We start from the raw sequence: 57,671 nt of genomic DNA, 5'->3' as shown, positions 1-57,671 counted from the left end.
GCGCTCAAGCATTCGATCAGCGATCACGGCATGTGCAGCGCGGCCGAGATGGCGATGGTCGACCGGCTCGGCGGCATTCTGGGGCCGTGCAATCTCAAGCTCGGCCAGGTGATCGCGAGTTTCTCGCCGTTCGTGCTGTATGCGGCGGCGCGGCGTTACGGCATCGCCGGTTGGCTGGCGGCGACCGCGGCGGTCGGCATCGTGGTGGTGTTGGCCGGTTCGCGCGCTTCGTGGATCACCTTCGCCCTGGTGCTGTTGTTCTCGGGTTGGCGCTTGCTCGGGGTCAAACGGCTGCTGCTGTTGTTCGCCACCGGTCTGGTGGCGTTGATGGTGTTGAATCTGACCTCGACTCAGGTGCACGACCGTCTGGTCCGCACCGCCCAGTTCGTCAGCGCCGATCTGGCCGGCGTGGACACCGCCTTGTCGGGGCGCACCCGGATCTGGCGCGCGGCGATCTGCATGGTCGGCGAGCATCCGCTCAACGGCGTGGGCGCGCGCGGTTTCCGCGAGGCCTTTCCCGCCTGCGATCCGCAACCGGGCGTGACCACGTCCTGGGGCGAGGGGCCGGCCTTGCACGCGCATCAACTGCTGCTGGAAGTGCTCAGCGAAACCGGTGCGTTCGGCCTGCTGATGTGGCTGGCCGGCGCGGCCTTGGCCTGGCGCGCGTGGGTGTTCGCCGACGCCGTCGCGCGCGAGCGCGCGCGGCCGGCGATGTTGGCTTTGGTGGTGACGGTGTTTCCGTTCAACACCCACCTGGCCTTCTACTCGACCTTCTGGGGCGGGCTGACCTTGCTGCTGGCGGCGTTGTACGCGGGCAGTTTGCTGGCGCAGCCGCCGTCCGATAACGAAACTCGCAGTAGCTCCCTGTAGGAGCGGCGCGAGCCGCGACTGCGAAACTTCGCTTACGCCGCAAGCTTGAATTTGCGGCTTGGGATTCCGCCTGCGTCGTAGATGTTGTGTCGCGGTCGCGGCTCGCGCCGCTCCTACAGGGCGCGATTGCGGCTTTGGTGGCGTCAGGGCTGTTGCTTGTACGGCGACAGCAGGCCCGGCGGGCGGCGCTTGAAGCGGCGGTGGATCCACAGGTATTGGGTCGGCGCCTCGCGCACCATGTTCTCGATCTGCGCATTGACCCGGGCGCTGTCGGCGGTGGCGTCGTCGGACGGAAACTCGGCCAGCGGCGCGCCGATGCGCAGGATGTAGTCGGCGCCTTCGCGGCGATGGAAGAACGGCACCACCGCGCAGCCGCTGAGGCGGGCGAATTGGTGGGTCGCGGTGATCGTCGCCGCGGGCACGCCGAAGAACGGCGCGAACACCGTGTCCTTGCCGCGCATGTCCTGATCCGGCGCGTACCACAGGAACCCGCCCTGCTTGAGGTGGCGCATCGCCGGACGGATTTCCTCGTTGGTGAACATGGCGCGGGCGTAACGCATGCGGCCGTGTTTGACCGCCCACTCCATCACCGGATTGCGGTGCTTGCGGTACATGCCGGCCAGCGGCAGGTGATCGCACATCAGCCGGCCGCACATTTCCAGGGTCATGAAATGGCCGGAGATCATCAGCACACCGCGTCCGGCCGCGCGCACCTCATCGAGCAATTCCAGGCCTTCGATCCGCACCGTGCGCCGCATCGGCGTGACCTGGCCCCACCAGGCGCGGGCGAATTCGAAGAAGCCGATGCCCAGGTCGCGGAAGCTCTCGCGCAGCAGCGCTTCGCGTTCGGCCTCGCTCTTCTCGGGGAAGCACAGCTTCAGGTTGATCCGCGCCGCGCGCAGACGCTGGCTGGCCACGCGCATCGCGACCACGCCGATCCAGCCGCCGAGCAAGCGTTGCAGCCCCCAGGGCAGGCGCGCGCCGGCGCACATGCCGGCCAAGGCCAGCCACATCGGCCACAGGCGCGGCGACAGCAGGGAGGGACGCGGGGGCAGGGTGGGTTCGGCCATGGCGGTAGTTTATTCGCTGGGCGGGTGAATGCCCGTGGGGCGGCTGCGATACGTGGGCTGCGGGGCGGTTGACGTGGAGTGGCTGGCGCTTGCGGGAATGCTCTGCGCAGAGGGCGCGATGCCCCCCAACCCCGTCATTCCGGCGAAAGCCGGAATCCATTTTGCCGTTGCTGTTGCTGGTTCCTGTGGTTTTGGATGCGGAGCAAAAGCAAAATGGATTCCGGCTTTCGCCGGAATGACGGGCTGAAAGATCCGCCTGACTTCCGACTTTTCGTTCAGATGGCGGCGGCGGGCACGCGCCGAACCACGCATCGGCCCCCTCCTCGCGCCGTCTCCACCCCGAACCGGCGCCGCAGCCTTTATCCTTGGCGCCATGCGGAAGGATTTGATCGAGCGCTTGTTGCGCGGCCTGTATTCGGTCGCGCTGTATCTGTTGGCGCCGGTCACGGTGTATCACCTGATCTGGCGCGGCTTTCGCCAGCCGGCGTATTTCCAGCGCTGGCTGGAGCGCTATGCGATCTACCGCGGGCCGGCGCAGACCCGCACCTTGTGGCTGCACGCGGTTTCGGTCGGCGAGGTCAATGCCGCCATTCCGCTGGTGAACGCCTTGCGCCGCGGCCGTCCGGACCTGCGCCTGCTGGTGACCACGATCACCCCGACCGGCTCGGACCGCGCGCGCGCGGCCTGGGGCGATTCGGTCGAGCATGTGTACCTGCCCTACGACCTGCCCGGCGCGGTCGGCCGGTTTCTGCGCCATCACAAGCCGTGCGCGGCGTTGATCATGGAAACCGAGCTGTGGCCGAACCTGTTGTTCGGCTGCCGCGATCGCGGGATTCCCGCCTATATCCTCAATGCGCGGCTGTCGGAGCGTTCCTTGCGCGGTTACCGCGCGCTGGCGCCGCTGGTCAGCCGCGCGCTGCGCACGGTGCGCGCGGTCGCGGCGCAGTCGCGCGCCGACGGCGAGCGTTTCGTCCAGCTCGGCGCCAATCCGGGCCAGGTGATCCAGACCGGCAACCTGAAGTTCGACGTCAGCGTGCCCGATGCCCTGGAAGAGTTCGCGGCCGAATGCCATCGCCACACCGGCGAGCGTCCGGTGTGGATCGCCGCGAGCACCCACGAAGACGAAGAAGGCGCGACGGTGGCGATGCACCGGCGTCTGCGCGAACGTTTCCCCGGCCTGTTGCTGTTGTGGGCGCCGCGCCATCCCGAGCGTTTCCGGGTGGTCGCCGAAACCGCGCGCAGCGCCGGCTGGCAAGTGTCCACGCGTTCGCGCGCGCGCTGGCCGCAGCCGGGCGACGACGTGTTCGTGATCGACACGCTCGGCGAGTTGATGAGCTTCTACGCCTGCGCCGACGTGGCCTTCGTCGGCGGCAGCCTGCAGGCGATCGGCGGGCACAATCTGCTCGAACCGGCCGCCACCGGCACGCCGATCGTCACCGGCCCGCATCTGCACAACTTCGTCGAGATCGCGCAGCGGCTGGAAGACGCCGGCGCGCTGCGCATCGGCCAGGACGCCGACGCGGTGGAGGCGGCGGTCGAGCGCCTGTTGGCCGATCCGCTGGAGCGTGCGCAGATGATCGACGCCGGCCGCGCGCTGGTGGAGCTGGGCCGCGGCGCGTTGGCGCGGACCATGGCCTTGTTGCAGCCCTCCTTGCCACCGCGGGATTGATGGTGACCAGCCGCGTGGATCGGCCGCTCGGATGAGCGCGGCCGGTCCAGCCGCGGCGACGCGATTCGCATCGGTCTGCGCGTTCGGCAATCGCGTTCGCTGGCGCGCGGCCAGCGGCGAACGGCAGGCGCCGTCCGCCGCGCACAGGTCCCCCTGTTTCAGCGTGCGTACAAGCAATTCGCCTTGGTTCTGCCCTCGTATTGCTTGTACAACGCCGAATACGAAGCGGTCCATGTGCTGGCGCCGCGCCAGTACACAATGCCATTGAAATCCCTTTGGCACATGACCTTCATCGCATCGCGCGAAGCAGTCTGCGCGGCCGATTCGGTCGCGCCGTTGCCCAACACCGTGTAGGCCTCGCTCATCGACGCGCGCGGCGCGTCGCATACGCCTTTGACGGCGGCGCCGTAAACATCGAGTCCGCCCGGCATGCGTCCTAACAGTTCGACATACACTACCTGGACGCTGCTGGGGACCACCTGTCCCGAGATCTTCGCGCATTGCGCCTGCAACTTGTTGGTGGCGTCCAGGGCCGCGGCATTGCTCGAATAACCGGCGCCGGTGTCCTCCAACTCGTACTGCGTCGCCGCGTTTGCGGGCGCGATCGACAGACTCAGACTCAAAGCCGCGGCGGCGATAATGGAAAAACGTGAAGCGCGCATCGATGCACTCCTGTGGGTACAGCGGAATATTTCAACGGTCTGCTTGCGGCGTAAGCGCCGCAGGCATCGGCGAGGATGCTAGGCGTGCACTGCTCGGTCTCGCGGCGCAGTCGGCGCCGGTGAGCGCTCCGAATCGATCACTGGGTCAACAAATCGCGCTTTACGGACAAGTCTGAGCCATGCGGGCCGCGGCGCATCGGCGACCGCGCTGGCGGACATCGGTCTGGGCGCCGCGCGCGAAAAAAAACCGCCGGGCAAGCCGGCGGTTTTCGATGCGCATTGCCGATGTCGGCTAGCCGATCACTGCACCGAAGCCGGCGGCGGCGCCAGATTGGTGGCGGCGTCGGCGGTCAGCAGGCGGTTGATGTCCTGCACATCGGCGACGTCGAGCGAGCCGGCCGACTGCTCCAGCAGCAGACGGTTCTGCAGGAAGTTGTACTTGGACTGGGCGTAGGCCTGCTGCGCTTGCAGCAGGGTGCGCTGGTTGTTCAACACGTCCAGCACGGTGCGGGTGCCGACTTCCAGGCCGACCTGCGAGGCGTCGTACGCGGCCTGCGCCGAGACCACCGCCAGACGCCGCGCTTCGACTTCGCTGATGCCGGCGACCAGCACCTGATACGCGTTGCGGGTGTTGCGCACCAGCAGGCGCTTCTGACGCTCGAACTCGTCCTGCGCGGCATCGCGGCGGGCCAGCGCCTGACGCACGCCCGATTGCACCGCGCCGCCGGAGTACAGCGGCACCGACAAGGTCAGGCCGATGCTGGGGCCGCGGCTGCCGGAGCTGCGGGTGTCTTCCGACGGCAGGCTGCCCACGCGAGCATCGCCCCAGGACGCGGAGTCGCCGTAGCCGGCGCCGAGCGTCAGGGTCGGCCAGTGGCCGGCGCGCGCGGTTTCGATGCCGATTTCCGCGGCCCGCACCGTCAGTTCCTGTGCGCGCAACGAAGGATTGTTCTGGATCGCGTTGTTGACCCAGGTGTCCATGTTCTGCGCTTCCGGCAGCGCCGGCTTGAAATCCGCCGGCAGCGCCTTGAGCGTGCGCACCGGTTGCCCGGTGATTTCGCTCAGCGCCTGATACGAGTCTTCGACCTGATTGCGGGTGGTGATGGTGCGCGCGCGCGCGTCGTCGTACTGGGCGCGGGCTTCGTGCACGTCGGTGATCGGCGCCAGGCCGACTTCCAGACGCTTGGAGGCGTAGTCGAACTGCTTCTGCAGCGCGGTTTCGGCCGCTTCGGCCGCGGCCAGATTCTCCAACGCGACCAGCACCGCGAAATACGCCGACGAGGTGCGGGTGATCAACTGCTGACTGGCCGATTCCAGGGTGAAGTCGCTGGATTCGGTGAGCGCGCTCTGGCTTTCGAAGCCCTTGATGACCGCGCGGTTGTAGATCATCTGGGTGGCGTTGATCGAGTAGTTGCGCTGGGTGCTGTTGGTCTCGATGTTGGTGCCGAACGGCAAGCGCGCGGTCGGATCGTTCGGATCGCTGCCGACGTTGCCGCTGCTTTTGCTGAAGCTGCGGCTCCGGTTCAGCCGCGCTTCGCCGGTCAGCGACGGCAGCATGCGCGCGCGCGCCTGGACGCGGTCTTCCTGGCTCACCTGCCGGTTCGCTTGGGCCGCCGAGAGCTGAGGATCGCCCTGTCGGGCGGCTTCGTAGGTCTGCAACAGGTCTTCGGCCGAAGCGGCGGCCGGCAGCAGGGTTAGAGCCAGGGCAAGAACGAGCGGACGGCGGATCATGCGGCTTCCTTGGACTTGCTTGTTTTTGAGGGCTTGCTGTTTTTCTGCAGCCCGCATGCTGGCATGCGGGCTCTTACGGGGGACTGACGGGCAACTGACAGGACGGTCAGAACTCGAAGGCGGGCGCGGGTGCGGCGCCTTGGAGGTACGGCAAATCGGTTTCGAACAACGACTGGATGCGCGAAGCGTTGACTTCGTTGCGCTCGCCCGCGGTGACCCGCACGCCTTCCATCGCCGGCGAGCGGCCGCGGACCACGAACAGGCGGCCGCCGGGTTGCAGCCACTGCAGCCACTGCGGCGGAATCTGCGACACCGCGCCGGTCACGCAAATCGCGTTGAAGCGGCGGTCGGTGCTGTAGTTCAGCGCGTCGGCGTCGACTACCTGGGCGTTGAGGATGCCCTGGCCGGCCAGCCGTTCGCGCGCGGTCGCGGCGAGGTCGGGGTGGATTTCCAGGCTCACCACTTCGCGCGCCAGACGGCCCAGGCAGGCGGTCAGGTAACCGCTGCCGGTGCCGATTTCCAGCACGTCGTCGGTCGGATCCACGCCCAGCGACTGCAGGGTGCGGCCTTCCAGGACCGGCTTCATCATGAATTCGCCGTGCGCCAGCGGCAGGGCGAGGTCGGTGTAGGCCAGGTTGCGGTGCGCGTCGGCCACGAAGGCTTCGCGCGGCAGCTGGGCCAACACGTCGAGCACGCGCGGGTCGAGCACGTCCCAGGGCCGAACTTGTTGTTCGACCATCAGTTCGCGAGCCTTGGCGTAATCGATCGTAGTCATGGGGTTCTTCATCGTGCGCGGGGACCGCGAATTCTACCGGGACCGCGCGTCCCCGGCAGAAAAAGAATTAACCAGGCCACCGGCCCGGCTTAGTGCCGAAAGTCACCGGAACTCCTGGCACCGTGCGTACTTAGGCGATTGCCCGGCCGCCGCATGGGTGGCGCCAGACCCGGCACGATCAGTCCCCGCGCCGCGCATAGGCGCGCAGGAACATCGCCACCGAGGCCTCGATATGCGCCTTCAGCTCGGCCTTGCCGGTAAAGCCGCAGCCGAACATCAGCAAGGCGTGCGGCTCGCCCTTGACCAGGGCGAAGAACTGGGTGGCTGCGCGCGCCGTATCGGCGATCTCCAGCTCGCCGGACTCGACCCGACGGACCAGCAGCGACTCGAATTCGTCGTGCAGCCGTTGCGGACCGGCGTCCCAGAACATCTTCGACAGCGCCGACTCGGCCACCTGCGGCGAGCACAGCAGGCGGTGGATCTGGATCGCCTCGGGCGTGCTGATCATGTCGTAGAAGGCCACCGCGATCTCGATCAGGCGCGCGCGCAGCGGCGTCGCCGGCGCCGGTTCGAACAGCGGCGAGGGCAGGTGCTGCTCGCAGTAAGTCTTGACCGCGGCGCCGAACAGGGTCTCTTTGTCGCCGAAATGGCTGTAAACGGTGAGTTTGGAGACGCCGGCCTCGGTCGCGATCTGGTCCATGCTCACGCCGTCGAAGCCCTCGATCAGGAACAGTCGCTTGGCCGCTTCCAGGATCGCGGTGCGCTTGCTCAGGTCTTTCGGGCGGCCGGGACCGGCCGGCTTGGCCGGAGGCGCGGGAGGGGTGGGGCGGGGCGAGGACATGGGTGGGGGCTTGTGCGCGGCTGGGGCGTTGGGTGCGTGGGGGTGTGCAGACTAAGGGAATTGGGGGTGGTTGGTGGGTTTGCGAGTGGGGGATTGGGTTAGGTGAGGGGCGCGGCTTGGGTGGTGAGGGGGCGGGCTTTGTGTGCAGAGCGGACTAGTGGAGGGTGGCGCCGGGGTGTGGGGTTCTTCTGCGATGGACGTGGGGCGAGCGCTGGGGGATCTTTCAATACTGGACTGCGTGGTTCTATATTTATACAGTACCGCCAAGTACATTAATTCCCGATGAGGCCATCCGCAATGCGTAGCCGGATTTTTCCCGCTTCCCGACCGGTCCCGTCCGGCGCCGGGCGGCCCGTGGCCGTCGGCGTCCGCCGCGCGGCGACGGCGCTGCCGGTGCTGGCCTTGGCCTTGACCCTGGCGGCTTGCGGCAACGGCAAGCCGGCCGCCGAGGCCGCGCGGCCGGTGCTGGTGACCCAGCCCAGCGGCGCGATCAATGCCGTGTCGGCCTACGCCGGCGAAGTGCGCGCTCGCGAAGAGAGTCCGCTGTCGTTCCGGGTCGGCGGCAAGCTGATCGAACGCAAGGTCGATATCGGCGCGCATGTCGCCGCCGGCCAGGTGCTGGCGGTGCTGGATCCGGGCGATCTGGACGCGCAAAGCCGCGCCGCGCAAGCCCAGTTCGCCGCGGCCGAAGCCGAATACGCGCGCGCTCGCGCCGATCAGTTGCGCTTCGCTTCGCTGGGCAAGGACCAGTTGGTCAGCCGTTCGGCCATCGATGCGCAGGACGCCGCGGCCAAGGCCGCGCAGGGCCAGCTCAATTCGGCCCGCGCCAATCTCGACGTGGCGCGCAATCAATCGGCTTACACCCAGTTGCGCGCGCCGGCCGCCGGGGTGATCGCCACCCGCAGCGCCGAAGCCGGGCAAGTGGTCGCCGCGGGCCAGCAGGTGTTCGGGCTCGCCGCCGACGGCGCGCGCGAGGTCGCCTTCGCGGTGCCGGAAGGCGCGATCGCGACCTTCAAGCCGGGCCAGCAGGTGTTGGTGGAGCTGTGGTCGATTCCCGGCAAGCGCTGGCCCGGACGCGTGCGCGAGGTCTCGCCCGCGGCCGATCCGGCCTCGCGCACCTACGCCGCGCGGGTCGCGGTGGACGCGCCGGCGGGCACCTTGGAGCTGGGCCAGAGCGCGCGGATCTATCAGCCCGATCCGGTCGGATCGGGCCTGAGCGTGCCGTTGGCGGCGGTGCAGCGCAGCGGCCGCGGCACCGCGGTGTTCGTGGCCGATATCGCCAGCGGCACGGTCAAGCTCAAACCCATCGTGGTCGGGCCTTACGGCCCGGATCGGGTGCCGGTGACCTCGGGCCTGGGCGCGAACGACTGGGTCGTCGCCGCCGGCGGCCATCTGTTGCGCGACGGCCAGAAGGTGCTCGCGGTGGATCGCGAGAATCATCCGGTCGGGAAGTGATCGCGGTGGGCGCGGTGGCTGCGAACGCACTGCGCTTGTCGATCGATGGATTTCGCCGGCGCTTGCGCCCTTGTGCCTGCCTCTGCTGAGAGCGGCCCTCACCCCTGCCCTCTCCCGTAAACGGGAGAGGGGGACAATGAAGTGGGTTTATTTATGCGCTTCAACCTTTCCGAATGGGCCCTGCGCCACCGCAGCCTGATCGTCTACGCGATGCTGGTGCTCGCGTTGGCCGGCGCGATGTCGTACCTGCGCCTGGGCCGCAGCGAAGATCCGGCCTTTACCTTCAAAGTGATGGTGGTGCGCACGCTGTGGCCGGGCGCGACCGCCGAGGAAGTCTCGCGCCAGGTCACCGAGCGGATCGAGAAGAAGCTCATGGAGACCGGCGAGTACGAGTTCATCCGCTCGTACTCGCGCGCCGGCGAATCGCAGGTGATTTTCGCCGCGCGCGACTCGATGCACTCCGGCGACATCCAGCCGCTGTGGTATCAGGTGCGCAAGAAGATCGGCGACATCCGCCCGACCTTGCCCAGCGACGCCATCGGACCGTTCTTCAACGACGAATTCGGCGACACCTTCGGCAACATTTACGCGCTGACCGGCCCGGGTTTCGACTACGCCGTGCTCAAGGACTACGCCGAACGCGTCCAGCTCGCGCTGCAAGGGCAGCAGGACGTGGGCAAGATCGAACTGATCGGCGTGCAGGACGAAAAGATCTGGGTCGAGCTGTCGAACGTGAAGCTCTCCACCTTGGGGATTCCGGCCCAGGCGGTGCAGGACGCGTTGAATCAACAGAACGCGCTGGTCTCGGCCGGGTTCTTCGAGACGGCGTCGAGCCGGGTGCCGATCCGCGTTGGCGGGCAATTCACTTCGGTCGATCAGATCAAGCAATTCCCGATCCGGGTCGGCGACCGCACTTTCCGTTTGGGCGATGTGGCCGAAGTGCGGCGCGGCTTCTCCGATCCGCCGCAACCGCGCATGCGCTTCATGGGCGAGGACGCGATCGGCATCGGCGTGTCGATGAAGCAGGGCGGCGACATCCTCAAGCTCGGCAAGACCCTGGAAACCGAATTCTCCAACCTGCAGAAGACCCTGCCGGCGGGCATGCAACTGCGCAAGGTCGCCGATCAGCCGGCGGCGGTGGAAGAATCGGTCGGCGAGTTCGTGCGGGTGCTGGCCGAGGCGGTGGCGATCGTGCTGCTGGTGAGTTTCTTCTCGCTGGGCTTGCGCACCGGCCTGGTGGTGGCGCTGTCGATTCCGCTGGTGCTGGCGATGACCTTCGCGGTCATGGATTTCTTCGGCGTGGGCCTGCACAAGATTTCGCTGGGCGCGCTGGTGCTGGCGCTGGGTTTGCTGGTCGACGACGCGATCATCGCCGTTGAGATGATGGCGATCAAAATGGAGCAGGGCTTCGACCGCCTGCGCGCGGCCGCGTTCGCCTGGGACAGCACCGCGTTCCCGATGCTGACCGGCACCTTGATCACCGCGGCCGGCTTTCTGCCGATCGCGACCGCGGCGTCGAGCACCGGCGAATACACCCGCTCGTTGTTCCAGGTGGTGACCATCGCCTTGTGCGTGTCGTGGATCGCCGCGGTGGCGTTCATCCCGTTCCTGGGCGACAAGCTGCTGCCCGACCACGGCCACGCCGGCTTGCCCAAGCCCGGCTCGCTGGGCGCGCGCTGGCGCGACGCCCGCGCCGGTCTGGCCAAGCGCGTGCCGCTGTTGTCGAGCGTGATCGCGCCGAAGGAACCGGTGGACCATGCCCACGACCCTTACGAATCCAAGTTCTATGTGCGCTTCCGCGGCTGGGTGACCTGGTGCGTGCGCCGGCGCTGGCTGGTGATCGGCATCACCATCGCCGCGTTCGTCGGTTCGATCTTCCTGTTCCGCTTCGTGCCGCAGCAGTTCTTCCCCGACTCGGTGCGTCCGGAGCTGATGGTCGATATGGAACTGGCCGAAGGTTCGTCCCTGCGCCAGACCGCCGAGCAGGCCAAGCGGCTGGAAGCCTTGTTGAAGCAGCGCAAGGACTTGAACAACTACGTGGCCTACGTCGGCACCGGTTCACCGCGTTTCTATCTGCCGCTGGATCAACAACTGCCGGCGGCGAACTTCGCCCAGTTCGTGCTGATGCCCAAGACCTTGGCCGATCGCGAAGCGCTGCGCACCTGGATCATCCAGGACGTGGCCCCGCGCTTCCCCGAGCTGCAGTTGCGCGTGACCCGCCTGGAGAACGGCCCGCCGGTCGGCTATCCGGTGCAGTTCCGCGTCTCCGGCGAGCACATCGACGTGGTGCGCAAGTACGCCTACCAGGTGCGCGAGAAGATCCGCGCCAACCCGCACGTGGCCAACGTCAATCTGGATTGGGACGAGCCGAGCAAGGTGGTGCGCCTGCAGGTCGATCAAGAGCGCGCGCGCGCCTTGGGCATCACCTCGGCGCAGTTGTCGCAGTTCCTGTCCAGCTCGCTGTCGGGTTCGCACATCAGCACCTACCGCGAAAGCAATGAGCTGATCGAGATGCTGTTGCGCGGACCGGAGCAGGAGCGTTTGCAACTGGACATGCTCGGCAGCCTGATGGTCCCGACCAGCAGCGGCCGCAGCGTGCCGCTGACCCAGATCGCTACCCTGGAATACGGTTTCGAGGAAGGCATCATCTGGCACCGCGACCGCCTGCCGACCATGACCGTGCGCGCCGACATCTACGACGGCACCCAGCCGGCGTCGGTGATGGCGCAGATCTCGCCGACCCTGGACGGGCTGCGTTCGCAGCTGCCGTACGGTTATTCGATCGAGATCGGCGGCAGCGTCGAGGACTCCGCGCGCGGGCAGAAGTCGATCAACGCCGGCATGCCGCTGTTCCTGTTCGCGGTGTTCACGCTGCTGATGTTGCAGTTGCGCAGCTTCTCGCGCAGCTTCATGGTGCTGCTGACCGCGCCGCTGGGCTTGATCGGGGTGACCTTGTTCCTGCTGATCTTCCGGGTGCCGTTCGGGTTCGTGGCGATGCTGGGCACGATCGCGCTGGCGGGCATGATCATGCGCAACTCGGTAATTCTGGTCGATCAGATCGAGCAGGATCGCGGCGAAGGGCATGAGCCGTGGAAGGCGATCGTCGATGCGACGGTGCGGCGGTTCCGGCCGATCGTGTTGACCGCGCTGGCGGCGATCCTGGCGATGATTCCGTTGTCGCGCAGCGCGTTCTTCGGGCCGATGGCGGTGGCGATCATGGGCGGGTTGCTGGTGGCGACGGCGTTGACGTTGTTGTTCTTGCCGGCGTTGTATGCGGCTTGGTTTAAGGTCAAGGTGCCGGAAGAGGCCTGAGTAGGTCAGTTCCCTCTCCCGCTGGCGGGAGAGGGGCTAGAACGCGGCCATCTGACGATCATTTGTCGCCGAGCACCTTCTCGGCATCGACGATATCCACGCCCTGCATCTGCCCCAGCAGATCGTCGAACCACGGCTTGTGGGTGCGGCCGACGATCGACAGCACGCGCGCACCCGGCCGTTCGCGGAAGGTCGCCCGGATGTTGGCGACCATGCGCAGATTGCGGGTTTCCCAACCGGCGACGTACCACTGCGCAGGGCGATCGGGCGCGGTGTCGCGCATGCTGGCGCCGATATCGGCGTCGACGACCAAACGCAGGTTTTCGGCCCGATTCATCAGGCGGTACAGCGCCAGCATGTCGTTGGCCTTGGCCAGCGCGTTCTCGCGTTCGAACAACGGCGCCGTGCGCGCTTTCTGCGAATCCCACGCTTTCTGCAGCGCCGCGCCGAACGCGGCGTCGTCGGGGGCGGTGATGTTGTCGCCGGTGTGGTCGTCGATCGGATACAGCCTTTGCAGCCCCAGCCGCGCCGCCAGACGCGCGCCGATCTGATGGGATTCGCTGTTGAGTCCGCTGTATTTTTCCAATTGCGCGACCAACGCATCGTCCAGGCCTTCGCCGCTATGGCGTTCGCCGGCCGGCAACTGCAGCCACTGCACCAGCGCCGACTCGTCTTCGTTGGACGCCAGGAACAAGGCGGCCAGTCGACGCCGTTGCGCCGGCGTCGGCGCGGCCGGCCAATCGCGCAGGGTCTTGTGCACTTCGCCGATGGCGGCGGGTACGTCCAGGCCGGTGGCCTTGCGCGCGAGTTCGGTCGAAGCGCAAAAGCGATTGTCCTCGGGCTTGCCGTACACCACAGGATGGCGCGCCATCAGATCGCAGCTTTCGCCGGAAATGGACTCGACGGTGATGATCTGCGGCTTGAACGCGGCCAGGCGCTCGATCACCGGTTCCAGCGCTTCGGGCTTGAAGTCCTTGCCCAGACTGGACAGATGCATCGAACCCAGCACCAGCACCTGCGCGCGCGACCCGGCCATGCCGCGGTCGAGGTCGCTCAAGTCCACATGCGTTTGCGCCGCCGCAGCGCCGGCGCCGGCCCAGGCCGCCAACGTCAACGTCAACATCCATGCCGCCGATCGTTTCATGCTGCACCGCCGTCGGTGAGTGAGGCCCCACGATGGGGCGTCTGCCGACAGCATAGGACCGCCGTCCGATCTGCCGCCCATGACTTTTGTCAGGCCGGCGCGGCCTCGGCGATCAGTCGTGTTCGACCTGAAAGGCCAAGGTCGCTTCGACCGCCCGCTTCCAGCCGGCGTAGAGTTTCTCGCGCTGCGCTTGCAGCATCTGCGGTTCGAAACTGCGTTCGACCTGGCGTTGCCGCGCGATCTGCTCGCGGCTTTCCCAGAACCCGACCGCGAGCCCGGCCAGATACGCCGCGCCCAGGGCCGTGGTTTCGTTGACCTTGGGCCGGTTCACCGGCACGTTGAGGATGTCGGCCTGGAACTGGGCGGTGAAATCGTTGGCGATGGCGCCGCCGTCGGCGCGCAGCGCCTTGAGTTCGATGCCCGAGTCGGCCTGCATCGCGCTGAGCACGTCGCGGGTCTGGTAGGCCAGCGATTCCAGCACCGAGCGGATGAAATGCTCCTTGCTGGTGCCGCGGGTCAGGCCGAACATCGCGCCGCGCACGTCGCTGCGCCAGTATGGCGCGCCCAGGCCGACGAAGGCCGGTACGAAATACACGCCCTCGGTCGAACGCGCGCGTTCGGCATAGGCCTGCGAGTCGCCGGCCTTGCCGAGCATACGCAAGCCGTCGCGCAGCCACTGCACCGCCGAGCCGGCGACGAAGATGCTGCCTTCCAGCGCGTACTCGACCTTGCCGTCGACGCCCCAGGCGATGGTGGTGAGCAGGCCGTTGTCGGAACGCACCGCTTTCTCGCCGGTGTTCATCAGCAGGAAACAGCCGGTGCCGTAAGTGTTCTTGGCCATGCCGGCTTCGAAGCAGGCTTGGCCGAACAATGCGGCTTGTTGGTCGCCGGCGACGCCGCAGATCGGCACCGAATTGTTGAAGAAATGGCGCGCGCCGGTGTGGGCGTAGATTTCGCTGCTGGAGCGCACTTCCGGCAGCATCGAGGCCGGCACGTCGAGCATCTTCAAAAGCTCCGGACACCACTGGCGCTTGTGGATGTCGTACATCAGCGTGCGCGAGGCGTTGGAGTAGTCGGTGACGTGGGCCTTGTTCTCCGACAGGTTCCAGATCAGCCAGGTGTCGATGGTGCCGAACAGCAGGTCGCCGCGCTCGGCTTTCTCGCGCGCGCCTTCGACGTTGTCGAGAATCCACTTGACCTTGGTGCCGGAGAAATACGCGTCGATCAGCAGGCCGGTGCGCTCGCGCACCATGTCCTGGTAGCCTTCGGCCTTGAGCCGCTCGCAGATCTGCGCGGTCTGACGCGACTGCCACACGATCGCGTTGTGCACCGCCTGGCCGGTGTGGCGATCCCACACCACCGTGGTTTCGCGCTGGTTGGTGATGCCGATGCCGGCGATCTGCGAGGCGCTGATCTGGGCCTTGGTCATCACCTCGATGGCGGTGGTCTGCACGCTGGCGAGAATCTCGCGCGGATCGTGTTCGACCCAGCCCGGGCGCGGAAAGATCTGCTCGAATTCGCGCTGAGCCACCCCGACGATGCTGCCGTCGTGATCGAACAGCATGGCGCGCGAGCTGGTGGTGCCTTGGTCGATGGCGAGGATGTAGCGCTTGGTCATGGCGGCGGTGAGGGGCTTAGGAGTGAGTGGGGAGGAGTGAGGAGTGAGCGGGAGCCTTGGAGAGGCGCGGAGCGTGCCTTGACTCACTCCTCACTCCTCTGCGCTCACTTCTAGCCGTAAGCGGCTTGAAACGCGAACGCGCCCAACAACGCGCCGACGATCGGAGCGACCACCGGCACCCAAGCGTAACCCCAATCCGAGCCGCCCTTGCCGGCGATCGGCAGCAGCGCGTGGGCGATGCGCGGGCCGAGATCGCGGGCGGGATTGATCGCGTACCCGGTCGGGCCGCCCAGCGACATGCCGATCACCACCACCAACAGACCCACGCCGAGCGGGCCCATGCCCGGGGCGAGGGTGTTGGCGCCGATGGCGAGCGCGCCGAAGGTGAGGGCGAAGGTGCCGATGACTTCGGTGAGCACATTGGCCTTGGTGTCGCGGATCGCCGGCGAGGTGCAGAAGATCGCGCGCTTGAGTTCGGGATCGTCGCTGATCCGCCAGTGCGCCAGATAGGTCAGCCACACCAGGGTCGCGCCGAGGAACGCGCCGGCCACTTGCGCGGCCACGAAGCCGGGCACCACTGCCCAGGACAGCTTGCCGATCGAGGCCAGGGCGATGGTCAGCGCCGGGTTCATGATCGCGCCGCTGGTGGAGCCGGCGATGTAGATGCCGATCAACACCGCCAGGCCCCAGGCGGCGGTGATCACGCCCCAACCGGCGCCTTGCGCCTTGGATTTGTTGAGCAGCGCGCCGGCGACCACGCCGTTGCCGAGCAGGATCAGCATCGCGGTGGCGATGAACTCGCTGAGGTATTGGGTCATCGGTGTGGGCATTGCGATGGGACTCCCCGGGTGCGTGGTGGTTCTTATATGTTTTGTTTGTGGGTCTTTGTTCTTTGTGCTTCGTCTTTTTCTTTGGCTTTTGCGCTTGCCACCGAAAGCTCGACCGCTGCGTTCTTACCTATCGTCATTCGAAAGCTCGACAGCTGCGTTCTCACCTATCGTCATTCCCGCGAAGGCGGGAATCCAGCGACTTCAAACGTTCTCGCACGAAAGGCACTGGATGTTCGGCTCCGCCGAAGTAAAGCGGAGCCCGCCTTCGCGGGAATGACGGTAGGTGGGTGCGCTGTTGCCGGGGCAGTCGAGGCAGTCGAGACGGCCGAGACGATCGAGACGATCGAGACGATCGAGACGACCGAGCCCGAACTTGTGGAGCCGATGAAAGAAAACTCAAACGCCATCACTCGCCCTCCCCAACTTCCCCGCCACATACTCCTGCAACCTCCGCTGCCCCTGCGCATCGATCCGCAACCCCAACTTCGAACGCCGCCACAAAATGTCCTGCACCTCGCGCGCCCATTCGAAATCGATCAGGTAATCGACCTCGGCCGCATACAAATCCGAACCGAAGCACTCGCCCAGCTCTTCCAGATGCGAGCAGCTTTCGACGATCCGCAGCGCGCGGCTGCCGTAATTGCGGCACAGCCGGTAAGCCAAGGCATCGGGCAGCCACGGCCGGCGCAGGGTGAAATCCTCGTGGAAGGCTTCGAAATCCGCATTCGGCAGATCGCCGCCGGGCAGCGGCGCGCCACCCGTCCAGGCCGGACGCGGCGCGCCGAACAGCGGCGACAGCGTGTCGCAGGCCTCTTCGGCGAGTTTGCGCGAGGTGGTCAGCTTGCCGCCGAACACATTGAGCAAGGGCGCGCCGTCGCGATCGAGCGTCAACAGATAGTCGCGGGTGATTTCCGAGGCCTGGTCGCTGTCGTCGTCGAGCAAGGGGCGCACGCCGCTGTAGGTCCAGACCACGTCGTCGGGGCGGATCGCCTGCTTGAAATAGCGCGATGCGGCTTCGCACAGGTAGAGGATCTCGGCCTCATCGATGCGCGGCGCGGAAGGGTCGGCGCGGTAGTCGACATCGGTGGTGCCGATCAGGGTGTAGTCGTGTTCGTAGGGAATCGCGAACACGATCCGCCGGTCGGGCTGCTGGAAGATGTAAGCGTGGTCGTGATCGAACAGCTTGGGCACGACGATGTGGCTGCCCTTGATCAAACGCAAGTTGTGGCTGTGCTTGACCTGGGCGACGTCGTCCAGGAAACGTGCGGCCCAGGGGCCGGTTGCGTTGACCAGGGCGCGTGCGCGCACCGCGATCTGGGTGCCGTCGGCCTGACGCAACTGCGCCTGCCAATAGTCTTGGCCGCGCTCGGTCGAGACACAGGCGGTGCGGGTCAGCACGGTGGCGCCGCGTTCGGCGGCGTCCATGGCGTTGAGCACGCACAAGCGCGCGTCTTGCACCCAGGCGTCGGAATAGGCGAAGCCGCGGACGAAATCGTCCTGCAACGGCCGCCCGGCGATGTGCTTGCGCAGATTGACCGAGCGCGAACCCGGCAGGCCGCGTCCGCGCCGGCCGCCGAGGCGGTCGTACAGGAACAGGCCGATGCGGATCATCCAGGCCGGGCGCAGATGCGGCTGGTGCGGCAGCACGAAGCGCAGCGGCCAGATGATGTGCGGCGCCATCCGCAGCAGCCGCTTGCGTTCGGCCAGGGCCTTGCCGACCAGGGCGAACTCGAACTGCTCCAGATAGCGCAGCCCGCCGTGAATGAGTTTGGTGCTGGCGCTGGAGGTGTGCGAGGCGATGTCGTCGCGTTCGCACAACACCACCGACAGTCCGCGTCCGGCCGCGTCGCGCGCGATCGCCGCGCCGTTGATGCCGCCGCCTACGACCAGCAGGTCGGCCGTGAATACTTGCTCGGTCATGCGCTCCGCGTCTGGCTGCGGGCCGCGCGTCGCCGACCCAGGTTGCGTCAGGATGATGGCATAGCGTTACCAGTCGATTGTTGCCTGGGTTCACATCAATGGCGGGTGAGGGGGATGTGTCCGGGTCGGCAAAGCGCGGGCAAAAAAAATCCCGGCGCAGGGGCGTCGGGAAGGGGTACAGACTTACGGAGATCGTTACCGAACCCTTCTCCCGCTTGCGGGAGAAGGTGCCCGAAGGGCGGATGAGGGCGCGCGGGGTATCGGGGCCGGCGCGGGTGTTTGTGGGTCGCGTGCCCTCACCCCAACCCTCTCCCGCGAGCGGGGGCAAGAGCGCGGGAGTGTCTTAGTCGCGCAACTCCGCCACCTGACACGACAGCTCCAACCGCTTCAACACCGCCGCAGTCACCTCGGCTGTGGTCGCCGCCTGCCCGGCCGGGGCCAGATCCGCGGTCAGCACGCCCGCGTCGAGCACCGCCGACACCGCCTGTTCGACGCACTCGGCTTCCGCGTGCAAGCCCAGCGAATGCCGCAGCAACAGCGCCGCGCTGAGGATGGTGCCGCAGGGATTGGCGATGCCGCGGCCGGCGATGTCCGGCGCCGAGCCGTGGATCGGCTCGTACAGCCCGACCTTGCCTTCGCCCAACGACGCCGACGGCAGCAGGCCGAGCGAGCCGGCCAGCATCGAGGCTTCGTCGGTGAGGATGTCGCCGAACATGTTCTCGGTGACGATCACATCGAACGCGCGCGGCTTGGCGATCAAGTGCATGGCCATCGAATCGACCAGTTGATGCTCCAAGGTCACGTCGGGGAATTCCTCGCGCGCCACCCGGCCGGCCACTTCGCGCCACAGCCGCGAGGTCTCCAGCACATTGGCCTTGTCCACCGACACCACATGATTGCGTCGGCCGCGCGCCAGGCGGCAGGCGTGCCGGACCACGCGTTCGATCTCGGCCACGCTGTACTCGCACAAGTCGCTGGCCGCGTCGGCGCTGCGTTGTTTCTGGCCGAAATAGATGCCGCCGGTGAGTTCGCGCACCACGATCATGTCCACGCCGGCCAGCAGATGCGGCTTGATCGGCGAAGCGCCCAGGGTCGCGGCATGCGGCTGCACCGGGCGTAGATTGGCGTATAGGCCCAAGCCCTTGCGCAGCGCCAGCAGGCCTTGCTCCGGCCGGACCTTGGCCTTGGGATCGGACCACTTCGGCCCGCCGACCGCGCCCAGCAGCACCGCGTCGGCGCGCTGGCAGGCCTGCAACGTCGCCGCCGGCAGCGGCTCGCCGGTGGCGTCGATGGCGGCGCCGCCGATCAGATGATCGTGCAGCTCGAACTGGTGACCGTAGCGGCGTGCGACCGCGCGCAGCACTTCCACTGCGGCGTCGGTGACTTCCGGACCGATGCCGTCGCCTTTGAGCACGACGATGTCAGCGCGCATGAGGTTGCTCCTGTTGGGGGTTGAGCGCCGCGACGCGGCGTTGTTCGAACTGATGGATGGATTCGAGTTGGCGCAGCAGATAACCGAGTTGGTCCACGCCCTCGATCAGGCAGGTCTGGGCGAAGGCGTCGAGCGGGAATTGCACGGCGCGGCCATCGGGCAGATGCAGAGTGCGGGTGCGCACGTCCACCCGCAGCTCGATGCCCGGACGGTCGAGCAATTCGTCGAGCAATTCCTGTTCGACCACGATCGGCAACAAACCGTTCTTGAGCGAGTTGCTGCGGAAGATGTCGGCGATCTCGCTGCTGATCACCGCGCGCAGGCCCAGATCGGTCAGCGCCCACGGCGCGTGTTCGCGCGAGGAGCCGCAGCCGAAGTTGCGCCCGGCCACCAGGATCGCCGCGCCGGCGTTCTCGGGCTTGTTGAGTTCGAACGCCGGGTTGGGCGAGCCGTCGGCGAGGTAACGCCAGTCGTTGAAGGCGAAGCGGCCCAGACCCTTGCGCTCGGTGGTGGTGAGAAAACGCGCCGGGATGATCTGGTCGGTGTCGATGTTGCGTTCGCGCAGGACCGCGGTGCGCGAGATCAGTTCGACGAAGCCGCTGTCGTTGGACGCGGAGTGAGCGGACGCGGACATTACGCGACCTCCTTGACGGTGTTGAGGTAATCGCGCGGATCCACCACATGCCCTGCGACCGCGCAGGCGGCCGCGGTCAGCGGCGAGGCCAGCAGCGTGCGCGAGCCCTTGCCCTGGCGGCCTTCGAAATTGCGGTTGCTGGTGGACACGGCCAATTGGCCCGGGCCGACCAGATCGCCGTTCATGGCGATGCACATCGAGCAACCCGGTTCGCGCCATTCCGCGCCGGCCGCGCGCACCACCGCATCGATGCCCTCGGCCTCGGCGTCGCGCTTGACCTGCTCCGAGCCGGGCACCACCAGCATGCGCACGCGCGGATGCACGTGGCGGCCGCGCAGCACTTCGGCGGCCTGGCGCAGATCGGACAGACGCGAATTAGTGCAACTGCCGACGAACACCACATCGACCGGACGCCCGGCCATCGGCGCGCCGGCATCGAAGCCCATGTACGCCAGCGCTTTGGCCTGGTCGGCGTCGGAGGCCTGCGGCAGACGCGCGTCGACGGCCGCGACCTGGCCGGGATGGGTGCCCCAGGTCAGGGTCGGCTTGATCTTGCTCGCGTCGATACGCACTTGCCGGTCGAACACCGCGCCGTCGTCGCTCTTGAACTCGCTCCAGCGCGCGACCGCGCGATCCCAGTCGGCGCCGCGCGGTGCGCGCGGGGTCTTGGCCAGGTAGTCGAAGGTGATCTGGTCCGGCGCGATCAGGCCGGCGCGCGCGCCGGCTTCGATCGACATATTGCAGACGGTCATGCGTTCGTCCATCGACAGCGCGCGCACGGTCGAGCCGCGGTACTCGATGACGTGGCCGGTGCCGCCGTTGACGCCGATCTCGCCGATCACGTGCAGGATCAGATCCTTGGCGCCGACGCCGGGCGCGAGCTCGCCTTCGATGTCGATCGCCAGGGTCTTGGGCCGGCGCTGCAGCAGGCACTGGGTGGCCAACACGTGGCCGACTTCGCTGGTGCCGATGCCGAAAGCCAGCGCGCCGAAGGCGCCGTGGGTGGCGGTGTGGCTGTCGCCGCAGACGATGGTCTGGCCGGGTTGGGTCAGGCCGAGTTCCGGGCCGATCACGTGGACGATGCCGCGGTGGGCGCTGTCGAAATCGAACAGCTCGATGCCGTGGCGCTCGCAATTGCGGCGCAGCGTGGCGACCTGATTTTCGGCTTCGGCGGTGTAGTAGGGCAGACGGCCGTCGGCGTCGGCGGGCAGGGTCGGGGTGGAGTGATCGAGCGTCCCCTTGGTCAGATCCGGCCGGCGCGGCGACAGGCCGCGCGCTTCCAGCTCGGCGAAGGCTTGCGGGGTGGTGACTTCGTGGATCAGGTGCAGGTCGATGTAGAGCACCGCGGGCGCGGCGTCGCTTTCGGGCGATACCAGGTGCGCGTTCCAGAGTTTTTCGAACAGGGTGGTGGGTGTAGTCATGATTCGTATGAGTTCGCTTTGGCTTTTGGCTTGAGCTGCTGTTGTTTTGGCTTTAGCCCTTCTCCCGCTGGCGGGAGAAGGGTTGGGATGAGGGCGCTTTTGCTTTGTTGTTCACGGCGATCTCGCGCCCTCACCCCAACCCCTCTCCCGCAAGCGGGAGAGGGGCTTTGTCAGGCGGTGGCGCTGAGTTTCTGCGGCGTGTGCTGGGTGCGGTGCACGCGGTTCGCCACTTCCAACCACGCCAACGCACTGGCCTCGATGATGTCGGTGCTGGTGCCCGAGCCGGTCAGCTCGACGCCGCCGAAGCGCGCGGTGACGCTGGCCTGGCCCTGGGCGTCGTCGCCGGTGGTCACGCTGGAGACGTTGTAGCTGTCGATGCTCGGGGCCACGCCGGTCGCGCGCGCCAGCGCTTCGAACAAGGCGTGCACCGGGCCGTCGCCGACCGCGGCTTCGCTGACCGTGACGCCGTCCGGATCGACCAGTTGCACGCTCGCCGTCGGCATACTGCCGTCGGATACGCCTGTGCTGACGTGGGCGCGCACCAACCGATAGCCGCGCACCGCTTTAGCATCGGCGCCCAGCACCAGCGATTCCAGATCGGCGTCGAACACTTCGCGCTTCTTCTCGGCCAAGGCCTTGAAGCTGGCGAACACCGCGTTCAAACGCGCTTCGTCCAGGCTGAAACCCAGCGCCTGCAGGCGATCGTTCAAGGCCGCGCGGCCGCTGTGGCGGCCCATCACCATCTGCGATTGCGCCCAGCCCACGTCCTCGGGATTCATGATCTCGTAGGTGCCGCGGTGCTTGAGCATGCCGTGCTGGTGGATGCCGGACTCGTGCGCGAACGCGTTCTGACCGACGATGGCCTTGTTGCGCTGGACCACCATGCCGGTGATGCGCGAGAGCAGGCGCGAGGTCGGCACCAGCCGGCGGGTGTCGATGCGGGTGCTGGCGTTGTAATAGGCGTTGCGCACGCGCAGCGCCATCACCAGCTCTTCCAGCGCGCAGTTGCCGGCGCGCTCGCCGATGCCGTTGATGGTGCACTCGACCTGACGCGCGCCGCCTTCGATCGCGGCCAGGCTGTTGGCCACCGCCAGGCCCAGGTCGTTGTGGCAGTGGGCGCTGAAGATCGCCTTGTCGGCGCCCTTGACGTTGGCGCGCAGGTATTCGAACAGCGCGCGGATCTCGCTCGGGGTGGTGTAGCCGACGGTGTCGGGAATGTTCAGGGTGCGGGCGCCGGCGGCGACCGCGGCGCTGCAGATTTCGGCCAGGTAATCGTGCTCGGTGCGCAGCGCGTCTTCGCAGGAGAACTCGACGTCGTCGACGTAACGGCGCGCCTGTTCGACCGCGGCGACCGCGCGTTCCAGCACCTGCTGCTTGTCCAGATTGAGCTTGTGCTGGCGGTGCAACGGGCTGGTGGAAATGAACACGTGGATGCGCGGCTTGGCCGCGCCTTCCAGCGCGCGCGCGCAGGATTCGATGTCGCCGGGATGGCAGCGCGCCAGGGTCGCCAGGGTGGAGCCGCGCACTTCGCGCACGATCGCGCGGGTGCCTTCCAGGTCGGCTTCGGAACTGGCCGGGAATCCGGCTTCGATCACGTCCACGCCGAGCTCGGACAAGGCATGGGCGAAGCGCAGCTTCTGCGTCGCGGTCATGCTGCAGCCGGGCGATTGTTCGCCGTCGCGCAGACTGGTGTCGAAAATGGTGACGTGCTGGGGCGCGTCGGCGATCTGCGTGACGGGCGCAGTACCTACCGGGCCGGGCGAGTCGTTCATGCGGGGATTTCCTCGGTTACAACGTGATGCGGAGATGTGGGTGCGAAACGGGACGAAGGCGCCACCGCCGGCGAGGCCGACGGCTCGCGACTAAGGTTGGCGAGCCCGACGTTGGCGAGTCTGTAAATGTCCGCCTCGATGGCGGGGCTGTCCGACGGCGCGCCTTCGCGCACGCGCCGACGCGGGCGCCGCGGCGCGCGCGGACGCACTTCCGACAGCAGCCGCGCGAGCACGCCGGCATCCAGGTTGCCGCCGGACACCACCGCGCATTTGCGCTTGGCGGCGATGCGGCGGCCGGCGGCCAACGCCAGCGCACCGGCGCCCTCGGCGATGATGTGTTCTTCCAGCGCCAGCCGCACCAGGGTTTCGCGCAGCTCGGCTTCGCGCACGATCACTACATCGTCCAGCAAGGTGCTCAGCACGCGTTCGGTCAGACGGCCGGGGTCTTTCACCCGCACGCCGTCGGCCAGGGTCGCGGCCGGTTCGATCAGGCGGCGGTCGCCGCGCAGCGCGCGCGCCATCGAGTCCACGCCTTCGACCTGCGCGCCGATCACCCGCACGCGTTTGGCCGCGGCCGAACCCGACAGCAGCTCCGACTTCAACGCCAAGGCGACGCCGGCCGCCAGACCGCCGCCGCCGATCGGCACCAGCACCACGTCGGGCGCGAACGCGGCCAGTTCCAGCGCGACCGTGCCTTGGCCGGCGATCACATCGGGATCGTCGAACGCCGACAGCAGGCGGTAGTCGTGTTGCTGCGCCAGTTCGATGGCGAAGGCCTTGGCTTCATCGTAGGTGTCGCCGTGCAGGCGAACGGTGGCGCCCCAGTGGGCGACGCCGGCGATCTTGGTTTGCGGCGCGCAGCGCGGCATCACCGTGATCGCGTTGACGCCCAGGCGGTACGCCGCCCAGGCCAGGCCTTGCGCGTGGTTGCCGGCGGAGGCGGCGATCACGGTGCGGTGATCGCCGCGTTCGCGCGCGGCCAGCAGCGCGTTCAAGGCGCCGCGCACTTTGTACGAACCGGTGCGCTGCAGGTTCTCCAACTTCAGCCAGCAGCCGAACCGTTCGGCATGGTGCAGCGGCGTGGGTTCCAGATAGCGGCGCAGCCGCGCCTGCGCCGCCAACAGATCGGCGGCGCTCACTTGTGCGGTCGCGCGGGCTACGTCGCCGTCCATGATCAGACTGCGGTCAGCCAGCAGGCGTAAGCCGCTTCCTGCCCGCGCACCACCCGGCCGTACAGCGCCGACAGTTCGCGCGTCACCGGGTTGTCGCCGAATTCGCGGCGGTCGAGCACGGCGATCTCGCAGGCTTCCGCGGCGGTGCCGCAGACGAAGACTTCGTCCGCGTCCAGCAGCTCGTGCAAGGTCACCTCGCGCGACTGCGCGCCCGACAGCGCGATCATGGTGTCGCGGGTGATGCCCGGCAGCGCGTCGCGATGGTCGACCGAGGTGACCGCGCCGTTCTTGACCATGAACACGTTGGCGCCGGTGCACTCCACGACATAACCCTTGTCGTCGGTGAACAGGGCTTCGTCGAAGCCGCGCTGCTTGGCTTCGCGCTTGGCCAGGATCGAGTTGACGTAGGCGCCCGACAGTTTCAGCGGCGGCAGCGAGGTGGCCGGATTGCGCTTCCACGGCGACACGGTCAAACGCGTGCGCGCGCCGCCCAGGTGCACGACCTTGGCCATGGTGGCGATCATCAGGTGCTGGGTCAGCGGATCGACATCCAGACCGATGGTGCCGGTGCCCATCCAGGTCAGCGGGCGGATGTAGGCATCGCGATGGCCGTTGGCGCGCAGCGTGGCCAGGGTGGCCTGGGTCGCGCGTTCGACGTCGAAGTCGATGCCGAACATGTCCGCGCCCTTGCGCATGCGCTCCATGTGCTCGGGCAGACGGAACACCGCCGCGCCGCCGTCGGCGGTGGCGTAGCTGCGGATGCCTTCGAACACGGCGGTGCCGTAGTGCATGGCGTGGGTGGTCAGCGGCGCTTCCGGGGCGTCGGTGTCGATGAAGTGGCCGTCGAACCAGATCACCGGCTTTTGCTGGGCCGCGGGCACTTCGGCGCTGCGGCTGGGCGCCTGCGCGCGTTCGCGCACCGCGGCGGCGTGCGCCGGCGCTTGGGCGTGTTCGGGGCGTTCCAGAAGTTCGGTAGTCAGCTGCATGGCGAGACCTCAACGGCAAGACAGTCGTAAAGCTTGGCGAGTTGGCTTTGCAGCGCGGTATCGGCGCGATCGCCTTCCACCGTCATGCGCAAATGCCAGCGATCGCCGTCGGGTTGCGCTTCGCCGTCCACCGACAGGGGACGGAAACCGCGGCGTTCGGCGGCGCCCAGTACGCGAGCCAGCGCGCCTTCGGCTTGGCGCAGGGTCAGTTCAAGCTGGTATCGCATGGGCGTCCTCCTTGTCGGCGGTGGTGGGGGGCGTCAGGCTGACGATCGCATCGGCGTCGCCGGCCTCGGGGTCGAGCATTTGCGCGTTGTTGTGGTTGGGCGGAACCAGCGGCCAGACGTTGGCGGCTTGGTCGATGGCCACGTGCAGCAGCACCGGGCCGGGGGTTTGCAGCATGTAGTCCAGCGCTTCTTCGACCGAATCGGCGCGGTCCACGTACATCGCCTTGATCCCGAACGCCGCGGCCAGCGCGCAGAAATCCGGGTTGTCGGACAGATCGATTTCCGAATAGCGGCGTTCGAAGAACAGTTCCTGCCACTGCCGGACCATGCCCAGGGCCTGGTTGTCGAGCAGTACGATCTTCACCGGCAGGCGATAGCGCGCGATCGTCGCCAGCTCCTGCACGTTCATCAGGAACGAGCCGTCGCCGCTGACGCAGATCACCTGCGCGTCGGCGTTTTCCAACTGCGCGCCCAGCGCGGCCGGCACGCCGAAACCCATCGCGCCCAGCGCGCCGCTGGTCAGGTGCTTGCGCGGGTTGTCGAAGCGCCAGTGCTGGGCGACCCACATCTGATGCTGGCCGACATCGCACGAGACGATCGCTTCCGGCGCCAGTTCCGACAGACGCTTGAGCAGCGCCGGCGCGTACACGGTTTCGCCGGGCGCGTCGTAACGCGGGCTGCAATCGCGCTTGCGTTGCAGGCAGGTGTCGCGCCAGGCGCGGCGGGCGGCGCCGTTGCGGGCCTGCAGTTGCGCGGTGACCGGCGGGGTCAGCGCATCCAGCGAGCGGCGCAGGCAACCGTTGACCGCGGCATCGGCGTAACGCAGCTTGCCGATCTCGCAGGCGTCCAGATCCATGTGCACGACCCGCGCGTTCGGCGCGAACTCGGCCAGCTTGCCGGTGGCGCGGTCGTCGAAACGCGCGCCGACCACGATCAGCAGATCGCATTCCTGCACCGACAGATTGGCCGCGCGGTTGCCGTGCATGCCCAGCATGCCCAGATTCAGCGTGTGCTCGGCCGGCAACGCGCCCAGGCCTTTCAGCGTCAGCACCGCCGGAATCTGGCTGCCTTCGACGAAGGCGCGGAACGATTCGACCGCATCGCCCAGACTGATGCCGCCGCCGCCGTAGATCAGCGGCTTCTTGGCGTGGGCGATCAAGGCCGCGGCTTCGTGATAGGCCGCATCGGCCGCGGCCGGCACCGGATCGGTCGGCAACGGCGCGTGCGCGGGCAGATGCGAGGCATCGGCGTTTTGCACGTCCTTGGGCAGATCGATCAACACCGGGCCCGGACGGCCCGAGCGCGCCAGACGGAAGGCTTCGGCGACCATGCCGGGCAGGTCGTCGACCTTGCGCGCCAGAAAGCTGTGTTTGACGATCGGCATGGTCATGCCGAACACGTCCAGTTCCTGGAACGCGTCGGTGCCCATCAGGCTGGTCGCCACTTGCCCGGTGATCGCCAACATCGGCACCGAATCCAGCATCGCGTCGGCGATGCCGGTGACCAGGTTGGATGCGCCGGGACCGGAGGTCGCTACGCACACGCCGACTCGCCCGCTGGCACGGGCGTAGCCGTTGGCCGCGAAAGCCGCGCCTTGCTCGTGGCGGACCAGAATGTGTTTCAGGTCCGAGCCGTGCAGGGCATCGTAGAAAGGCATGATCGTGCCGCCCGGATAACCGAACAACACGTCCACGCCTTCTGCGGCCAGTGCTTGCACCAGCCAGCGGGCACCGTTCATCAGGCAGCCTCTTCCTGTCGTTCGCCGCGTGTGGCGGCGGGAGCGGCGGTCTGCGCCTTGGGCGCGTTGTCCAGCCACTTCATGTTGGCGCGCAGCTTCTTGCCGACCGCTTCGATCGGGTGCTCCAGATCGCCTTGCTTGAGCGCCTTGTAGTTGGCGTTGCCGGCCGCGTATTCGGCGATCCACTGCTTGGCGAAGGTGCCGTCCTGGATTTCGGTCAGCACTTTGCGCATCTGCGCCTTGGTGTGGTCGTCGACGATGTAGGTGCCGCGGGTCAGTGCGCCGTACTGCGCGGTTTCGCTGATGAACTCGTGCATGCGGGTGACGCCGCCTTCGTAGAACAGGTCGACGATCAGCTTCAGTTCGTGCAGGCATTCGTAGTAGGCGACTTCCGGCTGATAACCGGCTTCGACCAGGGTTTCCCAACCGGCCTGGACCAGCTTGGTCGCGCCGCCGCACAGCACGGCCTGTTCGCCGAACAGATCGGTTTCGGTCTCTTCCTTGAAGGTGGTCTTGATCGCGTTCTGACGCGCGCCGCCGATGCCGCCGCAGTAGGTCAGGGCGAATTCTTCGGCGCGGCCGGTCTTGTCCTGGTGCACGGCGTAGACGCTGGGCACGCCGCGGCCGATTTCGTATTCGCGGCGGACCAGCGCGCCCGGACCCTTCGGCGCGACCAGCACCACGTCCAGGTCGGCGCGCGGCGCGATCTGGCCGTAATGCACGTTGAAGCCGTGCGCGAACAGCAGGCAGGCGCCTTGCTTGATGTTGGGTTCGATCACGTCGCGGTACAGCTGCGGCTGGACCATGTCCGGGGTCAGCACCGCCACCAGTTCGGCTTCGGCGACCGCTTCGGCCGGGGTCTTGACGGTGAAGCCATCGGCTTTGGCCTTCAGCTCAGTCGGGCCGCCCGGACGCAGGCCGACGGTGACGTCGAAACCGGAATCGCGAAGGTTGAGAGCGTGGGCGCGGCCTTGGCTGCCGTAACCGACTACGGCGATCTTGGGGCGGGAGGTTGCTGCGGTCATGTCTGTGGTCTCGGGAGGGGAGCAGGAATGGGTGGAGAGGAGTGAGTGGAGAGGAGTGAGGAGTGAGTGCGTGAAGCGGCGGTTTGGGATCAGGCGGGTTCGGTTGCGGGTTCTTGAATGAGCGTGGCTTCGATCTTTTTGCCGGGCGGCGATTGCAGCGGGCCGGGCGCGGTGACCGCGCCTTGCGAGGCCGAGCCGACCACGCGCGCGTACTTGGCCAACACGCCGGTGGTCACCCGCGGCGCGATCCGCGCCGGTTCGCGCGCGGACAGATCGGCGGCGACTTCCAACTTGCGGGTCTTGACGTCGATGCTGACCTTGTCGCCTTCGCGCAGCCGCGCGATCGGGCCGCCGTGCGCGGCTTCCGGCGAGATGTGGCCGACCATGAAACCGTGGGTGGCGCCGCTGAAGCGGCCGTCGGTGATCAGGGCGACATCGTTGCTCAAGCCCTGGCCGACCAGCGCGGCGGTGACCGCCAGCATTTCGCGCATGCCCGGGCCGCCGGTGGGGCCTTCGAAGCGGATCACCACCACGTCCCCGGCGTTGATCTTGCGCGCCTGCACCGCGGCGAAGGCGGCTTCTTCCGAATCGAACACCCGCGCCGGGCCTTCGAAATGTTCGCGGCCGTGGCCGGCCAGCTTGAGGATGCAGCCTTCCGGGGCGAGGTTGCCGTAGATGATCGAGTAGCCGCCGCGCGGTTTGATCGGGTTGGCGACCGGGCGCACGACGTCTTGTTCGTCGGCCATCGTGGCGTCGGCCAGTTCCTGAAAAAAGGAACGGCCGGTGACCGTGGGAATATCCTCGATCAGACCGGCCGTCTTCAGCTCGCGCGCCACCAGCGCCGCGCCGCCGAATTCGAACATTTCCGCGGCGGTGTATCGGCCGCCGGGTTTCAGGTCGGCGATGACCGGGGTATGCGCGGCGGCTTCGAATTCTTCCAGATCGAACGCGGCGCCGGCTTCGTGGGCGATCGCCAGCAGATGCAGCGCGGCGTTGGTCGAGCCGGCGGTGGCCGAGACCGCGCGCGCGGCGTTGCGCAGCGAGGCCGGGGTCAGCAGCGAGCGCGCGTTGGGGCCGCCGTCGCGCAGTTGCTTCATCACCAACTCGCCGCACAGGCGCGCGGCTTCGGGTTTGTCGGGATGGATCGCGGGGATGTCGTTGTAGCCCAGCGGCGACAGGCCCAGGAAGGTCAGCACCATCGCCATGGTGTTGGCGGTGAACTGGCCGCCGCAGGCGCCGGCGCCGGGGCAGGCGTGCGATTCGATCCGGTGCAGTTCGGCGTCGTCGATGCGACCGGCCGAATGCGCGCCGACCGCTTCGAACACGTCTTGCACGGTCAGCGGCTTGTCGTCGCTCTGGCCTTTCTTCGACGGGCAATGGCCCGGCATGATCGTGCCGCCGTACAGGATCACGGTCGGGATATCCAGGCGCGCGGCGGCCATCGCCGCGGCGGGGATGGTCTTGTCGCAGCCGACCAGCAGCACCATCGCGTCCAGGCAATGGCCGGACACCGCCAGCTCGATCGAGTCGGCGATGGTTTCGCGCGAAGCCAGCGAGGCGCGCATGCCGTCGCTGCCCATGGCGATGCCGTCGGTGACGGCGATGGTGTTGAACTCGATCGGCGTGCCGCCGCCGTCGTGGATGCCTTGGCGCACGTGCTGGGCCAGATCGCGCAAGGTGATGTTGCACGGCGAGACGTCCGACCAGGTGTGGACGACGGCGACCAGCGGTCTGGCGATGGCCGCGTCGTCCAGGCCGGTGGCGCGCAGCATCGCGCGCGCGGGGGCTCGGGACGGGCCTTGCTTGATGGCGTTGCTTCTCACGAACGATGGTTCCTTGGCTGCGATCCTTCGCAGTGCCCGCACGTCCGCGTGCGGTGTTTTCAGGAACCCAGGGCCGTAAAACGAAAAACCCCGCGCCTTTTGGGCGCGGGGTTCAGGTTCTTTCGACCTTGGGTTGTGTGGTTTTCTACACGAACCCGACTCCCGCGCTGGTAAGCGAGGTAATAAGTACGAGGACGAGAATAATCGTGGCGATCGCGGGTGCGACTCGGAGCAGCTTGGCGCGCGCGGCGTCGTTCGAGGCCTGGGCGGCCTGGAGCGAGGTCGGCTTGCGGTGGTTGCTGCGCTGCGTCATGGGGTCGAGAAGAACATGCCTGTTTGGGGCTTGTCAATAGTTTCCCTTAAAACAATCGCAAGCCGCCTACGTCGTCACAACGACGTTGGCGGCGCCGTTGCTGTTCCCCCCCTTTGAAAAAGGGGGCAGGGGGGATTTGCTCTTGCTGTTGCTTGGCGAACAGCAAAGGCTCAAATCCCCCGCGCCCGCTTCGCGGTCGCTGCCCCCTTTTCTAAAGGGGGCGATGGTGGGGCGTCTTCCGACTGCTGGTAGCCGCTGCCGTTGCTGTTCCCCCCTTTGAAAAAGGGGGGCAGGGGGGGATTTGCTCTTGCTGTTGCTTGGCGAACAGCAAAAGCTCAAATCCCCCGCGCCCGCTTCGCGGTCGCTGCCTCCTTTTCTAAAGGGGGCGACTCTCGTCGCGCGCGATCCTTAGATGGTCGCAAGCCGATCGGCCTCGGCGCCCGCCAGCAAACGCTCGCGCAAGGCCGGGTAATCGTCCGCCAACGGCTCCGCCGAAGCCGGCCGCGCCAGCGATTCGGCCAACGCCGGCGGCGGTTCTACCGAATGCCCCACCAGCGGCTCGACGATGCTTTCGAACTTGGCCGGATGCGCGGTCGCCACCACCGCCCACGGCCGTTCGTCGCCCTGCGCGCGCAAGGTCTCCAGCAGATGCAAACCGGTTGCGGTGTGCGGACACGGCACGATCCCATGCCGCTCCGGCGCGGTGCGGATGACGGCGCGAATGGTGGCGTCGTCGATGCTGCGGGCACTCGTCGCCGTGCGCAGTTCGGCATCATCGCGGTGCCAATAACGCAAGCGCTCGAAGTTGCTCGGCGCGCCGACGTCCATGGCGTTGGCCAGAGTGGCGCGGGTCGGCTGCGCGGCGTAGTCGGCGCCGGCGAAGTAGCGCGGCAAGGTGTCGTTGGCGTTGGTGGCCAAGCGGATCTCGCCGATCGGCAGGCCCATGCGCTTGGCCACGAACGCGGCGCAGGCGTTGCCGAGGTTGCCGGTGGGAACGATGAAGTTCAGCGGCTCGCCGCGCTGGGCGTAATGGCGGCTGGCGGCGTGGGCGTAGTACGCCGCTTGCGGCAGCAGCCGGCCCAGGCTGATGCTGTTGGCCGTACTCAGTGGGCGCTGCGCGCGCAGCGCCTGGTCGGACAAGGCTTGTTTGGCCAGCCGCTGACAGGCGTCGAAATCGCCGTCCACGCGCAACGCTTGCACGTTGTCGCCCCAGCAGCCCAGCCCATGCGCTTGCCGCGGCGAAACCCGGCCGTCGGGATACAGGATCACCACTTCGAATCCGGCCCGGCGATGGAACGCGGCGGCGACCGCGGCGCCGGTGTCGCCGGAAGTGGCGACCAGGATCGTGGTCGGCGGCGCGGATTCATCGCGCAGTCCGGCCAAGGCTTCGGCGAGGAAACGCGCGGCGTAGTCCTTGAACGCGGCGGTGGGGCCGTGGAACAACTCCAACAGCCAATCGTCGGGTTGCGACAGCGGCCGCAGCGGCGCATCGAAGGAGAACGCGCGCGCGCAGATCGCGCCCAGCCGGTCGCGCAACGCGGAGCGCTCGAAGTAGGGCGCCAAGACCGCGTGCGCGGTGGCATGCAGCGATTCGCCGGCGAGCGGTTGCGGCAACGCGGGGAATGTTTCGGGCACGTACAAACCGCCGTCGGGCGCCAAACCAGCCGATAAGGCCTGGTCGATCGCGGTGGGCGGCGTGTGCCCGCGGGTACTGAGGAAGTTCATGCGAAGGCTCGAAGAGGGGGAGGGCAGGGTGAAGTGCGATCACTCGGTGCCGATCGTTTCCGCGCGCGGCCCCGCTACCGGGGTCACGTAAGCGCGCGAATCGAATCCGGCCTCGGCGAACGCGATCCGCATCGCCGCCGCCGCGACTTGCGCCTCGACCTTGGAGGCGAACCAGGCGAAACAACTCGGCCCGGCGCCGGAAATGCTCGCGCCGAGCGCGCCGTGTTCCAGCGCCGCGGCCTTGACCTGGGCGAAGCCGGGAATCAGCGGCGCGCGCCGCGGTTCCACCAGCAGGTCGATCAATCCTTCGCGCAGCAGTTGCGCGTCGCCGCGTTGCAGGCCGGTCAGGAACAAGGCCAGGTGTGCGCTTTGCTTGACCACTTGCGACAACGGATACGGATCGGCGAGCACCGCGCGGGCGCGGCGGGTTTCCAGTACTTGATCGGGATGCACCACGGCCGCGTACAGCCAATCGGGCACCGACAACGGGATCATCCGGGTGGAGGTAGCCATGACCACGCCGCCGAGCAACATCGGCGCGACGTTGTCGCCGTGGCGGCTGCCGCTGGAGACCGATTCGCCGTCGAGCGCGAATTCGTACAACTCCTCGCGCGACAGCGGCTGCGCGAGCAAGGCGTTGGCCGCGACCAAGGCCGCCACGCAAGACGCGGCCGAACCGCCGAGCCCGGAGCCCAGGGCGATGCCCTTGTCCAATTCCAGCTCGAACCCGTAGCTCAGCCCGAGTTTGTCGCGCAGGCTGATCAGCGCCTGTCCGGCGGTGTTGCGCGCGGCTTGCAGCGGCAGCGAGTCCGCGCCGGGCACGTCGCCGCGGATGGCGCGGATGCGCACGGTCGGCTCATCGATGCGCCGGACCGTGGCGACATCGCGCGGGCCGTCGATCGAATGCCCGAGCACGTCGAAACCGACGCCGATGTTGCCGACGCTGGCCGGCGCGAATGCGCGCGCCTGCCGCGGCGCGGCGCCGCTGTGGTGGCTGGAACTGATGGAAGAAGAAGGCGACGCTGCGCTCATGCGCGGGCTCCGAGGGTTTGCGCGATCGTCAGCAGGTCGCCGAACACGCCGGCGGCGGTCACGTCCGGACCCGCTCCGGGCCCCTGCACGACCAGCGGATTATCCGCGTAACGGCGGGTGCGGAACTGGATCAGGTTGTCGGTCAGCGCGCCGTGCAAGGCCGCGTGGCCGGGCGGCGGCGAGACCACGCCGACGCTGGCATGGCCGTCGCGGTCGAGCCGGGCCAGATAGCGCAGGCTCAGTCCGGCCGCACGCGCGGCGTCGAAACGCTGTTGCAGCGGCGCATCGAGTTCGTGCAGGCGTTCGAAGAATTCGTCCTTGGACACTTCGCGCAAGGCTTCGGGCACCAGGCTTTCGACCTGGATCTGCTCCAGCGACAAGGCGCGGCCGGCTTCGCGCGCCAGGATCACCAGTTTGCGCGCGACGTCGGTGCCGGACAGGTCGTCGCGCGGGTCGGGCTCGGTGTAGCCCAGCGCATGCGCTTCGCGCACCAGTTCGGAGAACGCGGTGCGGCCGTCGTAACGGTTGAACAGCCAGGCCAGGGTGCCCGACAGGATGCCTTCGACCTCGGTCAGTTCATCGCCGGTGTCGAGCAGCGAGCGCAAGGTCTGGATCACCGGCAGGCCGGCGCCGACGGTAGCTTCGTAGCGGAACTGGCCGCCGTTGCGCGAGGCTTCGCGGATGGCTTCGTAACGTTCCAGCGGGCCGGCGCCGGCGTGTTTGCTCGGGGTGACCACGTGGATGCCGGCGGCGATCCACTCCGGGTAGTACGCGGCGACCGCATCGCTGCCGCTGCAATCCACGATCAGCGCGTGCGGGATGTGTTCGGCGCGAACGTGCGCGGCGAAGCGTTCCAGATCCAGAGCTTCGGCCTCGGCGGCGAAGTGTTCGCCGGCCTGGTCGAACGCCATCGCCCGCGGCGCCAGATGCATGCGCCGGCTGTCGGCGAGCGCGCGCAGGCGCAGGTCGAGTTGCCGCTGCGGGCGCGCGTCGCGCTGCAGGCGCGGTTGCGCCGCGGCCAACTGCGCCAGCAGCGCGCGGCCGACCTTGCCCGGGCCGATCAGGCCGATCGAAATGCATTGCGGCGACAGCCAGAACGCCGAGTGCGCGGCGCGCAAGGCGCGGGTGGCGTCGCGCGCGGCGATCGCCACGGAGATGTTGCGTTCGCCCGCGCCCTGGGCGATCGCGCGCAGGTTCACCCGCGCCTTGGCCAGGCCGTCGAACAACTGCGCGGCCACGCCGGGCAGGCCGACCATGCCGTCGCCGACCGCGGCGAGCACGCAGATGTCCGGGGTCACGGTGACGTGCTGGGTCTGGCCGTCGGCCATCGCTTCGGCGAACGCGGCGACGATCGCATCGCGTCCGCGCGCGGCTTGATCGGCGCGGACCACGCAGCAGATCGAATGCTCGGAGGAACCTTGCGAAATCATCGTCACCGACACGCCGGCGCCACGCAGCGCGCCGAACAGACGTTCGGCCGCGCCGGGCACGCCGACCATGCCGTTGCCGACCAGTTCCAGCACGGCCAGATCGTGGACCAGGCTCAATCCCTTGACCGGCATGCCGTCGGCTTGCGGGCGCAGGCTGATCAGCGTGCCCGGCGCGCGCGGATTGCGGGTGTTGCGGATGCGCAGCGGAATGCCGCGCTGCTGCACCGGCGCCAGGGTCTGCGGATGCAGCACTTTGGCGCCGAAATAGGCCAGTTCGCAGGCTTCGGCGTAGGACATCGACGGCAGGCAGACCGCGTCGGGCACCAGCCGCGGATCGGCCGAGAGCACGCCGTCGACGTCGGTCCAGATGGTCAGCTCGTCGGCGTCGAACAAGTTGGCGAAGATCGCCGCGGAGTAGTCGCTGCCGTTGCGGCCCAGGGTGGTGTCGCGGCCCTGCGCGTCGCGGGCGACGAAGCCGGTGACGATCACATCGCGGCCGTTGTGGTGTTTGCGCCACTGCGCCAGATTCTCGCGGCTGCGTGCCCAATCCACGCCGACGCCCATTTCGCCCGGATGCACCACCAGTACCTCGCGCGCGTCCAGCCGCGTCCAGCCCGCGGCGTGGCCGCCTAGCGCGGCGTGCATGAGGTGGGAGGAGAACACTTCGCCCAAGCCGGGCAGGGCGGCGGCGAAGGCGTCGTCGGCGCGCGCCGGCAGGCTGGCCAGCGCTTCGCGCAGGCCGGCGAATTCGGCTTCGATCGCCTCGACCGTGCCGTGGCGCAGATGCGGGTCGAGCGATTGCGCGGTGTCCAGATGGCGCTTGCGCAGCGCGGCCCAGGCCGGCGCCCAGTCCTGGCCGTCGCCGGCGGCGGCGACTAATGCGACCAGGGCGTCGGTGACGCCCTGCATCGCCGAGACCACGGCCACGCGTTCGCGCGAGCCGTCGTCGAGCAGGCCGACCGCGACCCGGTAACGGTCGGCGTCGGCGAGGCTGCTGCCGCCGAATTTGTGCGTGTGGCGGGCGGGCGCGACCGGTTCGGCCGCTACGGGCGCGTCGAGATCGCAGGCTTGGGGTTCTTCGGCCACGGCCGCGTCGGGCTGGGCGTCGAAAGCGGCTTGGGGTGGGGCGGACGACATGGGAGGCTCCTGATGGAGCTCCGCGTTCCGACTCGGTTGCGGCGACCAGCCCGCACCCGGATCGGGTGCGGAGCGGCGTGGTCTGTTAGCTGGACACGCCCGTCCGCACCCCTGTAGGAGTGGTACCGGTACCAGTGGTGGTAATCGACATCGCCGATACGATCGATACCCGGCCGGAGGCCAGGGACGATGTGTTGCGGACGGTGGCGAAGGCGGGGTGCATGGATTAGCAATAACCCGCCGTTGTGCGGCGCGTCAAGAGGGGGCGCGAAAATTTGCGCAGGGCGCCGGCGGGGCCGGAAAGCGGCTGCCGAGTCGACGGCCGCCGCGCGACGGCCGTCGAACCACCCGCGCCGCTCAGCGCTCGTACTTCGTGGTCAGCGTGGCCTGACCCAGCGCGTTCTGCTTGATCATGAAACCGCCGAGCGCGCCGCCGGCGCTGGCCTGGATCTTCAACTTGTCGACCTTCAAGGCCCACACCGTGAACTCGTAACGGTGCAGCTTGCCCGGCGCAGGGCAGGGGCCGCCGTAACCGGTGCGGCCGTAGTCGTTGCGGATCTGCAAGGCGCCCTCGGGCAGGCCGGCGGCGCTGGCGCCGTGTTCGAGCAACTGGGTCTGGGCCGGAATGTTCACCACCAGCCAATGCCAGAAACCGCCGTCGTTGGGCGCGTCCAGATCGCGCACGGTGACCGCGAAACTGCGGGTGCCTTCCGGCGGATTCTTCCAATCCAGGCGCGGCGAGGTATTGCTGCCGGTGCAGCCGGCGCCCTTGAGCACGAACGCCGGAGCGATGGTTTCGCCCTCGCGCAGATCGGGGCTTTCCACGCTGAAATCGGCGGCTTGCGCCAACGGGGCCGACAACGACAGCGACAGGATCAACGGCAACAGGCGGCGGGACGGCAGTTCCATGCGAAGGGCTCCATGCGCGATGCGCTAGGTGGACGGGGAGATGCGTGCGCACATGATGCCCCGCGCCGAGGGTTTTGTGCGCGTCGTCGGCTATGGCGATTGAAGCGGTGCGCATATCGGCCGCTGCGTCGGCGAATTCGCACGATCGTGCGCCGACAGCGCGATCTGTGCGCTGCGCCCGATTCTTGCTGAACGCAGAAATCAAGGGCTTTTTGCCGCTCATCCATTCTTGTGCGGATGTTGCAGCGGCAGTCTCATTTGCGCCGTTGCGATTTGACCCAAGTCGCACGACAGCGCTTGCGCCCGGGGGCAGAGTCGTTGCGCTCGCAACATTTCGGGCGGCCGCCGCGAGCGAAGTCCGCGTACGACGACGCGGTGCTGCCAGTGCGTTCCGCCCAACCACACCTCGGGAGCAAGACGATGTCGGACAAGACGTTTGCCAAGAAAGGATTGGGGCTGTTGGCGTGTTGCGTGCTGGCGGCGATCGCCGGCGGCGCGGGCGCGGCCGAACGCGGTTTGAGCGGTCAGGATCTGGTGTATTCCTACGATGAAATGTTCGACTTCGACATCGATGCGTACCTGGCCAAGAACGCGCCGCATCTGGTCAAGCACGCCGAGTCGATTTCGCACTGGGCCGGCTACAGCGGGATCAGCCCGAAGGTGCTGATCGCGTTGATGGAACAGCAAAGCGGCGCGATCACCGGCAAGAACGCCGCGCGCGACGCCATGCGCCGGCCGTTCGGCAAGCTGGCCAAGAGCGGCGACTTCAACGCGCAAACGCGCGAAGTGGCGCAGGCCTTGCGCGAATCGCTGTACGAAAACGACGGCCCCAACGCCAAGGGCGCGGTGACCGTGGCCCGGGCCAATCCGCTGCAGGCGCTGTTCGAACGTTCCGGCGCCAGCGAGTACAGCGCGGCGCTGAGCGGCGACGGCGAGTTCCAGTTGGTCTACGGCCGTTTGTTCAACGAAGCGCGCAAGGCGCAAGCGCCGTCGGCGCGTTTCGCCAAGGCCGGCCCGGACGTGCAACCGCTCTCGCCCAACGGCCTGCTGCAGTTCCCGTTCCCGCGCGGCGCGCGCTGGCATGTCGGCGGCGCCCACACCAACACCGGCTCGGGCAACTACCCGATGTCCTCGCTGGACATGTCGCTGGGCGGCGGCTGGGGCAGCAACCAGAACAACGTCTGGGTGTCGGCGTCGGCGGCGGGTTCGTTCAAGCGCCATTCCTCGTGCTTCGCCGAGGTGGTGCATAGCGGCGGCTGGTCGACCACCTACTACCACCTGATGAACATCCAGTACAACACCGGCGCCAACGTGTCGATGAACACCGCCATCGCCAATCCGGCCAATACCCAGGCGCAGGCGCTGTGCAACGGCGGCAGCTCGACCGGCCCGCACGAGCATTGGTCGCTCAAGCAGAACGGCAGCTTCTATCACCTCAACGGCACGTATCTGTCGGGCTATCGCATCACCGCCACCGGCAGCAGCTACGACACCAACTGCAGCCGGTTCTATCTGACCAAGAACGGTCAGAACACCTGCTACGGCTGGTACACCAACCCGGGCCCGAACTAAGGCCCGCGCCGTGCCCGCGTCCTCAGCCGCCCCACGGCGGCGGGGGCGCGGGTATCGGTTGGGTCAGATCGAACTCGACCCGGAACAGGCGGCCGGGGCGGGCGAGTTCGTAGATAAAACGCTGCGAGTCGATCTCCACCGCCCAAACGTTCGGCACCGAGACTTCGCGGCCGAGTTTGCGGAACAGCGCGCGGCTGTGCGCATCGGCGGGGAATTCGTAGCGGCCGGCTTTGTCGCCGGCGATCAGGTCGCCGCCGTACTGAGTCAATTGATCTTCGCTGCCGTCGCGGTGGCGGTGATCGTGCTTGAAACTCAAGCCATCGCCGGTGCGCGCGAACACCCAGGTGCGCGAATGGTCGTCGCCGACATGGAACGGGACGCGGACGGCGTCGTCCTTGCAACCGCGCACGTGCATGACCAGGGTCTTGCCGGCGAACGGATCGTCGGCGGCGGCCGGCGTATTGGCGACGATGCGGCCGGCGAAGGCCTTGCCGCACAAGCCCTGCAGCGCCACTACCAAATCCTTGCCGCGGGCGGCGGTGGCTTCCATCCCCGGCGAGGGCGGCGGCAGCACTACGACTCGGTCCATGGGGCCGCAGGCGCTCAGCAGCAAGGCCAGCAGGGCGAGCGGGGCAAGGGAGCGGGGCAGGCGGGATGGGTTCATGCCGGCACGCTAGCGGGCCGGCACCGCGCCGGCAAGGCGGACCGAGAGCAAGGGCGGCGGCGAGATTGGCGCCCGGCGCCGTTTCCAGGTCTAATGCACGCTTGAAGCGGGGGTACCGCGACGGGCCTGAACGGCCGTCCGGTTGAGACAGTCCCTTCGAACCTGATGCGGTTGAGACCGCCGTAGGGAAGCTTCGCAGGACGCGATCTGGCGTCCGCGCGCCCGCTTTGTGCGAGTCGAACTCGCAACGCCGCACCCGTGTGTGTGCGGCTTTCCCCTCCAAAGCGGACCAATTGCCATGAATGCGGTGCCCTCCGAACTGATCCAGCAAGCCGAGCAACTCTCGGCAGACGTCACTCGCCCGATCCCCGGTTCGCGCAAGATCTACGTGCAAGGCTCGCGCGCGGACTTGCAGGTGCCGATGCGCGAGATCGAACTCGCCCGCACGCCGACCATCTTCGGCGGCGAAGACAACGCACCGCTGGCGGTGTACGACACCTCCGGCGCGTATACCGATCCCAACGCGCGCATCGACCTCGCCTCGGGCCTGGCGCCGCTGCGCGCGGCCTGGATCGCCGAGCGCGGCGACACCGAGCTGCTGAGCGGCCTGTCCTCGGAGTTCGGCCGCAAGCGCGAGCACGACCCCAAGCTGGCGCACGTGCGCTTCGGCAACCGGCCGCTGCCGCGCCGCGCCGTCGCCGGCGCCAACGTCACCCAGATGCATTACGCGCGCCGCGGCATCGTCACGCCGGAAATGGAGTACATCGCGATCCGCGAGAACCAGCGGCTGGAATCGATCCGCGAAGCGCACCTGCTCAATCAGCACCCGGGCCAGAGCTTCGGCGCCGATATCCAGAAGATCATCACCCCCGAGTTCGTCCGCGACGAAGTCGCGCGCGGCCGCGCGATCATCCCCAACAACATCAATCACCCCGAAAGCGAGCCGATGATCATCGGCCGCAACTTCCTGACCAAGGTCAACGCCAACATCGGCAATTCCGCGGTGTCTTCGGGCATCGCCGAGGAAGTGGAGAAGCTGGTGTGGTCGATGCGCTGGGGCGGCGACACGGTGATGGACCTGTCGACCGGCAAGCACATCCACGAAACCCGCGAGTGGATCATCCGCAATTCGCCGGTGCCGATCGGTACGGTGCCGATCTATCAGGCGCTGGAGAAGGTCGACGGCCGCGCCGAAGAACTCAACTGGGAGATCTTCCGCGACACCCTGATCGAACAGGCCGAGCAGGGCGTGGATTACTTCACCATCCACGCCGGCGTGTTGCTGCGTTACGTGCCGCTGACCGCCAAGCGCGTCACCGGCATCGTCTCGCGCGGCGGCTCGATCCTGGCCAAGTGGTGCTTGGCGCACCACAAGGAAAACTTCCTCTACACCCACTTCGAAGACATCTGCGAAATCATGAAGGCCTACGACGTGGCCTTCTCGCTCGGCGACGGCTTGCGCCCGGGTTCGATCGCCGACGCCAACGACGCGGCCCAGTTCGGCGAGTTGGAAACCCTGGGCGAGCTGACCCAGATCGCCTGGAAGCACGACGTGCAGACCATGATCGAAGGCCCCGGCCACGTGCCGATGCAGTTGATCAAGGAAAACATGGAAAAGCAGCTGGAGGTGTGCGGCGAAGCGCCGTTCTACACCCTCGGCCCGCTGACCACCGACATCGCGCCGGGTTACGACCACATCACCAGTGCGATCGGCGCGGCGATGATCGGTTGGTACGGCACCGCGATGCTTTGTTACGTCACGCCCAAGGAGCATTTGGGCCTGCCGAACAAGCACGATGTGCGCGAAGGTTTGATGGCGTACAAGATCGCCGCGCACGCGGCCGATCTGGCCAAGGGCCATCCGGGCGCGCAGGCGCGCGACAACGCGATGAGCAAGGCGCGGTTCGAGTTCCGTTGGGAAGATCAGTTCAATATCGGCCTGGATCCGGAGCGGGCGCGCGAGTACCACGATGAAACGCTGCCGAAGGATGCGCACAAGGTCGCGCATTTCTGCTCGATGTGCGGGCCGCATTTCTGTTCGATGAAGATCACCCAGGATGTGCGCGAGTACGCCAAGGAGCATGGCGTGGAGGAAACCGCCGCGTTGAGCGAGGGCATGGCGGAGAAGGCGGCGGAGTTCCGGGCGCAGGGTGCTGAGGTTTACAAGCGCGCTTGATCGCACGGCTGGCGCGTCGCTTGAGGCGGCGCGCCGGCGATGGGGCTTTGGGGGTTGCCGCTAAAAGCAAATCCCCCTCAATCCCCCTTTTTCAAAGGGGGAAGACAAGCAGGGGCGCGGTACTCGACGCAGCGTCCAGCCACCACGCCTCAACCCGAAGCACCTCCCCCTTTGAAAAAGGGGGATTGAGGGGGATTTGCTCTTAGCTTCTTAGCTTCTGCCGCAACCCTCTGTCGGCCCCGCGGCAACTCCTGCAAACTCCCGCCATGAGCGAACTCAGCTACGCATCCCTCAAATGGCGCGTCATCGCCCGCCGGCATCCCTCGGCGTTCCTGCTGGCGGCGCAGTTGCTGAGCATGCTGGCCTATCCCTTGTTCGAACCCGCCGGCGGCGGCCGGGTGGTGTTCGGCGCGTTCGGCGTATTGGTGCTGGCGCTGGCGGTGTGGGTGGTCAACCGCAGCCCGGCGATCAAATGGATCGCCTGGATCATCGCGGTGCCGGCGTTCGCGTTGTCGGTGCTGTCGGTGCTGATCGAAAGCCCGGGCCTGCTGGTGCTGTCCTCGGCGCTGGAAGCGGCGCTGTACTTCTACGCGGCCGGCGCGCTGATCGCCTACATGATGAGCGATCACAAGGTCACCGCCGACGAACTGTTCGCCGCCGGCGCCACCTTCACCCTGCTGGCCTGGGGTTTCGCCTACGCCTTCCTGGTCTGTCAGGCCTGGTATCCGGGCAGCTTCGTCGGCGCCGAGCGGCCCGGCGAGCCGCGGACCTGGATCGAACTGCTGTTCCTGAGTTTCACCAACCTGTCGGCGGTCGGCCTGGGCGACATCCTGCCGATGAGTCCGGCCGCGCGCGTGCTGACCATGTTCGAGCAGTTCGCCGGCGTGGGTTATATCGCCGCGGTGGTGTCGCGGTTGATCGGCCTGACCATGCTCCGGCATGAACGGCGCTGAAACGAAAGGGAACTAAGATCGCCGCCCGTTACACATAAATACACCGGCTTTCCCGCGTTTTGGAACGATATGTTTCGGATTTTCGGCGCATATCGGCTCTTCTGCGACGTTTTAGCCGGGTCGGCCGCGCGCCGCGAACGGTAGAATGGCGGCTAGAACAAGAAGCAAAGGCGCGCTTTCCCGATCGCGCCGCCGCGCCATGCCGGATATGTCGGTTTGTCGTTCTTGTGACCTATGCGTTCAGGCACATGACCGGCACTGGGCAAGTGCGCACCATTAGCAGGATTCATGCCGCGACTCCACGAACCATCGACATCGACTTTGCCCGCCGAGCACCTGCGGGTAGGCGATTGCGTGGTCGACATTCCGCTGCGCGAGATCCGCGCGCCGGGTGCGCGGCGGCCGCGCCGGATCACGCCCAAGTCGATGGGCGTGCTGCTGGTGCTGGTGGAACATGCCGATCGGGTGGTCAGCCGCGACGCCTTGCTCGCCGAGGTCTGGCCCGACACCCTGCCGACCGACGACGTGGTCACCCAGGCGGTGACCCAACTGCGCAAGGCCTTCGATGAAGACCGCGGCAATCCGCGCTACATCGAAACCATCGCCAAGAACGGTTACCGGCTGCTGGCCCGGGTCGAATGGCTGAGCCCGGCGGCGACGCCGGCGCACGAGGCCGAGCCGGCGCCGGAAGCGGAAAACGCAAGTTCCGGCGCTGAAGCGGTTGCGTTCGACGAACGCGTCGAGCCGATTCCGCTGCCGATGCGCCCGCGTCCGCGCGGCACCTGGCGCTCGATCGTCGGCGCGATCGCCGCGGTGGTGGCCTTGGTCGCGCTGCTGGTGTGGTGGTCGCTGGCGCGGCTGCCGCATACCGCCGGCCCGGCCGCCGCGCCGGTCGACTCCGCGCGCGTGGCCAACACCGCGCGGCCGTACCGGCTGATCACCTCGATGCCCGGGTTCGAACTGGCGCCGACCCTGTCGCCCGACGCGGCGCTGGTGGCGTACGTGGCCATCCCCGAGGGCCAGCGCGGCACCGCGATCCTGGTCCAGACCACCGATCAAACCCCGCCGCGCCAGCTCACCCGGCCCAGCGGCCTGGCCGAGGACAGCGCGCCGGCGTGGTCGCCGGACGGGCGCTCGATCGCGTTCCTGCGGGTCGAGCCCGGGGTGTCGTGCACGGTGCTGATGATCGCGGCCAACGGCGGCGCCGAACGCGAGATCGGCGACTGCGACCCGCGCAGCCCGCCGACCTTCGAATGGACCCCGGACGGGCGCGGGCTGATTTTCGGCAGCATGCTGACCGCGCAAGGCCTGGTCGGCATGCGCGTGCTCGATCTGGCCAGCGGCGAATGGCGCGCGGTGCCGTACCGGCCCGGCGCCGGCAATGTCGATCTGTCGCCGCGGTTCTCGCCCGACGGGCGCTGGATCGTGTTCCTGCGCAACAACCCGCAGGGCGATTTCTGGCGGCTGCCGGCCGAAGGCGGCAGCGCCGAGCGGCTCAGCCAGCTCAGCGCCGACGTGCGCGGCTGGGACTGGCTGCCCGACAGCCGCAGCATCCTGTTCGGGCGAATGATCGACGGCGACACCCGGATGTTCCGGCTCGACCTGGAAACCGGGCAGGCCCGCGACCTGGGCATCGAATCGGCGCAGGCGCCGGCGGTGGCGGCCTCGCGCCCGGCCGCGGCCTTCGTCCAGCGCAAACCCTATTACGGCCTGTTCCGGGTGGTGCTGGGCGATACCTCCAAGGGCGCGGTGCACGTGGTCGACCCGCTGTTCCCGTCCTCGGCGCGCGACATGCTGCCGATGGTGGCGCCGGACGGGCGCCAGCTGGTGTTCTTCTCCGACCGCTCCGGCAGCAACCACTTGTGGTGGGCCGACCTGGATCAGCCGGACTCGCTGCGGATGCTGTCGGGCCTGCAGCCGGGCACGCGCTACCCCGCGTCCTGGTCGGCCGACAGCAGCCGGGTCACCGTGGTCGGCCCGAACAGCGAAGGCCGCAACGTGGTCAACGAAATCGTCCCGGCCAGCGGCAAGGTCACCCACCTGCCGGTGCCGGTGGCCGAACCCCTGCAGGCGGTGCAACTGCCCGATCCGGACCGGCTGTTGGTCCTGGCCAGCGCCGACGACGGCCGCCCGCGGCTGAATCTGTTCGACCGGCGGCGCTCGCCGTGGGTCGCGGTCGGGGCGATCGACGACGTCTCCCAGGTCCGGGTCGACGGCGCCCGCAACCGACTGCTGTTCACCCGTCAGACCCAGGCCGGGCTGTGGCAGGCCGATCTGGCCCTGACCGCGTCCAGCGTCCGTCGCATCGACGACGGAGAACCCGTCGCCGACCGCTACCGGCTGTGGGAAGTGGCGACCCAGACCGGCGAGCTGCGCTACCTGGATCAGCAGCCGACCTGCCTGGCGCTGCTGCGCCGGATCGCCACCCCGGACGCGCCGCCGTCGGTGCTGTGCCTGGACCAAAGCCGGCGTTCGGCGCCCAACGGATTCAGCCTGAGCCCGCGCGGCGACGTGGTGTATCTGTCGCTGGCCAAGTGGGACGGCGCCGATATCGGTTACATGGACCTGCCCGAAGAGCCGAAGACCTTCGTGCCGGGCTGGCTTAACTGATTGATCTGGCTCTAAAAACCTCTTTCGGAAAAGCTTCGGTTGTGATGTCGTTCCGAATTCGTCTAACTCTCCGTCAAATTTCCGGTGCCGTGGTCGTTGCTCAGGCAAATAAAAACCTCATTCCCCGCAAATGAGGTGGACCAATGGAGCAAGCATTGTGGGCCGATCGCGGACAGCTGCTGCAGCTGGACGCTCAGGATCTGTCCGTTCAGGCAAGTTGCGTCGGCGTCTCGCGACTGGGCAGCGCCCAGTTGTCCGGTACTCACTTCTCGATCTGGGTGCAGCTGCGCGGCAGCTCGTGGGTCGAGGCTAAGGAAGGCAAGTTCCGACTGAAGCGCGGCGACTGGATCGCGTTCGAGCGCGACTCCAAGCCGGTCCTGCAGGCCGACCGTTACGGCGTCTGCATCGGCCTGAACCTGACCGCCGACGCGATCAAGGCCATGGCCCGTCTGTCCGACAGCAGCCTGTACGCCGGCCGCGGCCGCATGAGCCGTCACGACGCCCGCATCGCCCTGCGCCTGTGGCGTCAGGCCCACGCCCGCAACGGCGAGCTCGACACCGGCTTCGACATCAACGCCCTGCGTCCGATCCTGCTGCACCTGGCCGGCGTCCAGCGCGAGCTGACCTCGCGCATCCAGCGTTGCCCGGGCCGTTCGCGCAGCCGCAAGCGTCAGGTGTTCGGCCGTCTGCAACGCGCCCGTCTGTACCTGGAAGGCAATTGCGACCGGGTCGTGCGGATCAGCGAGTTGGCCGAGCTGACCAGCTTCTCCAGTTGGTACTTCTCCAAGACCTTCCACAGCCTGTACGAAGAAAGCCCGCAGGCCGCCTCGGCGCGCATGCGTCTGGAACACGCCGCGGACTTGTTGAAGAACACCTCGATGATGATCGGCGAAGTCGCCGCCGCCAGCGGGTTCGACAACTGCTGCAGCTTCGCTCGCGCCTTCCGCGCCCGTTTCGGCACCTCGGCCACGCGTTACCGCAGCGCCGCGACCGCGGCCAAGCTGGAATCGGCCAAGCAGGCCGCGTTGCCGCTGATGCGCAAGCTGGCGATGGCGAGCTGAAAGTTTCGCCAAGCTTCAACCTGAGACACCGTTAAGCGACACCGTTAGTAAGCAAGACCGCGAAGACCGCTTCGCAAGGAACTCCCGCGACACCTGGCCCAGCCGCATGCCTGCTTCACGACCGTTCGCGTCGACCCGCAGCCGCATGTCCGCCAGCCTCCCCCCGTTGCAGATTCCCGTTGACGATGAAAACGCCGAGGTTTCGACTGCGCACCGCGCAGCGAAGCCTCGGCGGACGCGCGCGGCGATCGCTTGCGCCGTCACTCCTGTAAAACAGATCGCGTGTCGCTGCTAGCGCAGCGCGAAAGCGCACATGCAAAGTCTCCGGACCGATTGCGCAAAGTGCGCGCGTGCGTTTGGCAACGCGCGATGCAACGACCGAAGCGATTGCGCAACTGAATGCGCGAGCGGTCAAAAATACCGAAAATTCATCACGTTTCAGCGTCGCGTCGCGATCGTTACTGCAACGTAACTCGAACCGCGAGGGCCGATTCGGCAAAACCTCCCGGCCTCCGCCGCAAAGCAGCATCGGCACTTCGAACGTAATTTTGCAGGGCGTTTTAACACGCCCATAACGAGATTACTGGAGAGAGATAGATGAACCATCGCAGTCTGCGCCCCGCGGCGCGGCTTGGCTTACTGCCGGCTGGCATCGCGATCGCGCTGATCCCGGCATTCGCCAGCGCCCAGGAAACCGATTCGTCCGCTGGAGCCAAGACCCTCGACCGCATCGAAGTTACCGGTTCGCGCATCAAGCGCGCGGATCTGGAAACCTCGCAGCCGATCTTCACCCTGAGCCGCGCCGAAATCGACAAGCAAGGCGTGACTTCGGTCGCCGACGTGCTGCAGCGCATTTCCAGCAACGGCGCTGCGCTCAACACCACCGTCAACAACGGCAACAGCGGCACCGCCGGCATCAGCCTGCGCAACCTGGGTTCCGCGCGCACCCTGGTTCTGGTCAACGGCCGCCGTTGGACCACCCAGACCGACGGCAGCGTCGATCTGAACACCATCCCCGCCTCGATCATCGAGCGCGTGGAAGTGCTGAAGGACGGCGCGTCGACCATCTACGGCTCCGACGCCATCGCCGGCGTGGTCAACATCATCACCCGCCGCAACTTCGACGGCGCCGAGGCCGGCGCGTACATCGGTCAGTACGGCCAGGGCGACGGCACCCGCCAGGCTTACGACTTCACCCTGGGCACCACCAACGACCGCTCGACGCTGCTGTTGGGCGCGTCGTACGTGAAGGAAGAAGCGGTCATGGCCGGCGATCGCAAGATCTCCGCCGGCGGCGCTCCGTTCTTCAGCGGCAACAGCGGCACCGGTTTCCCGGGCGCGTTCGTCGACGCCAACGGCGACAACAAGCCGTACCGCATCATCGACGGCAAGGTCACGCCGTACGACGCCAACACCCAGGGCTACAACACCGCTCCGGACAACTATCTGGTGACGCCGCAGGAGCGTACCTCGCTGTTCGCGCAGGGTACCTTCAACATCGTCGACAACCTGACCTTCCGCACCGAAGCGCTTTACAACGAGCGCAAGTCGGAGCAGTTGCTCGCGGCGATGCCGGTCACCGGCATCAACCTGACCGGCGACAGCTACTACAACCCGACCAACCCGAACGGTTTCTACAACGGTCTGGTTCCCGGTGGCGCGCGCGATCTGATCGTCGCTCGCCGCATGCAGGAGTCCGGTGGCCGTTCGTACAACCAGAACGTCAAGACCTGGCACTTCTACAGCGCGCTGGAAGGCGCGTTCGAACTGGGCGGCCGCAACTTCGATTGGGACGTCGGTTACCGCTACGACAAGACCGACGAAAACGTCCTGACCTACGGCTTCTTCAACAAGAGCGCGCTCGCCCAGGCCAATGGCCGTTCGGAACTGCGCGATGGCCGAGTCGTCTGCCTCGACGCCCGCGGCGACGTGATCCCGGGCTGCGTGCCGATGAATCCGCTCGGCGGCAACGGCTCGATCACTCCCGAAGCGATCGGCTACAGCGCGTTCACCGCTCACGATTCCAACACCGTCATCTCCAAGAGCTACACCGCCAACATCAGCGGCGAGCTGTTCACCCTGCCGGCGGGCCCGCTGGGCATCGCCGCCGGTTATGAACACCGCACCGAGAGCGGCCAGTACGATCCGGACGCGTTCGTCGCCGCCGGCTTGAGCACCGGCAACCCGAGCAAGCCGACCTCCGGCTCGTACAAGCTCGACGAGTTCTACGTCGAACTCGCGATCCCGGTCCTGGCCGACCTGCCGTTCGCCAAGCTGCTGGACTTCAGCGTCGCGGCCCGTTACTCGGACTACAGCAACTTCGGCAACACGCTCAACAGCAAGTTCGGTTTCCGCTGGAAGCCGTTCGACGACCTGATGATCCGCGGTAACTACACCGAAGGCTTCCGCGCGCCGAGCATCGACAACCTGTTCGCGGGCGATCAGGGTTCGTACGAGACCTTCACCGATCCGTGCAACAACGGCGGTTCCAACGCGCAGATCGCCGCCCGTTGCGCCGGCCAGGGCGTCGGTCCGGGCTACGTGCAGTACGGCGGCACCGGCTCGCAGAGCGTGGAAGCGTTCACCTGGACCTCCAACACCCAGCTGCAGCCGGAAACCTCGACCAGCAAGACCTTGGGCTTCGTCTACAACCCGAGCTGGCTGGAAGGTTTCGACATCTCGGTCGACTGGTACAAGGTCAAGATCGAGAACGCGATCACCCGTCCGGAAGCTCAGTTCATCCTGGACAAGTGCTACGGCGGCACGCCGGGCGAGCAGGCTCAGTACTGCGGTTTGTTCTCGCGCAATGCCGTTTACCCGGGCGCGCCGAACAACATCGACAAGCTGCGCATGCCGATGATGAATCTGGCCGAGTACCAGGTCGAAGGCTACGACGTCACGTTGAACTATCGTCTGCCGGAAACCTCGTGGGGCAAGTTCGCCATCACCTGGGACACCAGCTACACCTCCGACTTCGCCATCAAGGCCTCGCAGGACTCCGCGGTCGAACACCGCGCCGGCCTGTACCTGCGCAACGATCCTTACTGGCGCATCAAGTCCAACATGTACCTGGACTGGACCCGCGGCGACATCGGCATGACCTGGGGTATGCGCTACAAGTCCGGCCTGGACGAGGTTTGCCCGTCCGGTCTTGAAGACTACTGCACCCAGCCGAACCGCGTGACCGCGGACGGCCCTGCCGGCCGCAACCACATGGGCGGGGTGACCTATCACGACTTGCAGTTGCGCGTGAATACGCCGTGGAACGCGACCGTTTCGGTCGGCGCCAACAACGTGTTCGACAAGCAGCCGCCGATGTCGCTGACGGCGCCTTACAACATGTTCGACCCGCAATACGACGTCCCGGGCCGTTTCTACTACATGCAGTACCGTCAGCGCTTCTGATAAGAAGTCCTGAGTCCACGCAATACGACCACGGCCCCGAAAGGGGCCGTGGTTTTTTGTGTTCGGGGTTCGGGGCTGCTCCCGGTCGCTGCCTGTCGCCGCGGTTCCCGCAGGCGCGAACGCGGTGGCGGACCTGGAACGCACAACAAAAAAGGCCGCCCGAAGGCGGCCTTTTTGCGGGCGCGACAAGCGCGCTCAGAACTTCGGCTTATCGGTCTCGGCCGCATAACGCTCGATCGACTCGACCAGAATCTTCTTGGCTTCCTCGGCGTTGCCCCAACCGTCGAGCTTGACCCACTTGCCCTTCTCCAAATCCTTGTAGTGCTCGAAGAAGTGGCCGATGCGCTCGAGCCAGTGCGAGCTGACCTGATCGATATCGTGGATGTGGCTGTAACCGGCGAACACCTTGTCGACCGGCACGGCCAGGATCTTTTCGTCGCCGCCGGCCTCATCGACCATGCGCAGCACGCCGACCGGACGGCAGCGGATCACCGAGCCCGGGATCAGCGGCAGCGGCAGCACCACCAGCACGTCGGCCGGGTCGCCGTCGCCACAGACGGTGTGCGGGACGTAGCCGTAGTTGCAGGGGTAGCGCATCGGGGTCGACAGGATGCGGTCGACGAAGATCGCGCCGGAGGCCTTGTCGACCTCGTACTTGACCGGCTCGGCGTCCTTCGGGATTTCGATGATGACGTTGAGCTCGTGCGGCGGGTTCTTGCCGGTGGGAACGAGATCCAGACCCATGTGTGCTCCGACTGCTGAGGCCCGCGGGGGCGGGCCGGATGAAAGAAAAGGTGCGCCATTCTACGCGCCCGGCTGTTGCATTGCAGCACGCGGCGGCCGGCCGGCCGGGCCGAGGCGCGGCGTGCGTAAACGTCCAATCGGCGGCGAGCGTCCCGCTTTGCGCCGCTATCGGCGGCGAACAGCCGCGATGGAAAACCAACGGCCGGCCGCGCCAAGCCGGGCTTTCTAAACCGTAAAACCGTCTTCTAATGCCCTCGGGCGTACCCGGACGCGCCTTGCTTGAGGGCGCGCGGAGGCGGTGCTACATAACGATTGGATCGATCTAAAACGCGGGGGCGGGGATGGATTGGTGGGTGCATGTCCAGAACGAGGCGGTCGGGTTTTTCGGCCTGGGCGCCTTGCTGCAACTGTTGGCCGAGCGCGGCTACCGGGCCTTGCTCAGCGCCGACGGCGCGGCGGCCTTGTTGTACCCGGTGATCCCGATCCTGCTGGTGTACGAGCTGCTGCGCACCATCGCCCAGCGCCAGTTCAAGCTCGAGGACTACAAGCTCCCGTTCCTGACCCTGCTGGCCAACCGGCTGATCTCGACCTTCCTGACCTTCGGCGTGGTGACCCTGTGCATCGGCGTGTTCCAGCCGTATGCGCCGTTCCAGGTCGGGATCAGCGTGCCCGGGCTGATCTACGGTTACGTGGTGTGGGAGTTCGCTCATTTCGTCTACCACTACCTCGCCCACAAGGTGCGGCTGCTGTGGTGCCTGCACTCCACCCACCACGCGCCGGTGGCGATGAATCTGTCGGTCAACTACGCGCATTTGTTTCTGGAAGCGCCGTACGCGGATCTGGTCCGCACCACCATCTGCATCCTGGCCGGGGTGGAGCCGCCGCTGTTGCTGTTGATCATGTTCATCGACGGGCTGTGGGGGCAGTTCATCCATCTGGGCGAACACGCGCTCAAGGACGGGCGACTGGGTTTCCTGCACCGGATCATCCTGACCCCGGCCCACCATCGCGTGCACCACGCGCGCAATGCGGCCTACATGGACACCAATTTCTGCAATCTGCTCAACATCTGGGATCGCGTGTTCCGCACCTATCAGCCGCAGCGCGACGACATCCGGATCGAATACGGCATCACCCGGCCGATGAAGCCCGGCAGTTTTCTCGACGGGTATCTGGGCGAGTTCCATGCCTTGGGGCGCGATGTGCTGGCCGCGCCGGGCCTGAAAAACAAGCTGCTTTACCTGGTGATGCCGCCGGGCTGGAGCCACGACGGTCAGCACAAGACCGCCGAAATCACCAAGCGCGCCTGGTTGGCGCAACAGGGCGCGCCATGAATCGATCGCTGCTTGCCGCACTGACGTTGTCGGCCGCTGCGCTGACGTCCGCGCACGCGGGCGAGCGCGCGCGGACCAATCTGGCCTTGCACCGTCCGACCACCGGATCGGCGATCTGCAAACCCGGCGAGGAGGCCGAGAAGGCGGTCAACGGCTTGCTCGCCAGCAAGACCCACGACAAGTTCTGCTCGCTGCTGCGGCCGTCGTGGTTGCAGGTGGATCTGCAATCGCAGCGGCGCGTGCGCGGTTTCACCATCAAGCACGCGCAAGCCGGCGACGAAGCGCCGGCGATGAATACCCGCGCGTACACGCTGTCGGTTTCCAGCGATGCGCTGCACTGGAGGCAGGTGGTGCGCCGCGACGACAACGTCGACGGCATCAACGAACTTCCGATCGCGCCGACGCGCGCGCGCTACGTGCGTCTGGACGTCACCCAGCCGGCTCAGGATCCGGCCGATCCGGCGACCCGGATCTACGAACTCGAAGTCTGGTAACGGCGCCGCGCGCGCCGCGCAATCGTCCTCGGGGCAACCCTAGCTTGGGTCCGCCCTAGCTTGGATCGGGACATACGTCTGCGTATCTAGGAGGCCAGCACTCCAGCCATCGCAGGTCCGCCATGTCCGTTCAGCTCGACGCCACCCGTCCCGCGCCGCCGCCGCCGGTCGATGCCTACTGGGACAACCCGGTCGCCGCCGACCCGAACCGTCTGGCCGAGCCGCAGGCGCCGGTGCTCGCCGATCCGTCGATCCAGCCCGAGCCGCAACGCGCGGTGGCCGACGACGCGGTGGCGATCGACGGCGGCGACACCAACCCGCGTCAGCGCACCCAGGGCCAGACCCCGGACGGCAAGACCATCCAGATCGATCCGCTGCACCAAGGCGCGGAAGTGTCGATCGCGCGCGAGCAAACCCTGGCCGACGCCGGCCTGGGCCGCACCTACGTCAGCACCGATCAAGTCGTGCTGACCACCGGCGCCAAGAACGACGACGTGCAGATCACCCAGCGCGACGACGGCACCCTGGACGTCGGCATCAACGGCGAGAAATACGAAGTGCGCCTGGGCGAGAACCAGGAGCTCACCATCCGCAGCGGCGCCGGCAACGACACCATCAACGTCGCGCCCAACGTCAAGGTCAACATCGTCGTCGACGGCGGCGCGGGCGACGACAAGATCGCCACCGGCGCGGGCAACGACCGCATCGACGGCGGCCTGGGCAACGACGACATCAGCACCGGCGACGGCCGCGACGATCTGTTCGGCAACAGCGGCGACGACCGCCTGGACGCCGGCCGCGGCGACGACGTGGTCTACGGCGGCGACGGCGCCGACCGGCTGGCCGGCGGCGACGGCGTGGACTTCCTGGAAGGCGGCAAGGGCAACGACACCCTGGAAGGCGGCGCCGGCAAGGACATGCTCTCCGGCGGCCTGGACGACGACACCCTGCGCGGCGGCGAAGGCGACGACGCGGTGTATACCGGCGCCGGCAAGGACACGGTCGACAACCAGTCCGGCGCCGACACGGTCTATGCCCAGACCGCGTCCGACCTGATCAACGCCGCCACCGGCGCCAAGAACACCGTCATCAATGTCGAGATCAGCGCCAGCAAGGGCGTGAGCATCGAAGGCTCGGAGGCGTTCAAGCAGCGGGTCGGCGCCGAGATCGATTTCCTGCGCGCCTCGCCCAACGGCCAGCAGATGCTCGCCCAATTCGATCAAGCCGCCGCGCGCGGCAACAGCGTGACCATCAAGGAACTGTCCAACGAACAAAACGGTTACGCCCAGACCTTCAGCAACGACGCCGACATCGTCAACGGCAAGCCGGGCAAGGGCGGCGACGTGCAGATCAGCTACAACCCCTCCTTCCACATGGCCGAATTTCCGGCGCCGGTGGTGGTGCTGTATCACGAGATGTCGCACGCCTATAACGGCGTCACCGGCACCTTCCAGCCGGGCACTTATCGCGGCACCGGCCCCGACAACGGCCAGGTGCCGAACGCCGAGCGCCAGGCGGTGGGGCTGGAAACCAGCGCCCCGGGTTACGACTTCGACGGCGATCCGAGCACGCCCAAGACCACCGCCAACCCCGATCACCTCACCGAGAACGGCCTGCGCGGCGAACTCGGCCTGCCGGATCGTCCGAGCTATTCGCTCTGAACCGCGCGGGCGCCACGTGTTGGGGAGCCCGAAGGCGGCCCGCGTCGAGCGCGGGCCGCCTTCGCTTTGGCGAGGATCGGCGACGCGCGGGCCGATGCCGCGCCGACCATGTGGCATCGCGCCTGGATTGGGCGATGATCGGTTCCGTCACCTCGCCCAACGCGCGCACCGTTAGAGTCGCGGCATGATCTTCCAACCCGCCCATCGCCGTTTAGCCGCCGCGCTGCTGATCGCCTCGGCCGCGTTCGCGTCGTCTTCCTTCGCAGCCGAGCCCGCCCGGACCATGCCAGCTTCCGCTCCCGCGCCGTCGACCGGCGCGAAGACCCACGTGCACGGCCAAGGCGCCGCGCTGGATGTCGGCTTCGCCTACGACGCGGACAAGCAGGCGCTGCGGGTGAATTACCAACTGCGCAACGTCGGCGGCGCGGCGCTGGCGGTGTTCGATCGCGGCGACCGCCATGCGGTGGCCGGCGGACGGCAGAAGCTCGGCGCGATCGCGCCGCCGGCCTGGAAGGACGACGGCGGCGACGTCACTCTCAGCCACATCGCGCTGCCGTTGGCGAATCCGGCGCCGACCGCGCCGGTGCGGTCGTTGGCGCTCAAGCTGGCGCCGGGCGGCGAGTCGAGCGGCCAGTTCGCATTCGCGGTGCCCGGCTTGCAAGCGCCCAAGCGCTTGCGTTGGTGTCTGGGCGTGGCCGCGTTCGCCGATACCGATTTCGATACGCCAGAACGTGTCGGCGCATTGGAAATCTGGCGCGCTTCGTTCGCGGTGTCCGAACGCCAACAGGTGTTGTGCACGCCGTGGTTCGATGTCGCGCGCGGAGCGTTCGAAGCTTGAGGTGTAGCGGCCGAGCGCTTCGTCGCCGCTGATTCGATTTCTTCTTGGCGCGGTAGACGCGACATCCGGCGTACGCCGGTCGGCGTGGTGTCGTGGTCGCGGCTTGCGCCGCTCCTACAGGGCGCGTGTCGGGTCTTGCGAGGGAAGACGAAAACGGCGGCCTGGGCCGCCGTTTTCGTGGGATCGCCGATCGGCTTATTCCACCTTGACCTCGACCCGCCGCGCTTGGCGGGGATCGCCGCCGCCGGTGGTCACCGCCGGCCGGTCCAGTTCGATCCGCTCGCTGGCGATGCCTTGCGACTCCAGCCACTTGCCCACCGCCTGCGCGCGCTGCTTGGACAGTTCGGCATTGGTCGCGGCGCTGCCGGATTCGTCGTGGAAACCGGAGATGCGCGCCTTCTCGTCCGGCGATGCCTTGAGCGTGGCGAGCACGTCGGCCAGATCGGCCGATGCGCTCGCCGGCAGGGCGGAGGAGCCGACGTCGAAGTACAGCGTGGCTTGTCCGGCGGCGGTCGCTGCGGCCAAGTTGCCCGCTGCGGTCGGTTCCGTCGCTTCCGCGGAGGCGGTGTCGCCGTTGGCTGCTTCGGTCGCCTCGCCCGCGGCCACACTAGCTGCGGGCGCAGCCGATGCCTCCGCGACGGCCGCGCCGCCGCCGTGCGCCGCGCTCGCCGATTCGCTGGTCGCCGAGACCGGCAACAACGGCACCAGCAACAGCGCGACGATGTTGATGATCTTGATCAGCGGATTGATCGCCGGGCCGGCGGTGTCCTTGTACGGATCGCCGACGGTGTCGCCGGTGACCGCGGCCTTGTGCGCTTCCGAGCCCTTGCCGCCATGGTGGCCGTCTTCGATGTACTTCTTGGCGTTGTCCCAGGCGCCGCCGCCGGTGGTCATCGAGATCGCGACGAAGATACCGGTGACGATGGTGCCGATCAGCAGACCGCCTAGCGCCTTGGGCCCAAGCAGCAGGCCCACCACCACCGGCACGATCACCGGCAGCAACGACGGCACGATCATTTCCTTGATCGCCGACTTGGTCAGCATGTCCACGGCCTTGTCGTACTGCGGCTTGCCGGTGCCGTCCATGATCCCGACGATGTCGCGGAACTGGCGCCGCACTTCCTCGACCACCGCACCGGCCGCGCGGCCGACGGCTTCCATCGCCATCGCGCCGAACAGGTACGGAATCAGGCCGCCGATCAACAGGCCGATGATGACCATGTGGTCGGACAGATCGAAGTTGAACACCACGCCCGGATGCGCGGCCTGCAGGTTGTGGGTGTAATCGGCGAACAGCACCAGCGCGGCCAGCGCGGCCGAACCGATGGCGTAGCCCTTGGTCACCGCCTTGGTGGTGTTGCCGACCGCATCCAGCGGATCGGTGATGTCGCGGATCTCCGGCGGCAACTCGGCCATCTCGGCGATGCCGCCGGCGTTGTCGGTGATCGGGCCGTAAGCGTCGAGCGCGACGATCATGCCGGCCATCGACAGCATCGAGGTCGCGGCGATGGCGATGCCGTATAAACCGGCCAGCGCGTGCGAGCCCCAGATCGCCAGACACACCGCGATCACCGGCAGCGCGGTCGACTTCATCGACACGCCCAGGCCGGCGATGATGTTGGTGCCGTGGCCGGTGGTGGAGGCTTGGGCGACGTGCTTGACCGGGCCGTACTGGGTGCCGGTGTAGTACTCGGTGATCCAGACGATCGCGCCGGTCAGGATCAGGCCGATCAAGGCGCAGCCGTAGACGTTCATCGCGCCGAAGCTGGAGTCGCGCATCAGCTCGCTGGTGATCGGATAGAACGCGATCGCGGCCAGCACCGCCGAGACGATCACGCCCTTGTACAGCGCGCCCATGATCGAGCCGCCGGCCTTCACCTTGACGAAGAACGCGCCGATGATCGAAGCGATGATCGACACCCCGCCGAGCACCAGCGGATACAGCACGCCGTTGGCGCCGACTTCGCTGGCCATCAGGCCGCCGAGCAGCATGGTGGCGATCACCGTCACCGCGTAGGTTTCGAACAAGTCCGCGGCCATGCCGGCGCAGTCGCCGACGTTGTCGCCGACGTTATCGGCGATCACCGCCGGATTGCGCGGATCGTCCTCGGGGATGCCGGCTTCGACCTTGCCGACCAGATCCGCGCCGACGTCGGCGCCCTTGGTGAAGATGCCGCCGCCCAGGCGGGCGAAGATCGAGATCAGCGACGAGCCGAACGCCAGGCCGACCAGCGCATGCAGCGCCGCTTCGCCGCTGATGCCGAACTTGCCCAGCGCCAGCCAGTAACCGGCCACGCCCAGCAGGCCCAGGCCGACCACCAGCATGCCGGTGATCGCGCCGCCGCGGAACGCCACGTCCATCGCCGCGCCGATGCCCTTGCGCGCGGCTTCGGCGGTGCGCACGTTGGCGCGCACCGATACGTTCATGCCGATGTAACCGGCCGCACCCGACAGCACCGCGCCGATCAGAAAACCGATCGCCGCGGGCCATTTGAGGAATACGCCGATCAGTACGAACAACACCGCGCCGGCGATGGCGATGGTGGTGTATTGGCGATTGAGATAGGCGCGTGCGCCTTCCTGGATCGCGCCGGCGATCTCCTGCATGCGTGCGTTGCCGGCGGGTTGAGCGCTGATCCAGCGCGCGGACACGATGCCGTAGAGGATCGCGACGACGGCGCAGCCTAGCGCCAGAATCAAACCGTACTGCTCCAGCATGAACCCCTCCCCTAATTAGAAAGTGGACATCACAGGACAACGGATCGAGTTGTGTGCGGAGAATTCGCTCGTTGGCCGATGTGCCGCGGAATCGCATCTCGCGCGCTGCGCGTGTTGCATCGCAGCGACGCCGTGTTGCGAGCGCGGCGTGGGCCGACTATGGCATAGGCCTTGGGCCGACGAAACCACGCCCCGTGCACGCGCATGCGCCCCGTCCGCCACAGGGTCGGGCTTGCGACCCAAGTCACGGAACCCATGCGGTTGGTTCCCTAATCGATCCCGTCGCGGCCTTGACCGCCGCTTTTTCGCGGCCTCGCGCGGTCGCTGAATGCGCTCGCGGCCATGCGCGCTCGCGAGCGCATGCGCGGGTGCCGGCGGCTGGCCCATGGGCGCGATGCGGGCGCGCGCGCGGTCGGTTTGACAGCCCGCCGCAGCGCGGATTAGATCGGTGCGCGCAACGCACGCTCAGGACTCGCCACGAGCACGCATTGCGCGTCGCGGCATCGCTGCCGCGGCCGAGAGCCGGGCGCGCCGCGCGACCGCGCCGCCGCCCGTGCGCTTGAAGTGCAGGTAAAGGATGTTCCGTCGAACTTCAAACCGAAAGGGGAGCCAAGCAATGAGCAAGAAACTGATCGCGAGCTGCATGTTTTTGTTCGGCATGGGCTTAGGCATTAGCGCCTTCGCCGGCAGCGCCAACATCACCCCGGAAATGGCCCAGTGCATTTACGACTGCAAGCAGGCCGGCGGCACCCAGGCCGCTTGCTGGGC

General features: G+C 67.4%; 41 protein-coding genes and 1 riboswitch (1 of these 42 running past the window's edge). Of the genes, 14 read left to right on the top strand and 27 right to left on the bottom strand.

The genetic code is table 11. The features are described from left to right. On the top strand, positions 1–870 hold the 3' portion of the coding sequence (locus tag V7787_RS27640) for an O-antigen ligase family protein (RefSeq protein ID WP_336090545.1). 528 nt of this gene lie to the left of the window's left edge; 870 of the gene's 1,398 nt are visible here — the last part of the coding sequence; its start codon lies beyond the left edge, outside the window; its stop codon occupies positions 868–870. Positions 871–1,013: 143 nt separating this feature from the next. Here the strand turns inward: V7787_RS27640 and lpxL are convergent, their stop codons facing one another. Together lpxL and V7787_RS27630 are read right to left on the bottom strand one after the other, a co-directional pair. After that, positions 1,014–1,940 carry an LpxL/LpxP family Kdo(2)-lipid IV(A) lauroyl/palmitoleoyl acyltransferase gene (lpxL, locus tag V7787_RS27635; RefSeq protein ID WP_336090531.1) on the bottom strand — a complete coding sequence of 309 codons (927 nt, stop codon included), beginning with the start codon at positions 1,938–1,940 and terminating at the stop codon, positions 1,014–1,016. A 9-nt stretch (positions 1,941–1,949) separates the two neighbouring features. Next, positions 1,950–2,252, bottom strand: a complete 303-nt coding sequence (locus V7787_RS27630) for a hypothetical protein (protein ID WP_336090530.1) — start codon at positions 2,250–2,252, stop codon at positions 1,950–1,952. A gap of 61 nt (positions 2,253–2,313) precedes the next feature. Here V7787_RS27630 and waaA point away from each other — a divergent pair, with 61 nt between their 5' ends. Further along, positions 2,314–3,609 (top strand): lipid IV(A) 3-deoxy-D-manno-octulosonic acid transferase, encoded by a 1,296-nt coding sequence (waaA, locus tag V7787_RS27625; RefSeq protein ID WP_336090528.1) that lies wholly within the window; start codon positions 2,314–2,316, stop codon positions 3,607–3,609. Between the two features lie 158 nt (positions 3,610–3,767). Here waaA and V7787_RS27620 read toward each other — a convergent pair whose 3' ends face one another. From V7787_RS27620 to V7787_RS27605, 4 genes are all read right to left on the bottom strand, one after another. Further along, the gene (locus tag V7787_RS27620; protein ID WP_336090527.1) at positions 3,768–4,271 is read right to left on the bottom strand and encodes a hypothetical protein; all 504 of its coding nucleotides are present in this window, start codon (positions 4,269–4,271) and stop codon (positions 3,768–3,770) included. Positions 4,272–4,571: 300 nt separating this feature from the next. After that, positions 4,572–6,002: a TolC family outer membrane protein gene (locus V7787_RS27615; protein WP_336090526.1), complete on the bottom strand. Its 1,431-nt coding sequence runs from the start codon at positions 6,000–6,002 to the stop codon at positions 4,572–4,574. A gap of 106 nt (positions 6,003–6,108) precedes the next feature. After that, positions 6,109–6,777 carry a protein-L-isoaspartate O-methyltransferase family protein gene (locus tag V7787_RS27610; protein ID WP_336090524.1) on the bottom strand — a complete coding sequence of 223 codons (669 nt, stop codon included), beginning with the start codon at positions 6,775–6,777 and terminating at the stop codon, positions 6,109–6,111. A 178-nt stretch (positions 6,778–6,955) separates the two neighbouring features. Next, on the bottom strand, positions 6,956–7,618 hold the full coding sequence (locus V7787_RS27605; protein ID WP_336090522.1) for a TetR/AcrR family transcriptional regulator: 663 nt from the start codon (positions 7,616–7,618) through the stop codon (positions 6,956–6,958). 354 nt (positions 7,619–7,972) lie between these two features. On the opposite strand from V7787_RS27605, the gene V7787_RS27600 reads away from it, so the two are divergent. Together V7787_RS27600 and V7787_RS27595 are read left to right on the top strand one after the other, a co-directional pair. Beyond that, on the top strand, positions 7,973–9,073 hold the full coding sequence (locus V7787_RS27600; protein ID WP_336090520.1) for an efflux RND transporter periplasmic adaptor subunit: 1,101 nt from the start codon (positions 7,973–7,975) through the stop codon (positions 9,071–9,073). A gap of 153 nt (positions 9,074–9,226) precedes the next feature. Then, entirely contained in the window at positions 9,227–12,385 is a 3,159-nt protein-coding gene (locus tag V7787_RS27595; protein ID WP_336090518.1) for an efflux RND transporter permease subunit, read from the top strand. 58 nt (positions 12,386–12,443) lie between these two features. On the opposite strand, the gene V7787_RS27590 is transcribed toward V7787_RS27595, so the two are convergent. From V7787_RS27590 to V7787_RS27505, 18 genes are all read right to left on the bottom strand, one after another. Continuing rightward, on the bottom strand, positions 12,444–13,529 hold the full coding sequence (locus tag V7787_RS27590) for a DUF5694 domain-containing protein (protein WP_336090517.1): 1,086 nt from the start codon (positions 13,527–13,529) through the stop codon (positions 12,444–12,446). A gap of 112 nt (positions 13,530–13,641) precedes the next feature. Beyond that, positions 13,642–15,147 carry a glycerol kinase GlpK gene (glpK, locus tag V7787_RS27585; protein WP_336090516.1) on the bottom strand — a complete coding sequence of 502 codons (1,506 nt, stop codon included), beginning with the start codon at positions 15,145–15,147 and terminating at the stop codon, positions 13,642–13,644. A gap of 110 nt (positions 15,148–15,257) precedes the next feature. Beyond that, positions 15,258–15,977 carry an MIP/aquaporin family protein gene (locus V7787_RS27580; RefSeq protein ID WP_336090514.1) on the bottom strand — a complete coding sequence of 240 codons (720 nt, stop codon included), beginning with the start codon at positions 15,975–15,977 and terminating at the stop codon, positions 15,258–15,260. Between the two features lie 396 nt (positions 15,978–16,373). Continuing rightward, entirely contained in the window at positions 16,374–17,897 is a 1,524-nt protein-coding gene (gene glpD, locus V7787_RS27575) for a glycerol-3-phosphate dehydrogenase (RefSeq protein ID WP_336090513.1), read from the bottom strand. 343 nt (positions 17,898–18,240) lie between these two features. After that, a complete protein-coding gene (gene leuB, locus V7787_RS27570) occupies positions 18,241–19,329 on the bottom strand; it encodes a 3-isopropylmalate dehydrogenase (protein ID WP_336090512.1) in 1,089 nt (362 codons plus the stop codon). Then, positions 19,319–19,963 (bottom strand): 3-isopropylmalate dehydratase small subunit, encoded by a 645-nt coding sequence (gene leuD, locus V7787_RS27565; RefSeq protein WP_336090511.1) that lies wholly within the window; start codon positions 19,961–19,963, stop codon positions 19,319–19,321. The genes leuB and leuD overlap by 11 nt, the downstream gene beginning before the upstream one ends. Next, positions 19,963–21,384, bottom strand: coding sequence for a 3-isopropylmalate dehydratase large subunit (gene leuC, locus V7787_RS27560; RefSeq protein WP_336090510.1), 1,422 nt, complete (start codon positions 21,382–21,384; stop codon positions 19,963–19,965). The genes leuD and leuC overlap by 1 nt, the downstream gene beginning before the upstream one ends. Positions 21,385–21,554: 170 nt before the next feature. Then, on the bottom strand, positions 21,555–23,156 hold the full coding sequence (locus V7787_RS27555; protein ID WP_336090509.1) for a 2-isopropylmalate synthase: 1,602 nt from the start codon (positions 23,154–23,156) through the stop codon (positions 21,555–21,557). Then, the gene (locus V7787_RS27550; RefSeq protein ID WP_336090508.1) at positions 23,153–24,328 is read right to left on the bottom strand and encodes a threonine dehydratase; all 1,176 of its coding nucleotides are present in this window, start codon (positions 24,326–24,328) and stop codon (positions 23,153–23,155) included. Before V7787_RS27550 ends, V7787_RS27555 begins: the two co-directional genes overlap by 4 nt. Positions 24,329–24,330: 2 nt before the next feature. Then, positions 24,331–25,314, bottom strand: coding sequence for an aminotransferase class IV (locus tag V7787_RS27545; RefSeq protein WP_336090506.1), 984 nt, complete (start codon positions 25,312–25,314; stop codon positions 24,331–24,333). Beyond that, complete coding sequence (locus tag V7787_RS27540; RefSeq protein ID WP_036111253.1) at positions 25,305–25,541, bottom strand: ACT domain-containing protein; 237 nt, start codon at positions 25,539–25,541, stop codon at positions 25,305–25,307. Before V7787_RS27540 ends, V7787_RS27545 begins: the two co-directional genes overlap by 10 nt. After that, positions 25,525–27,279, bottom strand: a complete 1,755-nt coding sequence (ilvG, locus tag V7787_RS27535; RefSeq protein WP_336090503.1) for an acetolactate synthase 2 catalytic subunit — start codon at positions 27,277–27,279, stop codon at positions 25,525–25,527. The genes V7787_RS27540 and ilvG overlap by 17 nt, the downstream gene beginning before the upstream one ends. Further along, positions 27,279–28,304 (bottom strand): ketol-acid reductoisomerase, encoded by a 1,026-nt coding sequence (gene ilvC, locus V7787_RS27530; protein ID WP_336090502.1) that lies wholly within the window; start codon positions 28,302–28,304, stop codon positions 27,279–27,281. The genes ilvG and ilvC overlap by 1 nt, the downstream gene beginning before the upstream one ends. Before the next feature lie 89 nt (positions 28,305–28,393). Then, complete coding sequence (ilvD, locus tag V7787_RS27525; protein WP_336090501.1) at positions 28,394–30,127, bottom strand: dihydroxy-acid dehydratase; 1,734 nt, start codon at positions 30,125–30,127, stop codon at positions 28,394–28,396. 721 nt (positions 30,128–30,848) lie between these two features. Further along, entirely contained in the window at positions 30,849–32,165 is a 1,317-nt protein-coding gene (thrC, locus tag V7787_RS27520) for a threonine synthase (protein WP_336090500.1), read from the bottom strand. 39 nt (positions 32,166–32,204) lie between these two features. Beyond that, a complete protein-coding gene (locus V7787_RS27515; protein WP_336090499.1) occupies positions 32,205–33,197 on the bottom strand; it encodes a homoserine kinase in 993 nt (330 codons plus the stop codon). Next, complete coding sequence (thrA, locus tag V7787_RS27510) at positions 33,194–35,764, bottom strand: bifunctional aspartate kinase/homoserine dehydrogenase I (RefSeq protein WP_336090498.1); 2,571 nt, start codon at positions 35,762–35,764, stop codon at positions 33,194–33,196. The genes V7787_RS27515 and thrA overlap by 4 nt, the downstream gene beginning before the upstream one ends. Positions 35,765–36,121: 357 nt before the next feature. Next, on the bottom strand, positions 36,122–36,673 hold the full coding sequence (locus V7787_RS27505) for a YbhB/YbcL family Raf kinase inhibitor-like protein (protein WP_336090497.1): 552 nt from the start codon (positions 36,671–36,673) through the stop codon (positions 36,122–36,124). A gap of 420 nt (positions 36,674–37,093) precedes the next feature. Between V7787_RS27505 and V7787_RS27500 the strand changes: the two genes are divergently transcribed. After that, positions 37,094–38,245, top strand: a complete 1,152-nt coding sequence (locus tag V7787_RS27500) for a M23 family metallopeptidase (RefSeq protein ID WP_336090496.1) — start codon at positions 37,094–37,096, stop codon at positions 38,243–38,245. A 22-nt stretch (positions 38,246–38,267) separates the two neighbouring features. On the opposite strand, the gene V7787_RS27495 is transcribed toward V7787_RS27500, so the two are convergent. Continuing rightward, positions 38,268–38,909, bottom strand: a complete 642-nt coding sequence (locus V7787_RS27495; protein ID WP_336090494.1) for a hypothetical protein — start codon at positions 38,907–38,909, stop codon at positions 38,268–38,270. 98 nt (positions 38,910–39,007) lie between these two features. Continuing rightward, positions 39,008–39,116: riboswitch (TPP riboswitch) on the top strand. A gap of 91 nt (positions 39,117–39,207) precedes the next feature. On the opposite strand from V7787_RS27495, the gene thiC reads away from it, so the two are divergent. The 5 genes from thiC to V7787_RS27470 all read left to right on the top strand — a co-directional run bounded on the left by thiC (position 39,208) and on the right by V7787_RS27470 (position 49,114). Beyond that, positions 39,208–41,085 (top strand): phosphomethylpyrimidine synthase ThiC, encoded by a 1,878-nt coding sequence (gene thiC / locus V7787_RS27490; RefSeq protein WP_336090493.1) that lies wholly within the window; start codon positions 39,208–39,210, stop codon positions 41,083–41,085. 266 nt (positions 41,086–41,351) lie between these two features. Beyond that, the gene (locus tag V7787_RS27485) at positions 41,352–42,038 is read left to right on the top strand and encodes an ion channel (RefSeq protein WP_336090492.1); all 687 of its coding nucleotides are present in this window, start codon (positions 41,352–41,354) and stop codon (positions 42,036–42,038) included. 288 nt (positions 42,039–42,326) lie between these two features. Beyond that, complete coding sequence (locus V7787_RS27480) at positions 42,327–44,648, top strand: winged helix-turn-helix domain-containing protein (RefSeq protein WP_336090491.1); 2,322 nt, start codon at positions 42,327–42,329, stop codon at positions 44,646–44,648. Positions 44,649–44,791: 143 nt separating this feature from the next. Next, a complete protein-coding gene (locus tag V7787_RS27475) occupies positions 44,792–45,709 on the top strand; it encodes a helix-turn-helix domain-containing protein (protein ID WP_336090489.1) in 918 nt (305 codons plus the stop codon). Between the two features lie 597 nt (positions 45,710–46,306). Next, positions 46,307–49,114, top strand: coding sequence for a TonB-dependent receptor plug domain-containing protein (locus V7787_RS27470; protein WP_336090488.1), 2,808 nt, complete (start codon positions 46,307–46,309; stop codon positions 49,112–49,114). A 195-nt stretch (positions 49,115–49,309) separates the two neighbouring features. On the opposite strand, the gene ppa is transcribed toward V7787_RS27470, so the two are convergent. After that, positions 49,310–49,858 (bottom strand): inorganic diphosphatase, encoded by a 549-nt coding sequence (ppa, locus tag V7787_RS27465; protein ID WP_336090486.1) that lies wholly within the window; start codon positions 49,856–49,858, stop codon positions 49,310–49,312. A gap of 353 nt (positions 49,859–50,211) precedes the next feature. Here ppa and V7787_RS27460 point away from each other — a divergent pair, with 353 nt between their 5' ends. The 4 genes from V7787_RS27460 to V7787_RS27445 all read left to right on the top strand — a co-directional run bounded on the left by V7787_RS27460 (position 50,212) and on the right by V7787_RS27445 (position 54,185). Beyond that, on the top strand, positions 50,212–51,192 hold the full coding sequence (locus V7787_RS27460; RefSeq protein ID WP_336090484.1) for a sterol desaturase family protein: 981 nt from the start codon (positions 50,212–50,214) through the stop codon (positions 51,190–51,192). Beyond that, positions 51,189–51,686 carry a discoidin domain-containing protein gene (locus V7787_RS27455; protein ID WP_336090483.1) on the top strand — a complete coding sequence of 166 codons (498 nt, stop codon included), beginning with the start codon at positions 51,189–51,191 and terminating at the stop codon, positions 51,684–51,686. Before V7787_RS27460 ends, V7787_RS27455 begins: the two co-directional genes overlap by 4 nt. Before the next feature lie 122 nt (positions 51,687–51,808). Then, the gene (locus V7787_RS27450) at positions 51,809–53,347 is read left to right on the top strand and encodes a M91 family zinc metallopeptidase (protein WP_336090481.1); all 1,539 of its coding nucleotides are present in this window, start codon (positions 51,809–51,811) and stop codon (positions 53,345–53,347) included. Between the two features lie 184 nt (positions 53,348–53,531). Continuing rightward, on the top strand, positions 53,532–54,185 hold the full coding sequence (locus V7787_RS27445) for a hypothetical protein (protein WP_336090480.1): 654 nt from the start codon (positions 53,532–53,534) through the stop codon (positions 54,183–54,185). Positions 54,186–54,380: 195 nt separating this feature from the next. Here the strand turns inward: V7787_RS27445 and V7787_RS27440 are convergent, their stop codons facing one another. Beyond that, complete coding sequence (locus V7787_RS27440) at positions 54,381–56,903, bottom strand: sodium-translocating pyrophosphatase (RefSeq protein ID WP_336090479.1); 2,523 nt, start codon at positions 56,901–56,903, stop codon at positions 54,381–54,383. Positions 56,904–57,671: the final 768 nt, after the last annotated feature.

The organism is Pseudomonas sp. CGJS7, assembly GCF_036961695.1.
The sequence above is the reverse complement of the archived record's forward strand: the minus strand, read 5'-3'. Positions and strand labels throughout refer to the sequence as shown.

What these genes read in the sequence shown, in the direction of transcription:
- lpxL (WP_336090531.1), bottom strand. Translation starts at nt 1,940, where the DNA reads ATGGCCGAACCCACCCTGCCCCCGCGTCCCTCCCTGCTGTCGCCGCGC.
- V7787_RS27630 (WP_336090530.1), bottom strand. Translation starts at nt 2,252, where the DNA reads ATGCGTGGTTCGGCGCGTGCCCGCCGCCGCCATCTGAACGAAAAGTCG.
- waaA (WP_336090528.1), top strand. Translation starts at nt 2,314, where the DNA reads ATGCGGAAGGATTTGATCGAGCGCTTGTTGCGCGGCCTGTATTCGGTC.
- V7787_RS27620 (WP_336090527.1), bottom strand. Translation starts at nt 4,271, where the DNA reads ATGCGCGCTTCACGTTTTTCCATTATCGCCGCCGCGGCTTTGAGTCTG.
- V7787_RS27615 (WP_336090526.1), bottom strand. Translation starts at nt 6,002, where the DNA reads ATGATCCGCCGTCCGCTCGTTCTTGCCCTGGCTCTAACCCTGCTGCCG.
- V7787_RS27610 (WP_336090524.1), bottom strand. Translation starts at nt 6,777, where the DNA reads ATGACTACGATCGATTACGCCAAGGCTCGCGAACTGATGGTCGAACAA.
- V7787_RS27605 (WP_336090522.1), bottom strand. Translation starts at nt 7,618, where the DNA reads ATGTCCTCGCCCCGCCCCACCCCTCCCGCGCCTCCGGCCAAGCCGGCC.
- V7787_RS27595 (WP_336090518.1), top strand. Translation starts at nt 9,227, where the DNA reads ATGCGCTTCAACCTTTCCGAATGGGCCCTGCGCCACCGCAGCCTGATC.
- V7787_RS27590 (WP_336090517.1), bottom strand. Translation starts at nt 13,529, where the DNA reads ATGAAACGATCGGCGGCATGGATGTTGACGTTGACGTTGGCGGCCTGG.
- glpK (WP_336090516.1), bottom strand. Translation starts at nt 15,147, where the DNA reads ATGACCAAGCGCTACATCCTCGCCATCGACCAAGGCACCACCAGCTCG.
- V7787_RS27580 (WP_336090514.1), bottom strand. Translation starts at nt 15,977, where the DNA reads ATGCCCACACCGATGACCCAATACCTCAGCGAGTTCATCGCCACCGCG.
- glpD (WP_336090513.1), bottom strand. Translation starts at nt 17,897, where the DNA reads ATGACCGAGCAAGTATTCACGGCCGACCTGCTGGTCGTAGGCGGCGGC.
- leuB (WP_336090512.1), bottom strand. Translation starts at nt 19,329, where the DNA reads ATGCGCGCTGACATCGTCGTGCTCAAAGGCGACGGCATCGGTCCGGAA.
- leuD (WP_336090511.1), bottom strand. Translation starts at nt 19,963, where the DNA reads ATGTCCGCGTCCGCTCACTCCGCGTCCAACGACAGCGGCTTCGTCGAA.
- leuC (WP_336090510.1), bottom strand. Translation starts at nt 21,384, where the DNA reads ATGACTACACCCACCACCCTGTTCGAAAAACTCTGGAACGCGCACCTG.
- V7787_RS27555 (WP_336090509.1), bottom strand. Translation starts at nt 23,156, where the DNA reads ATGAACGACTCGCCCGGCCCGGTAGGTACTGCGCCCGTCACGCAGATC.
- V7787_RS27550 (WP_336090508.1), bottom strand. Translation starts at nt 24,328, where the DNA reads ATGGACGGCGACGTAGCCCGCGCGACCGCACAAGTGAGCGCCGCCGAT.
- V7787_RS27545 (WP_336090506.1), bottom strand. Translation starts at nt 25,314, where the DNA reads ATGCAGCTGACTACCGAACTTCTGGAACGCCCCGAACACGCCCAAGCG.
- V7787_RS27540 (WP_036111253.1), bottom strand. Translation starts at nt 25,541, where the DNA reads ATGCGATACCAGCTTGAACTGACCCTGCGCCAAGCCGAAGGCGCGCTG.
- ilvG (WP_336090503.1), bottom strand. Translation starts at nt 27,279, where the DNA reads ATGAACGGTGCCCGCTGGCTGGTGCAAGCACTGGCCGCAGAAGGCGTG.
- ilvC (WP_336090502.1), bottom strand. Translation starts at nt 28,304, where the DNA reads ATGACCGCAGCAACCTCCCGCCCCAAGATCGCCGTAGTCGGTTACGGC.
- thrC (WP_336090500.1), bottom strand. Translation starts at nt 32,165, where the DNA reads ATGAACTTCCTCAGTACCCGCGGGCACACGCCGCCCACCGCGATCGAC.
- V7787_RS27515 (WP_336090499.1), bottom strand. Translation starts at nt 33,197, where the DNA reads ATGAGCGCAGCGTCGCCTTCTTCTTCCATCAGTTCCAGCCACCACAGC.
- thrA (WP_336090498.1), bottom strand. Translation starts at nt 35,764, where the DNA reads ATGTCGTCCGCCCCACCCCAAGCCGCTTTCGACGCCCAGCCCGACGCG.
- V7787_RS27505 (WP_336090497.1), bottom strand. Translation starts at nt 36,673, where the DNA reads ATGGAACTGCCGTCCCGCCGCCTGTTGCCGTTGATCCTGTCGCTGTCG.
- V7787_RS27500 (WP_336090496.1), top strand. Translation starts at nt 37,094, where the DNA reads ATGTCGGACAAGACGTTTGCCAAGAAAGGATTGGGGCTGTTGGCGTGT.
- V7787_RS27495 (WP_336090494.1), bottom strand. Translation starts at nt 38,909, where the DNA reads ATGAACCCATCCCGCCTGCCCCGCTCCCTTGCCCCGCTCGCCCTGCTG.
- thiC (WP_336090493.1), top strand. Translation starts at nt 39,208, where the DNA reads ATGAATGCGGTGCCCTCCGAACTGATCCAGCAAGCCGAGCAACTCTCG.
- V7787_RS27485 (WP_336090492.1), top strand. Translation starts at nt 41,352, where the DNA reads ATGAGCGAACTCAGCTACGCATCCCTCAAATGGCGCGTCATCGCCCGC.
- V7787_RS27480 (WP_336090491.1), top strand. Translation starts at nt 42,327, where the DNA reads ATGCCGCGACTCCACGAACCATCGACATCGACTTTGCCCGCCGAGCAC.
- V7787_RS27475 (WP_336090489.1), top strand. Translation starts at nt 44,792, where the DNA reads ATGGAGCAAGCATTGTGGGCCGATCGCGGACAGCTGCTGCAGCTGGAC.
- V7787_RS27470 (WP_336090488.1), top strand. Translation starts at nt 46,307, where the DNA reads ATGAACCATCGCAGTCTGCGCCCCGCGGCGCGGCTTGGCTTACTGCCG.
- ppa (WP_336090486.1), bottom strand. Translation starts at nt 49,858, where the DNA reads ATGGGTCTGGATCTCGTTCCCACCGGCAAGAACCCGCCGCACGAGCTC.
- V7787_RS27455 (WP_336090483.1), top strand. Translation starts at nt 51,189, where the DNA reads ATGAATCGATCGCTGCTTGCCGCACTGACGTTGTCGGCCGCTGCGCTG.
- V7787_RS27450 (WP_336090481.1), top strand. Translation starts at nt 51,809, where the DNA reads ATGTCCGTTCAGCTCGACGCCACCCGTCCCGCGCCGCCGCCGCCGGTC.
- V7787_RS27445 (WP_336090480.1), top strand. Translation starts at nt 53,532, where the DNA reads ATGATCTTCCAACCCGCCCATCGCCGTTTAGCCGCCGCGCTGCTGATC.
- V7787_RS27440 (WP_336090479.1), bottom strand. Translation starts at nt 56,903, where the DNA reads ATGCTGGAGCAGTACGGTTTGATTCTGGCGCTAGGCTGCGCCGTCGTC.